The sequence below is a fragment of the Moorena sp. SIO3I8 genome (assembly GCF_010692325.1).
Lineage (GTDB): Bacteria > Cyanobacteriota > Cyanobacteriia > Cyanobacteriales > Coleofasciculaceae > Moorena.
Map to the genome: position 1 here is coordinate 3,375 of NZ_JAAHHW010000036.1, position 56,446 is coordinate 59,820.

General features: G+C 43.2%; 54 protein-coding genes and 2 pseudogenes. 28 read left to right on the top strand and 28 right to left on the bottom strand.

The features are described 5' to 3' along the window. Positions 1–300: 300 nt before the first annotated feature. Together F6K51_RS15835 and F6K51_RS15840 are read right to left on the bottom strand one after the other, a co-directional pair. Positions 301–1,104 (bottom strand): class I SAM-dependent methyltransferase, encoded by an 804-nt coding sequence (locus F6K51_RS15835; protein ID WP_293021679.1) that lies wholly within the window; start codon positions 1,102–1,104, stop codon positions 301–303. Between the two features lie 255 nt (positions 1,105–1,359). Continuing rightward, entirely contained in the window at positions 1,360–1,578 is a 219-nt protein-coding gene (locus F6K51_RS15840; protein ID WP_293021680.1) for a hypothetical protein, read from the bottom strand. A 282-nt stretch (positions 1,579–1,860) separates the two neighbouring features. Here F6K51_RS15840 and F6K51_RS15845 point away from each other — a divergent pair, with 282 nt between their 5' ends. Beyond that, positions 1,861–2,082 carry a helix-turn-helix transcriptional regulator gene (locus tag F6K51_RS15845; RefSeq protein WP_008188939.1) on the top strand — a complete coding sequence of 74 codons (222 nt, stop codon included), beginning with the start codon at positions 1,861–1,863 and terminating at the stop codon, positions 2,080–2,082. Positions 2,083–2,326: 244 nt separating this feature from the next. On the opposite strand, the gene F6K51_RS15850 is transcribed toward F6K51_RS15845, so the two are convergent. Beyond that, positions 2,327–2,644 carry a hypothetical protein gene (locus F6K51_RS15850; RefSeq protein WP_293021685.1) on the bottom strand — a complete coding sequence of 106 codons (318 nt, stop codon included), beginning with the start codon at positions 2,642–2,644 and terminating at the stop codon, positions 2,327–2,329. Between the two features lie 370 nt (positions 2,645–3,014). Here F6K51_RS15850 and F6K51_RS15855 point away from each other — a divergent pair, with 370 nt between their 5' ends. Further along, a complete protein-coding gene (locus tag F6K51_RS15855; RefSeq protein WP_293021687.1) occupies positions 3,015–4,424 on the top strand; it encodes a zinc ribbon domain-containing protein in 1,410 nt (469 codons plus the stop codon). Positions 4,425–4,511: 87 nt separating this feature from the next. On the opposite strand, the gene ltrA is transcribed toward F6K51_RS15855, so the two are convergent. From ltrA to F6K51_RS15870, 3 genes are all read right to left on the bottom strand, one after another. Then, positions 4,512–6,347, bottom strand: a complete 1,836-nt coding sequence (ltrA, locus tag F6K51_RS15860; RefSeq protein WP_293021688.1) for a group II intron reverse transcriptase/maturase — start codon at positions 6,345–6,347, stop codon at positions 4,512–4,514. A gap of 801 nt (positions 6,348–7,148) precedes the next feature. Next, positions 7,149–7,397 carry a hypothetical protein gene (locus F6K51_RS15865; RefSeq protein ID WP_293021689.1) on the bottom strand — a complete coding sequence of 83 codons (249 nt, stop codon included), beginning with the start codon at positions 7,395–7,397 and terminating at the stop codon, positions 7,149–7,151. A gap of 249 nt (positions 7,398–7,646) precedes the next feature. Continuing rightward, positions 7,647–8,732, bottom strand: coding sequence for a pentapeptide repeat-containing protein (locus F6K51_RS15870; RefSeq protein WP_293021690.1), 1,086 nt, complete (start codon positions 8,730–8,732; stop codon positions 7,647–7,649). Positions 8,733–9,541: 809 nt separating this feature from the next. Here F6K51_RS15870 and F6K51_RS15875 point away from each other — a divergent pair. The 4 genes from F6K51_RS15875 (at position 9,542) to F6K51_RS15890 (ending at position 11,361) form a co-directional block, all read left to right on the top strand. Continuing rightward, positions 9,542–10,153 carry a hypothetical protein gene (locus F6K51_RS15875; RefSeq protein ID WP_293021691.1) on the top strand — a complete coding sequence of 204 codons (612 nt, stop codon included), beginning with the start codon at positions 9,542–9,544 and terminating at the stop codon, positions 10,151–10,153. Positions 10,154–10,245: 92 nt separating this feature from the next. Then, complete coding sequence (locus F6K51_RS15880) at positions 10,246–10,500, top strand: BolA family transcriptional regulator (protein ID WP_293021693.1); 255 nt, start codon at positions 10,246–10,248, stop codon at positions 10,498–10,500. 108 nt (positions 10,501–10,608) lie between these two features. After that, a complete protein-coding gene (gene grxD / locus F6K51_RS15885; protein WP_293021694.1) occupies positions 10,609–10,932 on the top strand; it encodes a Grx4 family monothiol glutaredoxin in 324 nt (107 codons plus the stop codon). 219 nt (positions 10,933–11,151) lie between these two features. Beyond that, entirely contained in the window at positions 11,152–11,361 is a 210-nt protein-coding gene (locus F6K51_RS15890; protein WP_293021696.1) for a hypothetical protein, read from the top strand. Positions 11,362–11,397: 36 nt separating this feature from the next. Here the strand turns inward: F6K51_RS15890 and F6K51_RS15895 are convergent, their stop codons facing one another. Then, positions 11,398–11,640 carry a DUF4351 domain-containing protein gene (locus F6K51_RS15895; protein ID WP_293021698.1) on the bottom strand — a complete coding sequence of 81 codons (243 nt, stop codon included), beginning with the start codon at positions 11,638–11,640 and terminating at the stop codon, positions 11,398–11,400. Between the two features lie 37 nt (positions 11,641–11,677). Continuing rightward, complete coding sequence (locus tag F6K51_RS15900) at positions 11,678–12,529, bottom strand: Rpn family recombination-promoting nuclease/putative transposase (protein WP_293021700.1); 852 nt, start codon at positions 12,527–12,529, stop codon at positions 11,678–11,680. Positions 12,530–12,864: 335 nt separating this feature from the next. Here F6K51_RS15900 and F6K51_RS15905 point away from each other — a divergent pair, with 335 nt between their 5' ends. The 3 genes from F6K51_RS15905 to F6K51_RS15915 all read left to right on the top strand — a co-directional run bounded on the left by F6K51_RS15905 (position 12,865) and on the right by F6K51_RS15915 (position 18,611). Further along, positions 12,865–14,100, top strand: coding sequence for a tetratricopeptide repeat protein (locus F6K51_RS15905; RefSeq protein WP_293021701.1), 1,236 nt, complete (start codon positions 12,865–12,867; stop codon positions 14,098–14,100). A 34-nt stretch (positions 14,101–14,134) separates the two neighbouring features. Then, entirely contained in the window at positions 14,135–15,172 is a 1,038-nt protein-coding gene (locus tag F6K51_RS15910) for a tetratricopeptide repeat protein (RefSeq protein WP_293021703.1), read from the top strand. Positions 15,173–15,440: 268 nt separating this feature from the next. Further along, entirely contained in the window at positions 15,441–18,611 is a 3,171-nt protein-coding gene (locus tag F6K51_RS15915; protein ID WP_293021705.1) for a tetratricopeptide repeat protein, read from the top strand. 92 nt (positions 18,612–18,703) lie between these two features. Here F6K51_RS15915 and F6K51_RS15920 read toward each other — a convergent pair whose 3' ends face one another. The 3 genes from F6K51_RS15920 to F6K51_RS15930 all read right to left on the bottom strand — a co-directional run bounded on the left by F6K51_RS15920 (position 18,704) and on the right by F6K51_RS15930 (position 22,427). Continuing rightward, positions 18,704–19,576, bottom strand: a complete 873-nt coding sequence (locus F6K51_RS15920; protein WP_293021707.1) for an Rpn family recombination-promoting nuclease/putative transposase — start codon at positions 19,574–19,576, stop codon at positions 18,704–18,706. A 176-nt stretch (positions 19,577–19,752) separates the two neighbouring features. Then, on the bottom strand, positions 19,753–21,048 hold the full coding sequence (gene thiL, locus F6K51_RS15925) for a thiamine-phosphate kinase (RefSeq protein ID WP_293021709.1): 1,296 nt from the start codon (positions 21,046–21,048) through the stop codon (positions 19,753–19,755). Positions 21,049–21,275: 227 nt separating this feature from the next. Next, a complete protein-coding gene (locus F6K51_RS15930) occupies positions 21,276–22,427 on the bottom strand; it encodes a peptidylprolyl isomerase (RefSeq protein WP_293021711.1) in 1,152 nt (383 codons plus the stop codon). Between the two features lie 604 nt (positions 22,428–23,031). On the opposite strand from F6K51_RS15930, the gene efp reads away from it, so the two are divergent. Together efp and accB are read left to right on the top strand one after the other, a co-directional pair. Next, a complete protein-coding gene (efp, locus tag F6K51_RS15935) occupies positions 23,032–23,589 on the top strand; it encodes an elongation factor P (protein ID WP_293021713.1) in 558 nt (185 codons plus the stop codon). Between the two features lie 144 nt (positions 23,590–23,733). Next, the gene (gene accB / locus F6K51_RS15940) at positions 23,734–24,264 is read left to right on the top strand and encodes an acetyl-CoA carboxylase biotin carboxyl carrier protein (RefSeq protein WP_293021715.1); all 531 of its coding nucleotides are present in this window, start codon (positions 23,734–23,736) and stop codon (positions 24,262–24,264) included. A 185-nt stretch (positions 24,265–24,449) separates the two neighbouring features. Here the strand turns inward: accB and F6K51_RS15945 are convergent, their stop codons facing one another. From F6K51_RS15945 to raiA, 3 genes are all read right to left on the bottom strand, one after another. Continuing rightward, on the bottom strand, positions 24,450–25,088 hold the full coding sequence (locus tag F6K51_RS15945) for a GerMN domain-containing protein (RefSeq protein ID WP_293021717.1): 639 nt from the start codon (positions 25,086–25,088) through the stop codon (positions 24,450–24,452). 146 nt (positions 25,089–25,234) lie between these two features. Next, positions 25,235–26,011, bottom strand: coding sequence for a DUF2993 domain-containing protein (locus F6K51_RS15950; protein WP_293021719.1), 777 nt, complete (start codon positions 26,009–26,011; stop codon positions 25,235–25,237). A gap of 622 nt (positions 26,012–26,633) precedes the next feature. Continuing rightward, positions 26,634–27,275, bottom strand: a complete 642-nt coding sequence (gene raiA, locus F6K51_RS15955) for a ribosome-associated translation inhibitor RaiA (protein WP_293021720.1) — start codon at positions 27,273–27,275, stop codon at positions 26,634–26,636. 191 nt (positions 27,276–27,466) lie between these two features. Here raiA and lipB point away from each other — a divergent pair, with 191 nt between their 5' ends. Further along, positions 27,467–28,120, top strand: coding sequence for a lipoyl(octanoyl) transferase LipB (lipB, locus tag F6K51_RS15960; protein WP_293021721.1), 654 nt, complete (start codon positions 27,467–27,469; stop codon positions 28,118–28,120). Between the two features lie 201 nt (positions 28,121–28,321). Here the strand turns inward: lipB and F6K51_RS15965 are convergent, their stop codons facing one another. Further along, positions 28,322–30,235, bottom strand: coding sequence for an NFACT RNA binding domain-containing protein (locus F6K51_RS15965; RefSeq protein WP_293021723.1), 1,914 nt, complete (start codon positions 30,233–30,235; stop codon positions 28,322–28,324). A 572-nt stretch (positions 30,236–30,807) separates the two neighbouring features. Here F6K51_RS15965 and F6K51_RS15970 point away from each other — a divergent pair. Further along, positions 30,808–31,602, top strand: a complete 795-nt coding sequence (locus F6K51_RS15970) for a phycobilisome rod-core linker polypeptide (RefSeq protein ID WP_293021724.1) — start codon at positions 30,808–30,810, stop codon at positions 31,600–31,602. A 269-nt stretch (positions 31,603–31,871) separates the two neighbouring features. Further along, positions 31,872–32,204 carry a Nif11-like leader peptide family natural product precursor gene (locus tag F6K51_RS15975; protein ID WP_293021726.1) on the top strand — a complete coding sequence of 111 codons (333 nt, stop codon included), beginning with the start codon at positions 31,872–31,874 and terminating at the stop codon, positions 32,202–32,204. A gap of 52 nt (positions 32,205–32,256) precedes the next feature. On the opposite strand, the gene F6K51_RS15980 is transcribed toward F6K51_RS15975, so the two are convergent. The 5 genes from F6K51_RS15980 to F6K51_RS16000 form a co-directional block, all read right to left on the bottom strand. Beyond that, positions 32,257–33,564 (bottom strand): HEAT repeat domain-containing protein, encoded by a 1,308-nt coding sequence (locus tag F6K51_RS15980; RefSeq protein WP_293021728.1) that lies wholly within the window; start codon positions 33,562–33,564, stop codon positions 32,257–32,259. Between the two features lie 2 nt (positions 33,565–33,566). Next, positions 33,567–34,052, bottom strand: a complete 486-nt coding sequence (locus F6K51_RS15985; RefSeq protein WP_293021730.1) for an ankyrin repeat domain-containing protein — start codon at positions 34,050–34,052, stop codon at positions 33,567–33,569. A gap of 9 nt (positions 34,053–34,061) precedes the next feature. Then, on the bottom strand, positions 34,062–34,361 hold the full coding sequence (locus tag F6K51_RS15990) for an ankyrin repeat domain-containing protein (protein WP_293021732.1): 300 nt from the start codon (positions 34,359–34,361) through the stop codon (positions 34,062–34,064). Positions 34,362–34,503: 142 nt separating this feature from the next. Beyond that, a complete protein-coding gene (locus tag F6K51_RS15995) occupies positions 34,504–34,992 on the bottom strand; it encodes a bleomycin hydrolase (RefSeq protein ID WP_293021733.1) in 489 nt (162 codons plus the stop codon). Positions 34,993–35,095: 103 nt separating this feature from the next. Then, entirely contained in the window at positions 35,096–35,629 is a 534-nt protein-coding gene (locus tag F6K51_RS16000) for a phycocyanin subunit beta (RefSeq protein ID WP_293021735.1), read from the bottom strand. Between the two features lie 1,085 nt (positions 35,630–36,714). Between F6K51_RS16000 and F6K51_RS16005 the strand changes: the two genes are divergently transcribed. Together F6K51_RS16005 and F6K51_RS16010 are read left to right on the top strand one after the other, a co-directional pair. Then, on the top strand, positions 36,715–36,903 hold the full coding sequence (locus F6K51_RS16005) for a hypothetical protein (RefSeq protein WP_293021736.1): 189 nt from the start codon (positions 36,715–36,717) through the stop codon (positions 36,901–36,903). A gap of 195 nt (positions 36,904–37,098) precedes the next feature. Then, complete coding sequence (locus tag F6K51_RS16010; RefSeq protein WP_293021737.1) at positions 37,099–38,445, top strand: OB-fold nucleic acid binding domain-containing protein; 1,347 nt, start codon at positions 37,099–37,101, stop codon at positions 38,443–38,445. Positions 38,446–38,455: 10 nt separating this feature from the next. On the opposite strand, the gene F6K51_RS16015 is transcribed toward F6K51_RS16010, so the two are convergent. From F6K51_RS16015 to F6K51_RS16030, 4 genes and pseudogenes are all read right to left on the bottom strand, one after another. Further along, positions 38,456–38,728 (bottom strand): hypothetical protein, encoded by a 273-nt coding sequence (locus F6K51_RS16015; RefSeq protein WP_229415399.1) that lies wholly within the window; start codon positions 38,726–38,728, stop codon positions 38,456–38,458. A 408-nt stretch (positions 38,729–39,136) separates the two neighbouring features. Then, a pseudogene (locus F6K51_RS16020) lies at positions 39,137–40,042 on the bottom strand (serine/threonine-protein kinase); the annotation flags it as partial. 94 nt (positions 40,043–40,136) lie between these two features. Next, positions 40,137–40,445, bottom strand: a complete 309-nt coding sequence (locus F6K51_RS16025) for a DUF3593 domain-containing protein (RefSeq protein WP_293021741.1) — start codon at positions 40,443–40,445, stop codon at positions 40,137–40,139. A 172-nt stretch (positions 40,446–40,617) separates the two neighbouring features. After that, a complete protein-coding gene (locus F6K51_RS16030; protein WP_008184715.1) occupies positions 40,618–40,908 on the bottom strand; it encodes a DUF2499 domain-containing protein in 291 nt (96 codons plus the stop codon). Between the two features lie 325 nt (positions 40,909–41,233). Here F6K51_RS16030 and F6K51_RS16035 point away from each other — a divergent pair, with 325 nt between their 5' ends. Together F6K51_RS16035 and F6K51_RS38460 are read left to right on the top strand one after the other, a co-directional pair. Then, positions 41,234–41,545, top strand: a complete 312-nt coding sequence (locus F6K51_RS16035) for a hypothetical protein (protein ID WP_293021743.1) — start codon at positions 41,234–41,236, stop codon at positions 41,543–41,545. Then, the gene (locus F6K51_RS38460) at positions 41,437–41,856 is read left to right on the top strand and encodes a hypothetical protein (RefSeq protein WP_365939971.1); all 420 of its coding nucleotides are present in this window, start codon (positions 41,437–41,439) and stop codon (positions 41,854–41,856) included. Before F6K51_RS16035 ends, F6K51_RS38460 begins: the two co-directional genes overlap by 109 nt. A 182-nt stretch (positions 41,857–42,038) precedes the next feature. On the opposite strand, the gene F6K51_RS16045 is transcribed toward F6K51_RS38460, so the two are convergent. From F6K51_RS16045 to F6K51_RS16055, 3 genes are all read right to left on the bottom strand, one after another. After that, positions 42,039–42,578, bottom strand: coding sequence for a hypothetical protein (locus F6K51_RS16045; protein ID WP_293021745.1), 540 nt, complete (start codon positions 42,576–42,578; stop codon positions 42,039–42,041). A gap of 39 nt (positions 42,579–42,617) precedes the next feature. Beyond that, the gene (locus tag F6K51_RS16050) at positions 42,618–42,929 is read right to left on the bottom strand and encodes a hypothetical protein (protein ID WP_293021747.1); all 312 of its coding nucleotides are present in this window, start codon (positions 42,927–42,929) and stop codon (positions 42,618–42,620) included. 118 nt (positions 42,930–43,047) lie between these two features. Continuing rightward, the gene (locus F6K51_RS16055) at positions 43,048–43,407 is read right to left on the bottom strand and encodes a hypothetical protein (protein WP_293021749.1); all 360 of its coding nucleotides are present in this window, start codon (positions 43,405–43,407) and stop codon (positions 43,048–43,050) included. Positions 43,408–44,005: 598 nt separating this feature from the next. Between F6K51_RS16055 and F6K51_RS16060 the strand changes: the two genes are divergently transcribed. The 6 genes and pseudogenes from F6K51_RS16060 to F6K51_RS16085 form a co-directional block, all read left to right on the top strand. After that, complete coding sequence (locus F6K51_RS16060) at positions 44,006–45,787, top strand: ABC transporter substrate-binding protein (RefSeq protein WP_293021751.1); 1,782 nt, start codon at positions 44,006–44,008, stop codon at positions 45,785–45,787. Positions 45,788–46,172: 385 nt separating this feature from the next. Next, positions 46,173–47,609 carry a peroxidase family protein gene (locus F6K51_RS16065; RefSeq protein WP_293021753.1) on the top strand — a complete coding sequence of 479 codons (1,437 nt, stop codon included), beginning with the start codon at positions 46,173–46,175 and terminating at the stop codon, positions 47,607–47,609. Between the two features lie 206 nt (positions 47,610–47,815). After that, the gene (locus F6K51_RS16070) at positions 47,816–48,289 is read left to right on the top strand and encodes a hypothetical protein (protein WP_293021755.1); all 474 of its coding nucleotides are present in this window, start codon (positions 47,816–47,818) and stop codon (positions 48,287–48,289) included. Positions 48,290–48,358: 69 nt separating this feature from the next. Then, positions 48,359–48,979 carry a catalase gene (locus F6K51_RS16075; RefSeq protein WP_293021757.1) on the top strand — a complete coding sequence of 207 codons (621 nt, stop codon included), beginning with the start codon at positions 48,359–48,361 and terminating at the stop codon, positions 48,977–48,979. A gap of 42 nt (positions 48,980–49,021) precedes the next feature. Further along, entirely contained in the window at positions 49,022–49,198 is a 177-nt protein-coding gene (locus tag F6K51_RS16080) for a hypothetical protein (protein WP_293021759.1), read from the top strand. Between the two features lie 222 nt (positions 49,199–49,420). Beyond that, positions 49,421–49,549: pseudogene (locus tag F6K51_RS16085) on the top strand (transposase); the annotation flags it as partial. Between the two features lie 15 nt (positions 49,550–49,564). Here the strand turns inward: F6K51_RS16085 and F6K51_RS16090 are convergent. After that, positions 49,565–49,966, bottom strand: coding sequence for a hypothetical protein (locus tag F6K51_RS16090; protein ID WP_293021769.1), 402 nt, complete (start codon positions 49,964–49,966; stop codon positions 49,565–49,567). A gap of 653 nt (positions 49,967–50,619) precedes the next feature. Between F6K51_RS16090 and F6K51_RS16095 the strand changes: the two genes are divergently transcribed. The 4 genes from F6K51_RS16095 to F6K51_RS16110 all read left to right on the top strand — a co-directional run bounded on the left by F6K51_RS16095 (position 50,620) and on the right by F6K51_RS16110 (position 56,038). Then, entirely contained in the window at positions 50,620–52,245 is a 1,626-nt protein-coding gene (locus tag F6K51_RS16095; protein ID WP_293021761.1) for a hypothetical protein, read from the top strand. A 772-nt stretch (positions 52,246–53,017) separates the two neighbouring features. Further along, positions 53,018–54,190, top strand: a complete 1,173-nt coding sequence (locus F6K51_RS16100; protein WP_293021763.1) for an MFS transporter — start codon at positions 53,018–53,020, stop codon at positions 54,188–54,190. A 579-nt stretch (positions 54,191–54,769) separates the two neighbouring features. After that, positions 54,770–55,138, top strand: a complete 369-nt coding sequence (locus F6K51_RS16105; RefSeq protein WP_293021765.1) for a hypothetical protein — start codon at positions 54,770–54,772, stop codon at positions 55,136–55,138. Positions 55,139–55,834: 696 nt separating this feature from the next. Next, positions 55,835–56,038, top strand: coding sequence for a hypothetical protein (locus tag F6K51_RS16110; protein ID WP_293021767.1), 204 nt, complete (start codon positions 55,835–55,837; stop codon positions 56,036–56,038). The last annotated feature ends 408 nt before the right edge of the window (positions 56,039–56,446 follow it).

Here is a 56,446-nt window from a genome sequence, read left to right on the forward strand (position 1 = left end):
GTGGCACAGGCTTCCAGCCTGTGACCTAACCTCAGCTTATTTTATTCAAAAGCACCTCAAAGTGGCACAGGCTTCCAGCCTGTGACCTAACCTCAGCTTATTTTATTCAAAAGCACTGTGGCACAGGCTTCCAGCCTGTGACCTAACCTCAGCTTATTTTATTCAAAAGCACCTCAAAGTGGCACAGGCTTCCAGCCTGTGACCTAACCCATAAGCTAATAACTAATAGCTCATAACTAATAGCTGACCGCTGATAGCTAATAACTGATAACTGATAACTGACAGCTTATAACTGATAGCTTACCTCTCGATAGCATAAGCCTCAACCTCCAAGCGAAGCATTTTGACATGAGTCAAGCCTTGACTATCTATTGGATAACGCTGGATGTACCTATCCACAACAGTATTCAAAAATGTTTCTGTCAATTCCTGAGGAATTCTATTGGTATACGGAAACCAGGTTGTTCTTAACCACCCTTTCAATCCTTCTTTGCCTTGATGCTGCATATCTTTAGGAATTAACTGCACACGTTGAGCTTTAAACCCATTTTCTGGTAACCATCTTTGATACTCTTCAATGCCATAAAATGAATAGGGAAAGGTAAAGTATAGAAAATACTCTTTCCAGTCTGGAGCAGTGATAATTTCATCTATGATCAGTAGTAATTCCCTAGCATTACCTTTACCTCCCATCTGAAACAGTAATTTTCCGTGAGGTTTCAGGTGATTACGAACTCCTTTTAAAACTGACCCATGGTCAGTGATCCAATGTAAGACAGCATTAGAAAAGACAACATCGAAGCTATGGTTGAGGTTAATCGCTGTAGCATCCATAAGTTTAAAGTCTAAATTAGGATACTCTACTGGAGGAAATTTATTCTGAGCTAACTCAACCATAGTCTTGGATGAATCAATTCCTAAAACACTACCGTTGTTAATAATACTGGCAAATTCAGCAGTAATCTTTCCATCTCCACAACCAATATCCAGGAGTGTTTCGTTCCCGATTAGTGATAGCTTTTTAATTAGTTCTTTTGCCCAATTGAGCTGTGCTGAAGAATTCTTAGCATAATCATCAGCATTCCATTGATTGTGATTAGTCATATAGCGAAAGCATTCAGCGGTCAGCGGTCAGTGGTCAGTATTCAGCACTCAGCAGTCAGCAGTCAGTGCTCAGGGGTCAGCTTATTTTATTCAAAAGCACCTCAAGTATGGTGGCACAGGCTGGAAGCCTGTGACCTAACGACTGCATCAAGACAGGGTGGCACAGGCTTCCAACCTGTGACCTAACCCATAAGCTAATCGCTGATAGCTAATAACTGACAGCTGATAGCTGATAGCTGATAGCTTACCCTAAACCTATCGCCTCAAATTAACATGGCGAGTCAAAATCCGGATGATCTCACCCTCGACAGGAGAAGGAATCGGCGGGGTCCACGCTATGACTTCGGCAAAGCGAAGCACGTGCAATTGGTTAATCACACTCTCAACACCTTTGGGTACACCACAGGCGAGGAGGCGGACTGGGGTTTTGCCCTGAGGGACATCATAGATCGGAGCTTTGATGAGCTCTTGCATAGAACGTGGGTTTACCATTTATATATCACCTTGTTTCTTTGGTGGTGGAACAGCGATCGCACATCCCGGCCTGTAGAACCTATGTGCGATCGCTTTGTGCTGGCGAGGGAATTGCCAATCACTGTAACTGCGTACTTTTATAGTATATCCTATCTTGGCCAGTTTGTCAACACTTTGAGTTTAAAAAAAAATTATAGAAGTATTATTTTCAACAATTCATGCTGTGAGAGGTTACAATCAAACGTAACGAGCGTTTAGTATGGTAAGAGGTTAAACACTAAAGTGGTAATTCACTGGAAATTGGCAGTAGTAATGGCTGAGCGCAACATCAGCAACAAAGATCTAGCTGAGATAATTGGAAAGCATCCTAACTCCGTTTCCAGGCTAAAACGGCATCGCCGTCTACCTAGAATTGACGAAGACATACTCAACTCTCTGTGCAAAGCACTCAAGTGCCAACCAGGGGACTTGATAGTCTATCAAGAGGATGAACAAGATCCCTAAAACGGGAAATTTACCGGTAATCGGTAATCGGTAATCGATAATCGGTAACCGGTAATCCGTAATTTTCCTTGAGCCTTAGCCATCAGCGCGTTATGGATGGGCCCAAAAAATAGGAGCCTTTAGCTGTATTGTCAATGGTCTCTGCAATTTTTTTAGCCACCTTCTCACTAGTCCAGTAGCTGCTGTGAGCACTGCCACCATTGATTAATGCTAAAAATGTCGATTGTATCGGTTTAGCGACATTTTATAAGAATCCAGAACCGTAGGTAAGTACATCTTCAAGTTTGATGACTTTGTCATACTCATCTACTAATTTTGGCAACACTCCTTCTAGGGGCCAAGCAATGGGATCCCCCGGATGTAGAAAGTTTTGCCAGGGTAACGCCACTCCTTGTTGAGTCAGAATTGCCAGTAACTCCTTTAATTTGGAACTAATATCATGGGTACTGCCATCTCTGGTTTTGCCAACAATATGGAGCAGAGTAAATAGGGCAATCGGTGAACCCATGGTATGAACACTAGCCAGAGGAATGACACTGTCTTGCTCAGATTCGATTCCCAAAATGCTTTTGCGAATCTCCTGAAACTCTCATGACCAGGTATACTTGGGTCATCCCATCGACTAGCAAACAACACATCAAATAGGATAATCGTTCCCCAACTGTGAGTAACTAGGTGCAAACGGTCCTGATCTTGGTATCCCTCCAATCCCTGATCAGCTTGTCTACTCATCTGGTCAATAGCCAGAGAACCAACATGTCTGCTGAGGTAGAGAGCTCCGTCTCCAACGAATTGTAAGATTTGCTTTTCACGAAAGTCGCGCAATTAAATCCCAATAAATAGGTATAAAACGGTATCTAACGGTATAAAACCGACATTGACACTTTACTAGCGCCTTAGTATAATCAAGAAAGAAGACACAGCAGTTGACGATGTCATTGAAAGTAGGAGCAACTAAGAGACTATCGACTCAAATTGTCCCCGTGGTGGGGATGAGTAAGTCGGTAGAGTTTGAGTTGTTGCAGGTAATGAAAAAACTAGGCGTCGTCAGGGCTGAGTCTTACAACAAACTGGGAAGCATTAACCATTGGGGACTGGACTGGAAAAAGGCCATCCCGGAAGTAAAGAGCTTCAGGACTCCCAACACCCTGGGGCTGCCTGCTAAGCTAATGGATTGGACCATTAATGATGTAGCAAAAGCCATTACAGCGAGCCAAGCAGCCTGTACCGATGCCGTTGTCAAAAAAATCTATAAAAGGCTCCCCGGAAAAGAGAACCAAAAGGCTAGAAAAGAATATGCCACGCAACTACTGACCTTAGCTTTCCTGGATAATCCACTCCTTCACCGACTCATTAGAAAGGAGTTTCAGCGGGGGCATTCCTGGGTCAAGAACCAGATAGTTTATCAACAAGTAGGCTATAAGTGCAGAAGGCTCTCCCGCAACACTTATCAGTTAGAGCTAGCTGGATTAAGAAGAGGAAAAAGAAACAGAATAATCGTCAGATCTAATCGCAAAATAAGTGGGCAGATTAGATTAATCCACAATCAAACCCTACAAAGATTTGAGATTCACTTCTTAGTAGACTATGGAACCGTAGAAGTACCCGCCAACCGCCGTCCTGTTGGGATAGATAAAGGGTACACAGAGGCTTTCTATGACTCAGATGGCCAAGGGCATGGTTTGAACTTGGGCAAGGCGACTACTAAAAAGTCCGACCGTATTTGTGCCAAGAATCGTAATCGAGGGAAGCTTTGGGCAATACATAGAAAACTGGAAAAACTAGATCCAGTCAAATCGGCTCGAATACTAAAAAATAATTTAAACCGAAAGACAGAAAATAAGCGCTACAGACAGAATCAGTCAGAGCTGACAGCAATAATAGGAGCTGCTTCTAAGTCGCTGTTTAATGGCGAATCACTCTTAGTTTTTGCGGAAGATTTAACACAACCAATATTGAATAAACGCCAGTCCAAGGCTATGTCTCGCCAGCTCAATAGTTGGATGAAAGGAGTAATGCGGGATTCGTTACAGAAATGGGCTAATTGGACTGGGTCGGTTGTTACAGAAGTCCAGCCTAGTTACACGTCGCAAATTGACTCCGTGACCGGAACCCTTCTGGGGAAAAGAAGCGGGGACAGTTTTACCAGATTTAATGGGGTCGTGTTGCAGGCTGACCATAATGCTGCCAAAAATATCCTTGACAGAGGTACGGATCAGGAAATCACCCGGTACATGGCTAAAACCGAGGTACAGGCAGTATTGTTGCGTCGTACCGCGCGTTTCTTGGAAGGAATGGGACTTAGTTTACTTGATGCCATCGAGCTTGGATGGATTGGGTAGGTCGGCGGGGTTGCCCCCGCTTCGCCCCCTAAGCACCGTGCGAACAAGTCTCCAAGTACACGGCGCACCTAATTCCTTTTGAACACGTTATTTTTGCGACTTGCTTTTCTTCGATTTCCGGTTTTGTACCTTTTGGCTTTTGTTCCGGGTCTTAGAGGGTTTTTCCATCCCGCTTCTTAACATTTGTTGTATGTCGGGATTAGTCGCACCCAAGGCATGGATGGAGTGATGGCAATCGTTATGCAGGTAGATGAGGTTATCGTATTTGTCGAGACCCCCTAGGCTTTTTGGCATAATATGATGTAGATGCACTTTATCGTAATTACCTAGATTTTGCTGACAGAAGGGACATTTATATCCCTGTCTGTTGGCTATTTTGTCTCGTCCGCTAGAAAGTTTACTCCTCGCCGTTTTTTCTTTCTGCTTGACTTCCCTTTCCTTCCAGTATTCTATTAGTCCTGGGTCGTCTGGGGATTTATCGAAAGTCACTAAAGTGTGTCTTTCAATTCTTGTCCAAGCGAATTTGTTTATGTGATATCCTTCTTCTCCAAATACCCAATTGTCATCTCTGCCGGGACATAATTTACCGAAGTATTTTTTATTAACCCATTCATGAGATTTCTTTGAGTGCTTTCGTCTACCCCACCGTTGGAGTTTCCAGTATACGTAGTTATCAAGCTGTGAGAAGATTTCCTTGGAGACTGCTCCGCTGTGATAGTTGCTCCATCCTCTTATTATTGGATTGAGTTTATGTATCACTTCTCTCTGGGATACCCCTTTGAGTTTTTTGAATTCTTCTTTCAGTTTATTCTTGACTTTCTTTACGCTTTTCTGGGAGGGTTTGATGAGGGTTATTAATCCCGTTTTTCTACTGGTGGTCTTATACTTTCGGAAAGTCCATCCTAGGAAGTCGAATCCTGTGGATACATGGCTTATTTTGGTTTTTTCCTTGGATAGTTTTAGTCCTCTTTCAGATAACCACTTTTCGGTGATTTCCTTAGCGTTCGCCGCATCTTCCTCGCTTTCTGTTAGGATTACGAAGTCATCAGCAAAGCGGACGTAAGTCCTAGGTGTCACGTTGTACCATCCTCCACCATCTTTCTTCCTTTTGTCTCTACTCCATCTGTATTTGATTCCCAATTCTTTTTCTAATCCGTGGAGGGCTATATTGGCCAATAATGGGCTAATTATTCCACCTTGGGGGGTTCCTTCCTCTGTATTGTAGAATACGTCTTTGTAGACATATCCTGCTTTAAGCCACTCTTTAATAAGATGTGTTGCTGGGAAGCTTCCAATGGTTTCTAGGAGTGGTTCGTGGGCGATATTATCAAAACATCCTGAGATGTCTGCGTCTAAGACCCACCATTTCCTGTTCTTTTCACCACATATGTTTTGGAATATCCTTTGTCTAGCATCATGGGCACTTCTTCCTGGCCTGAAACCGTATGATACGGGTTCAAATCTGGCTTCCCATGTAGGCTCTAATGCATTCTTGACGATTGCCTGTAGGCATCTATCCGTCATGCTAGGGATTCCTAATGGCCTTTGTTTTCCGTTGGATTTGGGTATGTAGATGCGTTTTGTTGGGATTGGCTTCCATGCTTTGTAAGTGGTGAGGGCATCGACCATTTCGCCTCTTTCCTTGGGATTAAGTTTTGCCTGTCCATCTATCCCTGGGGTTTTTTTTCCACCATTTATCTGGGTAGCCTGTCTGACGGAAGTAAGGATATTGGAGTAGCTGCGGAGCATTAACCTCTGCAACTTGTTTACCTTTTTCCAGTTGCCTTCACGTGTCGCTTTGAAAATTCTACGTCTAAGTTTCCTAACCATCCGGTAGGCATTTTTCCAGTCTATGGAGTGCCAATTGGTGGTTTGCTCAGTTACGATACCGTCCCCCGAAGGTTTCGATTCTATCTTTTCCATATACAATTAGGGAATCAAAACGTATTTTTTCCTTGGCTCGGAATTAGTTCTGAAATTCAGCACTCTGCACGAGTTGAGGGATTTCCCTCTATCCAACCAGTTATGACCTTCCGGCTTTCCTGTTTCCTTTCGGTTGTTGGCTTTCGCTTGGTTCAGTCTTTTACCGGGCCCAGAGTTAGACCTCCTCTTACGATTTGGCTACCAATATCAATCGACCTAGATATTGGACTCAACCTCGGCTTACCCGGTTACACACATAGAAGATACGAATCTCAGGTTGCCGTCTCTACACCGAGTCCGTTTGTGATTCTGATTGCCCCATCAAGGCGAGGCTAATCCTGGAGCTATTACCTCCATTGTCGTTTTGGCAGAGGTATTGCTTATTACGGTGCCTTATATCAACGGTTCCTACTCGTCAACCTTTTGATTCTTTCCCTGCCTCTGTTCACCTTCTCGACATTCTGGTTTCCTTTGGCTTTACCCTCTAGCTGTGAAACCCATTGATTCGGGAGTAACCTAGTTTTCACCGAGTTATCCATCTCAATACGCTCCTTTGGGTGGGAACTTGGCCTGAATCCTGACCGTGGAAAGGCTCTTACCCCTTTCGCTTCTATGAGCGCCTTCATCGGTCGCCCCTTAATGGCAAGCATAGCAAAACTAAGGCTTTTAAGGAACTCCTGGCCGAGATGCCAGGAACGCCTAGACAGATTAGTGGGAGGCTTGACTCCAATTGCTGACTACCACTCCTCCCTCAGGCAACAATAAATTGCACCTTGACCGTTTTATACCGGATTATCCCGATTAATGACGGTTTAAGAGTATCTCTCTGAACCAGAACTCATTCCACACCTTCGATGCCTGTAATGCTGTTACCAGGTCCTTCTCCTGCTCAATTACCACATTACCCCAGTACAGAGGGATCTTTTTGAGTTGAACGGATGACTCAACATTATTTTGAATCAGATCGAAAAGCTTGTCAGCGTATTGGGGTGTTTCTCGATCTTGGCGAGTATTGACACCATGTATAAACAAAATGTAGTCCGTAGCCACGGATCACCCTCTCTTTTATGGAATTTTATAGATTCCATTAGTTTATGCGATCGCGTACCCTACCCGACCGCTATCATCGATTCTTGGTAGGGAGTAGGGAGTAGGGAGTAGGGAGTAGGGAATATGGCCTCAAAAATTATCTAAATGTAATTCTTGAGGGATGATCTTTTTACAAATAAATATAAGATGCACCCGATATAATTTCTGTCTTCTGTTTCCTAAAAATACAGCCAATTTATTATACTAATATTAATTCCTAATCAGGTAGTCTGGTAAAATAGTTTCGCTATCTATCTGTGCCAATTCAATCTGCTTTTGGGTCAGATTTTTAGCTCCTTGGAGGTTAGCCTCTCTTAAATCTGTACCCTGGAGATTAGCTCCCTCTAAATTTGCCTCTTGCAAGTTAGCTTGAATCAAAGATGCCCCCTGTAAATTAGCGTTCCAGAGGATTACCTTTTCTAGCTTAGCTCTCCTGAGAAATGCCCCTTCTAGGTTAGCATCAAATAAGCAAGCGTCTGTCAAGTTAGCTTTTATCAAGTATGCTCCTTGGAGGTTAGCTTGATTACAGTCTGCCCCTTCTAGATTGGCTCCGATCACATATGCTCCTTTTAGATTAGCCTGATTAAGACAAGCTCCTTGTAGTTTGGAGCCACTAAGGTATGCCTCTTGCAGGTTTGCTTCTGTTAAGTTTGCCCCAATCAGTGTGGCGTTACATAAATCAATTTTCTGATCTTCGAGTTCTTTTGAGCTGTCGCGCCTTGCAATAACCGTTAGGGCACCTTGAATATCAATAGGGAGTTTTTGGTCTTCTGTAATTGGAAGAGGACTGGATGAGTCATTTATTTGCTTTTGCTGCTCTACATGAATCTTCCCAGGGGACTGATATCGCACAAATGTCGATAAAATTTCCATAATTTTCCAGTGGTCTTGGGCAGAAACCTTAGCAATTCGTTCTAGGGCATAAATTCCACCTAGCCGTAGGGCAATCTGATCAGAACTCAGCCACTCCAGGGCATTATTCAAGCATTGAATTATTTGCTTGTCTTCTGTACCGATAGTAGTCTTGACAGTTATACCAGTTTTTGAGAGGTTATATAAACCTTTGTTTAAGTAGTAAAGTTTAATCAAAATTACTAGTCCAATAGCCATTATTACAACAGCTATAAAAAACAAAATTTTGTCTTTTTGCTCTACTTGATTTACCAAAAAAAATAGTTTATTGAGTTGGGATTTTTCAAGAAACCCCTCAATAAAATTTATGGGAAATACCACAAACCAATATAACGAAGCAATCCCTAAGTATACTAAGCCACTATAAATCAAAAAAACAACCATTTTCAACCGTAAAGGGTGATTGTTGGGCGGGTTTACCTTGAGCTTCATGTCTTGTATTATACTGACTCAACTGGTATAACTTATTAAATCACCATCTTGTGAATATAATGTGAAGAAATTAAAAAATCTAACTAACGAGCTATATCTATATACAGGGAACAGGGAACAGCGGATCTGGGAGTAGGGAATCGGGAATCGGGAATCGGGAGTCGGGAGTAGGGAGTCGGGAATCGGGAATCGGGAGTAGGGAGTCGGGAAAAGCGGGAAATGGGAAGAATTATCCCGGAAATTATAGTGTATTTTGATACATATTTTTATTAATTTATACGTAATAAAAGTACCTCCTTTTTAAAAAACCTACCCTTGTAAGCATCTCCCCATCTCCCCATCTCCCCATCTCCCCATCTCCCACACTTCCCTCTCTTTCCCAACTCCCAACTCCCGACTCCCTACTCCCTACTCCCTACTCCCTTGACTAATCAACGGAATAGAATAGGATAAATCTGACGCCAAGCTAGGATATAAAACACAACAGTCCATACCAACAACCAGATTAAAGGTAACTAGTTAACCTGTAAGTAGTCAGCCTATGCGCTACGCACACGCTGCGCGAACAGCTATCAGCTATCAGCACACTGACATACCCTACGGAACATTTTAGGACTAGTTTCAGTCTGAACCTTAAATCCAACAACTCTGGTACCTGCTTTACCTTTCCAAGAAGCCCTTGATCCAGTTTGGTAATGGTACTATACCAATAGTTTGGATTTACTCTATTATTTTAGGTAACCAATTCCCAAAGCTATAGTATGGTTTATTCTGGCACTCTTAATTCGGTCAGGCTCGCCTGTTTCGTTGCTCTTCCCGTCATGGCAGCTTTGGTAGTACTGCCACCAGCCCAGGCACAAGGTGCTGATATCCAAGTAGAATCAGACATCACTGACCCCAACAATACCGGACCGTTGACTCAAGAAGACAGCCTATTGAGTATGCCGGGGGGAGAGCGGATGATGCAAGAGGCGACTAACGCTATTGATTCAGGGAACTATAGCGTAGCTGCCAAAAAACTCCAAGAAGCACGTCAGATATTCAACCAGTTGTCTAACTTTTACCAACAGCTGGCTTCCAGTTTTTCTGGCATTGACAACCGAGTCTACGAGTCTCAACGGCAAAAAGCCCTGGAAACTGCTGAAAAGCGAGATGAAGCTACCTATCGGCTAGCCCTAGTCCATCGAGCCAATGACCAGCCAGAATTAGCTGTCCCCTTGTTAATTCAAATTATTCGGTCTCAAAATCCAACCAGGGAATTGGGAAAAAAATCCTACCAACAGCTGTTTGAGCTAGGATTCGTCGATTCTCCCTTTCCTAGAAATGGCAATAGCCAGCCCACCTCATCCGCTGGTTCTAATAAAGGGAGTTAAATTGTAAGCTATCAGCTTAAGCGCTACGCGCATATGCTTACGTTTAATTTTAGTATATTTTAGAAATTCGACTAGAAACTAGAACAAAAAAAATGGATCCGATTAGTACACAGCAAGTTGAAGAAAAGATTAAAGCATCGATACCGGATGCTCAGGTAAAGGTAGAAGATTTAGGGGGTGGTAACCATCTGCAAGCCATTGTTGTCTCCTCCGAGTTTGAAGGTAAATCCCTGGTGAAACAACATCAGTTGGTTTATGGTGCCCTAAGCCAAGAGTTGGCAACAGAGGCCATTCACGCCCTAGCCCTAAAAACCTATACCCCTGAAGCGTGGGCTGGCAAGCAGTAAACTGGCGTAAGTCATAATTAGAAGAGTCTAGGATTTCGCGATCGCTAGACTAATATAATATCGACTATCAAAATAACTATCTAGATATCCCAGGAGTTTAAGAAAACGATGACACCAGAACTGAAAGAGAGAATAGATAAATTAACACAAGAGCACAAAATTTTGGTATTCATGAAGGGCAGCAAACTAATGCCCCAGTGTGGCTTTTCCAATAATGTTGTCCAAATTCTGAATCACTTAGGAGTTCCCTACGAAACTGTAGACGTACTACAAGATTTCGACATCCGTCAGGGAATCAAAGAATATTCCAAGTGGCCAACGATTCCTCAAGTGTACATTAACGGAGAGTTTATCGGTGGGTCTGATGTGATGATTGAGATGTATCAAAATGGTGAATTGCAGCAGACCGTGGAAGTCGCCCTGGCATCCTAATCCTTGACTGCACCAAACTATTGACACAACTGAAGAACCGCAAAAAGCGATCGGATTAGGAAATGCGATCGCTTTCTTGATGCAATAGCGAGTGGGGTAAACCACGGCAGTCGCTCATGGGGGGAACCCCCTTTGGCGGCACTGGCTCCCCAAGACCGCGCTGCATCGCTTTTTTTAGGGCGTTGCTTAATAATGGAATGATTTTAAGAGTTTTCTGGAATGGACATGTTGGTGGAATGGGCATCTTGCGTGGAACTGGCATCTTGCCAGTTTCATGCTTATTGTGGAACTGGCATCTTGCCAGTTTCATGCTTATTGTGGAACTGGCATCTTGCCAGTTTCATGCTTATTGTGGAACTGGCATCTTGCCAGTTTCATACTTATTTTCGAGCGGGCAGGATGCCCACTCTACTCCTATTCATTGCTTGATTCAGCAACGCCGAATTTTTTCCTATTCCCTATTCCCTAGTGATCCAACCAAACCGCTAAATCCGTTGCTGTCTCAAAATCCAACAACGCTTCACTCAATTCCTCCAATCGAGTAATCGATAATCCCTCAATCCGCTGTTGGAGCACAGGGTCAAGTAAACCTAACCTCAGGGTTAGCTGACGGATCACAACTAATAGGGCTCCCTCCTGCTTACCGCGCTGGAGTCCCTTTTGGACTCCCTTTTGGATAATATCTTGATAGGTAACTGATTCTTCCATAACTTCCTCTGACAAGGTGAACACTGACAGTTAAATCTCAGCAGTGATCCAACCAAACCGCTAAATCCGTTGCTGTCTCAAAATCCAACAAGGCTTCACTCAATTGCTCCAATCGAGTAATCGATAATCCTTCAATCTTCTGTTGGAGCACAGGGTCAAGTAAACCTAACCTCAGGGTTAGCAAACGCATCACAACTAATAGGACTCCCTCCTGCTTGCCGCGCTGGAGTCCCTGCTGGAGTCCCTTCTGGACTCCCTTTTGGATAATATCTTGATAGGTAACTGATTCTTCCATAACTTCCTCCCTCAACAATCGACAGACTAAATTTTTGTCAAACCGCAAACCAGCCAGTACATCTACACAGGCCGCTAGGTTTCCCCGTAATGGTTTTTCTTCAATTCTATCTACTTCCGCAACCACTTGCTCTAACAATCGATTAGGGCTATTACTCCTAGCTAAAGTCGCCAAGGGTAACAAAGCCTGATTGGCTAACAACGGTAATGGGTCTTGTTCCCACAGACGAATTATTCGATAACGGTGCCAGGTATTAGTATCCCTAAACTCGTTATTGAATACCATCTGTGAGGTCGTAGACTTTAGGAAAATTACCACCTGCTCAATCGGACATCGATATTTCCGTTGTAGTCTGACCCAGTAGTCCAACATCCGAAATGGTAATGGTGGCTCGGATTGGGGCAGGGTTTGAAATTCTAGGTGCAGAATTTGGTTTGTGCTTTGGAGTAAACTCAGAGCATCTGCTTGAATGGGTTCAGCACTTAATTCGGTTTTAAGTACCTGAATATCCTGAGGTTCTTTACCCAATAGCCACTGAAAAAACTCCGATGGATATTCTTCTGCTAGGTATTTGCAGATATTGTCGTAAGCCAAGGCAAATTGTTCAAAATTAACACTATCTCAGACACTGTATTAAATCTGAACCAGAAAATTTATAGCACCTGGATCTTGTTTATTGATGCAAGTTATGATAGCGGAGTAGTTCTGATTTACAGAATACCTTTAGATAAGATTTAAATCAGAAGGATGCATCTCATTAAAGCTGTTTGAGCTGGTGGGTGGAATAGGCATCTTGGTAGAATAGGCATCTTGCCTGTTCCCTGATTCGAAGTTCCCTACTCCCTACTCCCTACTCCCTACTCCCTACTCCCTACTCCCTACTCCCTACTCCCTACTCCCTACTCCCTACTCCCTTTGCTATTAGCTGAATGAGCATCCTAGAGTTATATTCTACTCTCAAGCATTATGAAGCTGCCCTGACCGCTGTTGAAAAAACTGACAATAAACCATCTGCTGAAGCCATTCTTCGTGTCCTGATTGCTCGCAATATTGTTCACGAAAAATTTGCTGATATTGCCCACATTTCTAAAGATAAACTGATTAAACTGATTGAATTAGATAGCAGATTAAAAAAGCAGGCTGGTTTGATTACTCAGACTGTGCAATTAGCGGATTTGCGGATTAGTTTTCATCCCCCAAAAGACTACTGGTGGTGGTTTCTGGAAGCGCCTACTCATCCACGAGACCATTTGGACTGGTTTTGGAATGCAGGGACAGTTGCCTTGTTAACCGCATCGGTGAGTCTAGTGGTAGATATTTCCTCCCGTTTTTTGAGTACTAGTCCGGGTTTTCTAGGTTCTTTTGCGGTGATTTCCCAGAGTGCATTGACCTTGTTGACAGCTGGGGGAATTTTAACCAAAGCTGGTCGTACAGGAATTGAAGATATTCAATTACGATTAGGGATTAAAAAATATCTTTGGCAAGAAGTTAAATTGGGACTATCGGGAGTACTTTTAATTTCCTTAATTGGCTTTCGAGCATCGTTGCCCTTGATTTCGGGCTACGTTAATGAACGGGGTTTAGAAAATTATATTGAGGGGGACTGGTCAAGTGCTCAGTCTAATTATGAACGAGCATTGAGTCTTAATCCAGATAATGCCGAAGCTCACTATAATTTGGGTCGTCTTTATGAAGATTTACAGGATTTTAAGAAGGCGCTAACTCAGTATAGGTTAGCGGCACAGGGGGGCTTAGATGCTGCTTATAATGAATTGGGGCGGTTGTATATTCAAGACAAAAAATATTACCAAGCGGCATCTTTACTATTGCAGGGATTAGAAATAGTTCAAAAAGGAGATGCTGAAACTCAATATGCCTTATTGAAAAACTTGGGCTGGGCTAGGTTGGAGCAAGGACGCTATGCCGATGCCGAAACCTACCTCAGAGAGGCTATTGAAGTAGAAAAAACCTTTGAGCAAACTCCGGCGGCAGCTCACTGTTTATTAGCTCAAGTAATGGAAAAAAAAGCTCCGGACAATGCCTTGAAAGAATGGGAAATGTGTTTAGGTTATGCCGATGTTCGTAACCCTGATGAGGATACCTGGTTTGGCATGGCTCGTAAACGCATAGATGCTCAGGACAAGAGTAGTGAATCGACTAAGTAAGCTTATTTTCTCTGCGCCAATCTTGACCATAGTTATGATTATGTCTGGAAGCCTGCTCAGTAAGCAAGTACTTGCAGCTCATCGGATTGTTGAAGCGACAGGCAAAGTTGAGCTAAAACGGCAGAATTCCAGCTATCGCCCAGTTTCAGAAGGAACTGAACTTCTTCCTGGCGATCTCCTAAAACCAGCATCGGGGGTAAGGGTCAAGGTACTCTGTGAGGATGGTAACACTCGCTCTGTACCTGCCGGGATAACAACTGGCATTAATGCGCTTTGTCCACCACAGCGAACCCGAAATGGTAGCAGGCCAATTGTCAGACCACGTCCGGTAGACCGCTATATGCCCTACATTATCAGCCCACGGGCAACTAGTTTGCTTACGGACAAGCCCATTCTACGCTGGAATGATGCCACCGATGCTAGCCGTTTCATGGTTACGGTCAGAGGGCGAGGATTGGATTGGACTGAGAAATTTAGTCGAGAGCAGGTTTGTCAAGACGGTATTTGTAAGGTTGTTTATCCAGGGAGTCAGCCACTACAACCTGGAGTTAGTTATAAGTTGGAAGTCAAGGCTGATACGAATCGCGCCTCTACAGAAGATAGCACTGGAGGACTGGGATTTAAGCTGATTGATTCGGATAAAGCTAAAGAAATTCAGGTGATTGCTCGGCGGATTCAGGAACAGGATGTGCCTGATCAGTTCAAGGGATTGGCACTAGCTGAACTCTATGCTAAATCCGATTTAACGGCTGAGGCGATTGAAATCCTGGAAGGACTAGAAAACGATCAAAAAATAGCAGAGAGTTATCGTTTACTGGGTGATTTGTATCGACGGATAGGGCTAGTTTTGGAAGCAGAAGTACCTTATTTACAGGCAGTCGAACTGGCAAAAGCAACTGATAATTTGAAAGAAATGGCAGCAGCAAAAGCTGGATTAGGGGAGGTTCAGTATGCTCGTGGAAATCGGCAAGAAGGAGTGAGTTTGTTAGAAGAAGCAAAGGCAATCTATCAAAAGTTTGGCGATCGCAAACGGGTAGAGGAATTAGAAAAGCGACTGGCAGAGTTAAAGTAACATTTCATAAACCCTACATTAAACTTCCTATTTGATTCAGTTCTTCTCTATTGGAAATTACCAGTCAAAGCCAGTGCCACTTAAGTCTGTATTTTTTACCATAGCAACGTTGCTAGGAGTGGGGAATTGTCCAGGGTTGGGAGCCGAGACTAGGGCGTGTTTTCAAAGTTTTCCCCAAGATTATGATCCCCCCCAGCCCCCCTTAATAAGGGGGGAGCCATTCTCAAAGTCCCCCTTTTTTAAGGGGGATTTAGGGGGATCTCCGAGTTTGAAGACACGCCCTAACCCCAGGTTTTGGGAAATTCCAGCACAATCTCTAACTGCTCCAGAGACTATACCCTTAATGAAGTCTTCTGGTCAAAGGATTGCTTTAAAGAGTACCACAGTTCGCGATCGCGTTAATAGCAGCAGCGAGACTCTGAACAACAGGTACTACAATCGCCATACCTTTGAGGGGAAAGCAGGCGAACAGATTACCATAGAACTAACCAGCGATGAGTTTGACCCTTCCCTGATTCTAATTGACCCAGACGGTAACCGGATTGCTAAGGATAACAACAGTGGTGAGGGCAAAAATGCCCGGATTACGGTTACTCTACCGACCACGGGGACTTATGTCATTTTGGCTAACTCCTACAATCAGCAAGTAACTGGTAACTATACCCTGAGTTGGCGAGCAGCCACGCCCTCAGAGTTACTTAAGGCTAAAGCTGACCAACTGTTACAGCAGGGAATTGAACAAGATAAGACCAGTCAATTTCAAGCTGCGCTGAAGTCCTGGCAAGAAGCCCTAAGAATTTATCGACAACTGGAAGACCGTCAGGGGATAGCCAACTCCCTCAACAATCTCGGCCTTGCTTACTATCGCCTAGGGGAATACGGAAAAGCGATTGAGTTTCATCAGCAGTCTTTATCCCTATCTCGGGAACTGGAAGACCGTCAGGGGCAAGCTAACTCCTTGGGCAATCTCGGCCTTGCTTACTATAACCTAGGGCAATACCGCAAAGCGATTGAGTTTCATCAGCAGTCTTTATCCCTATCTCGGGAACTGAAATACCACCAAGGGGAAGCCGCCTCCCTGGGCAATCTCGGCCTTGCTTACGGTAAGCTAGGGCAATACCGCAAAGCCATTGAGTTTCATCAGCAGTCCTTAACCCTGGCGCGGGAACTCAAAAACCGTCAGGGGGAAGCCCACTCCCTCAACAATCTCGGCCTTGCTTACCGTAAGCTAGGGCAATACCCAAAAGCGATTGAGTTTCATCAGCAGTCTTTATCCCTATCTCGGGAACTGGAAGACCGTCAGGGGGAAGCCTACTCCCTCAACAATCTCGGCCTTGTTTACGATAGCCTAGGGCAATACCGAAAAGCGATTGAGTTTCATCAGCAGTCTTTATCCCTATTTCGGGAACTGGGAGACCGTCAGGGGATAGCCAACTCCCTCAACAATCTCGGGAATGCTTACCGTAGACTAGGGCAATATCGAAAAGCGATTGAGTTTCATCAACAGTCTTTATCCCTATCTCGGGAACTGGAAGACCGTCAGGGGGAAGCCTACTCCCTCAACAATCTCGGCCTTGTTTACGATATCCTAGGGCAATACCGAAAAGCGATTGAGTTTCTTCAGCAGTCTTTATCCCTGAAGCGGGAACTAGAAGACCGTCAGGGGGAAGCCTACTCCCTGAACAATCTCGGGCTTGTTTACCATAGCCTAGGGCAATACCGAAAAGCGATTGAGTTTCATCAGCAGTCCTTATCCCTGGCTCGGGAACTGGAACACCGTCAGGGGGAAGCCTACTCCCTGGGCAATCTCGGGAATGCTTACCGTAGACTAGGGCAATACCGAAAAGCGATTGAGTTTCTTCAGCAGTCTTTATCCCTGGCACAGGAACTGGAACACCGTCAGGGAGAAGCCTACTCCCTCAACAATCTCGGCCTTGCTTACGATAACCTAGAGCAATACCAAAAAGCGATTGAGTTTTACAAGCAAGCCATCAAGGTTAAAGAATCTATCCAAGGTGACATCAAAGTAGAAGAGTTTAAAACCTCTTATGCCAGTCAACAGGTCAATACCTACGAAAATCTCATCAACCTACTGTGGAACCAAAAAGACTTTGAAGCAGCCTTCAACTATGTCGAACGGGCAAGAGCCAAAGCCTTCCTCGACCAACTCGCTAATGGTAGAGTAGACTTTCGTGCTGGGGCTGACTCCAAACTCCTGGAACGGGAACAAGACCTCAAAGGTGAAATCAATGCCCTCAGCCAGCAATTAATTACCCTCCGCAACGGTCCCAAAAACCAGTGGGATAACGACAGGATTCCTGAAATCGAAAACAACCGAACTGCTCTGCGAAAAAAATACCAGGACTTGCTGGTTGAGTTAAAAGTCCAAAACCCTGAAATCGCTAGCTTAAAAACTGTAGAGGTTGCCTCCCTCCCTGAAATCCAAAGCTTGCTGGATGCGGATACCACCCTAGTCGAGTACTTTGTCACGGATGAACGCACCCTAGCCTTCATTATCACCCGCAACAGCTTCCACACTGTCCCCCTCAATGTCACTCGCCAACAACTGACCGAAGAACTGACACTCTTCCAAGACTTTGCTGACTTAGATGAACCCCATCCCCTAGAACTGAAAAACCTGCACGACTGGCTAATTGTACCCCTCCAGCCCCATCTCAACACCACCACCATCACCATTGTTCCCCACAGTATCCTGCACTATCTCCCCTTCGCTGCCCTCACTGACGGCAAGCAGTACCTCAGTGACAACTACGCCCTATTGTCCCTCCCCAGTGCTAGCATCCTGCGCTATTTACCCGACAAGGGCAAATCAACCACAGGCAGTCTTCTCGCCCTGGGAGATCCCACCATTCCCGGACTTTCCCCCTTAACTCATGCTCAAAAAGAAGTAGAGACCATTGCCCAGCTCTTCAAGACCAAAGCCCTGGTGGGGAAAGCGGCTACCGAAAGCGCTCTCCGGTCTAGGGCTACACAATCGGGAATTATACACCTAGCGGTTCATGGGGAGTACAACCTTCGTAACCCCCTATTCAGCGCCATCCGTCTACTAGAAGATACCCAGCACGACGGTTCCTTAGAAGTTCATGAAGTCTACGGGTTAGATTTAACCAGTACCACCAATTTAGTTGTGCTCAGCGCCTGCCAGACCAAAATCGGTGAATTGAGCCGGGGTGATGAAGTAGTAGGACTAACCCGTGCTTTCTTGTATGCCGGAACCCCCACCATCATCGCAAGTCTCTGGAATGTGGATGATGCTGCGACAGGACTGTTAATGAAGCAATTTTACAGCCATTGGCAAGGGGGAATGAACAAAGCCGAGGCATTACAGCAAGCCCAGAAAGATTTACGGGAAACATATCCCCATCCTTATTTTTGGGCAGCATTTTCGTTGACAGGGGATGCAGGGAATAGGGAGTAGGGAGTAGGGAGTAGGGAGTAGGGAGTCGGGAGTAGGGATAAACAGAATTTTTTCCTGTTCCCTATTCCCTATTTTTTCCTATTCCCTATTCCCTAGTTATCCAACCAAACCGCTAAATCCGTTACTGTTTCAAAATTCAACAACGCTTCACTCAATTCCTCCAATCGAGTAATCGATAATCCCTCAATCTGCTGTTGGAGCACAGGGTCAAGTAAACCTAACCTCAGGGTTAGCAAACGCATCACAACTAATAGGACTCCCTCCTGCTTGCCGCGCTGGAGTCCCTGCTGGAGTCCCTGCTGGAGTCCCTGCTGGAGTCCCTTTTGGACTCCCTTTTGGATAATATCTTGATAGGTGACTGATTCTTCCATAACTTCCTCCCTTAACAATCGACGCACTAAATCTTTGTCAAACCGCAAACCAGCCAGTACATCCACACAGGCCGCTAGATTTCCCCGTAATGGTTTTTCTTCAATTTTATCCATTTCAGCAACGACTTGCTCTAACAATCCTAGGGGCTGATTACTCCTGGCTAAAGTTGCCAAGGGTAACAAAGCCCGATTGGCCAATAGTGGTAATGGGTCTTGCTCCCACAGGCGAATTATTCTATAACGGTGCCAGGTATTAATATCTCTAAACTCGTTATTGAATACCATCTGTGAGGTCGTAGACTTAAGAAAAATTACCACCTGCTCAATCGGACATCGGTACTTGCGGTGTAGTCTGACCCAATAGTCCAACATCCGAAATGGTAATGGTGGCTCCGATTGGGGCAGGGTTTGAAATTCTAGGTGCAGAATTTGGTTTGTACTTTGCAGTAAACTCAGAGCATCAGCTTGAATTGGTTCAGCACTTAATTCAGTTTTAAGTACCTGAATATCCTGAGGTTCTTCACCCAATAGCCAGTGAAAAAACTCCGATGGATATTCTTCTGCTAAGTATTTACAGATGTTATCGTAGGCCAAGGCAAATTGTTCAAAATTAACACTATCTCAGATACTGTAGTGAATCTGAGCTAAAAAATTGATCGCACCTGGATCTTGCTTATTTATTCAAGTTATGATATCCGAGCACTAATGATTTGGATCAGATACAGAAGGAATAATATTAAATCTGATTAATAACTTTTAAGGGTAAAATTTCAAAAATGCTGAAATCCCTTATTTAAACTCAGCAATTGATCAGCATAAGTGCCAGTTTTATCTTTTAACCAAACCTGATTACCACTAGTAATCTTGCCAATTACTGCTGCTCCCTCCCCCAGTTGTGCCACTAATTCCTCAGCAGCTTCAGTAGGCAGACATAGCACTAATTCAAAATCTTCACCACCATACAACGCCCAATCCAAAGCTTGCTCTCGGGACACCAATTTACTCAAGCTTGGAGGTAAAGTAATTCGGTTGGGATCAATCTCAGCACCAACACCACTGGCACGACAAATTTGTACAATAGCATCTGCTAAACCATCGCTACTATCCATACCCGCAATGGATAGTTGAAGGGTTGAAGGTTGAAGGGTTGAAGGTTGAAGGGTTGAAGGTTGAAGGGTTGAAGGTTGAAGAGTTGAAGGTTTAAGGGTTGAAGGTTTAAGGGTTGAAGGTTGAAGGGTTGAAGGTTGAAGGGTTGAAGGTTGAAGGGTTGAAGGTTGAAAGTTATCTGGTTGAAGGTTATCAGGTTGAAAGTTATCAGGTTGTAAGTTATCAGGTTGAAAGTTATCAGGTTGTAAGTTACAACTTTCAACCTTCAACCTGTTAACCTGTAACTCTAGTAACCTGTTAACCTGTAACCTTAGTAAAGGTATCACATCAAGTCTGGGTTGGGGACGCTGGTGAGCTTTAATCAGAGATAGTCGTTCCTCTGGACTTAAGTGTTTGCCGAAATCTGGGTTGAGGAGTAATTCTAGTCCAGCCCGGGAAGCACCATGAACACCTGTCACAACAATGGCATGTCCCACCTTGGCCCCTGTACGCCGGATAGCTTGGTCGGGGTAGACTTGACCAAAGGCAGTGATAGCAATAGTAATAACCGGGGAGCGACAGATATCTCCTCCCACTATTGGTGTATTGTACTGGTTCAAACACTGAGTCATGCCTTGGTAAAGTCTCTCAACCCAGCTAACCGCTACATCCCCTGTCAGGCTTAAGCCTACCGTAATGCCTAGGGGAGATGCTCCCATAGCAGCTAAATCAGACAAATTAGCAGCAGCAGCACGCCAACCAGCATCTTCTGGACTAGTAGTGCATTGGCTTACCCCACCGTAGCGATCGCTAAAATGCACCCCATTCACCAAAACATCTGTAGTAATCACCAAGGATTGACCAGACTCTGGAGGGGGAATTACCGCTCCATCATCTCCTACAACCCCTGGTGGACAGAAAGGCTGTAACCGTTCTAGAAGACCTTGTTCTCCAATATCTTTTAGTAATTCAAGGGTCACGAGAAAACGAGCAATTATTGATACTTCCCACTGGAATCAACTTAGTTATCAGTAATTAGTCCAGCTCATCCCTGGCTTCGCCGCAGCCGCTTAGGAGCTGACCACTTATAGCACTAAGCATTAAGGTGTTTGACATTTATAAAAGCAGCAAAAGCTATTATAGTCAGCTATTGCTAGCATGCCTCTTGCCTCTTGCCTTGGGCGTAGCGCTATAACCTATAGGATAGCTATGCCTGGGGCTCAACCAAATTCTCAATCCCATCAATAACTCTCATCGACTCAATTACATCCCCTCGTTTGAGCTGTCTGAGTAACTCTTTGTTTTCTACCACATAGCCAAAGACAGAATAGCGCCCATCCATGAAGTTGATACCAGCTGGGGTAAGTTCTGGTTGAAACAAGAAGAAGAAAAACTGAGAAGAGCCACCATTGGGGTCTTCTGCAGGACGTGCCATAGCTAGGGTACCATAAGCAGAGAAGGGCAGCACAGGTTGCTCACGATAACGACCAATTTCTTCCAGGGTAAACTCATAAACCGGTTCCGAGTCTCCTTTCAGCATGATTTCGATCGGAATCCCTCGATATTCACCAGTTTCCGGGTCAATAAAGCCTGTCGCTTTTCCTGGAGGGTCCCCTGCTTGCAGGATATAGTTATCTTCAGCACGGTTGAAGGTTAGACCATCATAGAAACCCCGCTGTACCAAATCCACAAAGTTACCGGCTGTGACTGGAGCATTGTAACCATCTACCACCATTTTCAAGGAACCTTCCTTTGTGGTCATTTCCACGGTAGCGCGACCCTTAAGTTGAGGTAAGTTACTATACTCTGGGGGTACCTCAAAGGGAAACTCCTCTACCATCAATTGTTCCAGTTGCCCAACTTGATCCAAGAGTATCCCGCGCTCAATCAAGACGTTTTCCTTGTCTTTAGCCTCCACAGCTTCTCGAATCTTAGCAATTTCGGCTTGGATCTTGGCAATTAGGGCTTCGCCTTGGGGTTTTCTGGCATCTGGAATGTCCGCTAGTAATTTCTGATCACTACTAGTTAAAACCACAGCAGCTTTAGTAATATCGCTGGTGATGGGACTCCAGCGTTTGCCCCGCATTTGTTGAGAAATATCCTCCAAACTGGCTTGTATTTTCCGCACTGGCTGATTATCTATCGGTAAGCCGTAGCGCAACAGAGCTCTACCATCAGTAATGGCATTACCCCCTGGTAATCGACTTTCACGAGCAGGTTCTTGATTACCAAAGTTAAACTTAAAGTTCCACCAAGCTCCACTCAGACCTAAGGAAAGGGACATTAACAGCAGCCCCAAGAGGGTAGTCTTGGTCAAGGGTTTCCACCAATCTGGCAAAGAAATCTTTAAAAGTTTCATAAACAATAATTACCCCAAGCATTACACCAGTGGGGTCAAGGCTGATCCACAACGTATCAAAACTTCATCTCATATCTTCCCATGTCAAGGTAGTTTATGATACTGTTGAGCCATTAGCTTCGGTCTTTCAGCTGGGGTCCGTGCCCATCACACCAATAACCCACTGAGCTAGCCAAGTTATCGCCCTCTCCCCCTATGCCTATCCCCTCACAAGGGTAGGTTTTTAAACATTGGGGCGAGTACTTACTTTTAATGCCTAGAAACTCCGAAAAATCTGTATCCAAATATACAATAATTTTCGAAATAATTCTCCCCATTTCCCGCTCTTCCCCTCCTGGGAGGGGTTAGGGGTGGGTTCCGACTCCCGATTCCCGACTCCCGACCCTGATTAAAAAACCTACCCCTGTAAGCTTCCTATCCCCCCATCGATTTAACTAGCGTTGAGGTGATTAGCCAAAAGTATCGTTTAGTTTAGGATGGGCAAGTCACTTAGCGCAACACTTTGGCACAAATCTTTACCTTAACCTCCAAAGTGCAACTTTCAACCTTCAACCTCTCAAGGGTAAAATAAGATGCCGATTGTTCTGCCCGAGTTAGCAGGTTAATGATTTCTAGTAACGACTTTCGCACTGGTGTCTCTATTGAGTTAGATGGATCCGTATGGCGGGTAGTGGAATTTCTCCACGTCAAGCCTGGAAAAGGTTCCGCCTTTGTTCGTACCAAACTAAAAAATGTCCAGACAGGGAATGTTGTAGAGAAAACCTTCCGGGCTGGGGAAACAGTACCCCAGGCAAACCTGGAAAAACGTGCCATGCAGCATACCTACAAAGATGGCGATGAATATGTCTTCATGGATATGGAAAGCTTCGAGGAAACTAGTCTAAGTGAATCCCAGATTGGCGATCGCTCCAAGTATCTCAATGAAGAAATGGAAGTGAACATCCTCTTCTGGAACGACCAGATTCTAGAAGTAGAACTGCCCAATTCTGTAGTGTTGGAAGTAGTCGATACCGATCCTGGTGTTAAAGGTGATACCGCTACTGGCGGTACCAAACCAGCCAAGGTTTCAACAGGAGCTCAGGTGATGGTTCCTCTATTCATTTCCATAGGAGAGCGCATTAAAATCGATACCCGTAATGATTCTTATCTTGGTCGCGAGTAAATTGTTTTGATGCCCTGATTTGATGCCCTGAATAGATCATGGCAATCAAGATAATGGACTCACCTGACTACTAAGGCAAAATAATGCCAAAAAATCTTAACCCTTAGCCTTTAGCCCCAAGACCCTAACCTCTTTTTAAAAATTGTGGCATTAGACATCAATCAACTTCGTGATCTGTTAGCTGCTATTGCTCAAACCGATATTACAGAACTGACCCTCAAGAGTGATGATTTTGAACTCACAGTGCGTAAAGGGGTCAGTATCACCCCTACTAGTGATTCCGGTGAAGCTAGCACTCCTTATCAAGCTGCTGGCTCCGTAGGGGTTCCCATCTCTGGCTCCACTATACCCACTGCTCCCACACCAGTACTAGAGGTAGCCTCAACACCAGCAGCAACAGTCCCATCAGTACCTCCACCAGGGGTAGATCAAAAGTGGGAGGAAATTAACTCACCCATGGTTGGGACATTTTACCGCGCTCCTGCTCCTGATGAAGACCCCTTTGTGGAGGTAGGGGAACGCATTAGTGCTGGTCAAACTGTTTGTATTATTGAAGCTATGAAGCTGATGAACGAAATTGAAGCAGAAGTGAGTGGACAAGTAATGGAAATTTTGGTAAAAAATGGAGAACCAATAGAATATGGTCAAGCACTAATGCGGATTAAACCTGACTAAGGATTACTCCTTAGATAGGTTTGACAGATGTCAAGCTAATAATAGCTGCTAGAAGCGAAAATAGGTTTGCTGGGCATGGGAATTAGAGGTCTGCCAACGTATATTTATGTGCCGCAGCGTCGGTTGAAAAATTTTCATCCAACGCTAGTGAGCAACTGCTCAAAGCAGTCTAACCTGGGAAACCTCTAGAGTGGGAAGTTTTGATTGACATCTTGGCGAGTCAGTGGTTGATCAAGCATTAAGCCTTCTCCACCTAAAACCTCTAGTTGTTTCCCATCTACCTCAATCCATACCTGAGTATTGGGGTCTAAACTGCTGGCTGTATAAACAACTTGCGCCAGACGACCGCTCATGGAGCTACTGCCGCCACCAACGGTAAATTCCTGGGACAAATCTACATGAACACCATCACTTTTGAGAGAAACACCCCGTAGTTTTGTACCTTGGGGAATAGTGGTCGTAAATGTGCCATTGGTCGGTCCAGCCAATAAACCCTCGAATGCGCTCTCTAATATCTGACCTTTGTTAAGGGTCTTATTATTTAAGGGAATTGAACTAGGAATTAAAACAATTTGGTTATCAACATCATTGAGCCAATAGACCTGAATTTTTTCCTTAGTTGAGGGTTTTTCAGTTGTGGGTTGTATAGTCTGAGATGACTTAGGTGTAGATGATTGGGGTGTAGTTGTCACAGGCACTTCTGGGGAAGATTGCTGTGAACGCCATGCCCACCAGGTACCTCCACCTCCTGCTGTTAAGACTAGGATGGAAATACTGGCAATCACACCGAGAGGAATACCACGATCGTCTTGTTGGTCATGCATAATAACTGATTAATCAAAAGGTTGATTTACGGTAATTTGATTTACTATGATCAGATAGGACTAGTGGCACGAAACCAAATTCAATTTTTGAGACTTCATCCTTGATATTTCATCCTTCATCTTTGATATTTCATCCTTAACACGGTTTACTCCTTGATCCGGACAAATGCTGCTAATTCTAATTCACTAGGACTTAACTCAAATTGTAAGATTCGGGCTGTGATGCCTTCATCTTCAATATTACTGAGATTTAAGCGCTGGCTAAGACTACCAACAAATAACTTGATTAACTGAGGTGGGAGTGGGTTCCCATCAACCGACAACTTTGGTTCAATTAGCTGTATGCTTTTCCCGGTCAGGATGCCCACACCGGAGTTTAAGATAATCTCTAGGGGTTGATTATCTCCTTGCTGCAATGTCACTTGTAAATAAATACGGTTGTCATCTAGGAAGTCTACTTGTGAGTTCAGTAGTTTATAACGCCTACTGCCACGACTGATCACAGCATTGATCAAATCGTTTAATTGTTCTCTAACTTCCGGCGACTCTAGAGCTTGGTTAATATCTGACTCGGTTAAAACTAGACGCACTCCAGCTTGTAGCGGTTGCCTCAGAGAGTTCGCTAGTGAGTCTTTACCACCTTTACGGACGTTCTCTATATCAAGGTCAATCGGATCAGTTTCTAGTTCCAAGACACCAATCCGGATATCTGGCGTCAGCCATAAGCCCTTACCAGCAATTAAAACCTGGTCTACTTTGCCTGGCAAAATTTGGTAATTGGGAGTGTTGTTAACTCGGACTTGCAATTGCTCGACCTGGGAAAGCTGGGAGCGGATATTGCTTTCGATCACCTTGTCGAGGATGAAACCCACCCCAGAAACCACAGTGATTAAGCCTGATAGGAATATGGTCAAAAATTCCATGGAAAAAAAAAGGCACAACGTTAAGAGTGAGGTGAGGCAAGGAGGGCAGTTAAGGGAGATAGGGTAGGTGTAAGTAGTAGGACAAAATTAAAGTTAACTGTTAAGACTTGGGAACGATAAACTTGCCTATCAGGCAATAGAAGGGGATTCAATGCCTTCACAGGTCTTACACAATTCTTACACATGTCTTAACACAGTTAACTGAATCAGGACTTACGCACCAAGACCGTTAAAACCCGGTTTCTGGTTGTCTTGATGCAGTCGCTCATGGGGGGGACCCCCAAGACCGCGCTGCATCGCTATACATCAAACGCTGAAATCGGTGTAATTACCCTTAATAACCAGGTTGGTGGCGTAAGTCCTGTTTATTTATATCCAGGTACTTACCAGAAAATTCCCTCTTAATCTTATCCCAAAACCCAGTTGAACAACCCTGTGCTAAGAGCTCCACCACAATTCCAATTTCCATGGAAACACTATAAAGTCAGGCATAAATTGTGATAGCAAACAACCCCACACCAAGCTTTTAAGATGGTGTGGAGCTTTGAGAAGATTTTGTTAACTCTGGTCAACGGTCAACGGTCAACGGTCAACGGTCAACCTTTAACCTTCCACAGAGTTTTTATATGAATCCTGCGGCAGCACTAAGGCTTTGAGGCACCTTACCGTTAGTGTGGTGAGTTTTTCCATTGCCATTACGGGGCTGGATTACTCCATATCCCCCATGATTGCGTTCATAGATTACATTAATCTCCCCGCTTTTAATGTTCCGGAACATATAAAAATCGTGGTCTACTAGCTCTAGTTGTTCCAAAGCTTCCTCTACAGTCATTGGGGGCATGGCAAAATACTTCATACGCACCACTTCTTCGGGTAGCTCAGGAGTGCGATCGCTAATCAGATCAACTGGCACCGATTCTTCTTCTAGTATTACCTCTGTCTTGGCCTGATTACGGGTTTTCTGGGATTGCTGCTTCTCCTTATATTTGCGCAGTTGACGATGAATCTTATCAGCCACCAGATCAATGCTGGCATACAAGTTTTCAGTCCCCTCTTGGGCACGAATCACTGTCTTATTGGCATAAATGGTTACTTCAGCTGTCTGTTTCGGGTTTATCCGAGGATTACGAGCCACCGATAGATTTATATCCACCTGATTGGTAATGTTTTGAAAATGATTGACCGCCTTTTCTATTTTTTGATGTACATAGTCACGAATTGCATCGGTGATATCGATGTTTTTACCTTGGATAACAAGCTTCATACTGACTACTCCATCTCGTAACGTTTGCGCTTGACAATAGCAGTGGAGGTTGGGGAGATCTGCTATTGGTTCATACTCTTACCCTATCACTTTGTATTCTAGAGAACATCAACTCTTGATTTCTCTTTAAATTCCTTTGCATTCGTTGACATTGATAAAATAGGGCATAGAGTATGAGATAATTGAGGATTGTGCGTAAATGTTTAATTAGTCATCAAGGCTTAGTCCCTTACACAGTGGCTTGGGAGCAACAGCGATCGCTAGTTAGTCAACGGCTCCAAGATTCCAGTTTGGATGATATTCTCCTGTTGCTGGAGCATCCACCGGTTTACACCCTAGGAAAAGGGTCGAGTATTGACTTTCTCAAATTCGATCCCAATCAGGTTAACTCGGAGGTGCATCGGATAGAGCGTGGTGGTGAAGTGACCTACCACTGTCCTGGACAGCTGGTAGGCTACCCGATTCTCAATCTCCGGTATTATCGCCAAGATTTACACTGGTACCTCAGACAGCTGGAGGAAGTTTTGATTCAGGTATTGGCTGTCTATGGACTCAAGGGTGAGCGGGTGACTGGGATGACTGGTGTCTGGCTAGAAGGATGTAAAGTTGCTGCCATTGGCATTAAGGTGAAGCGCTGGATTACCATGCATGGCTTTGCTTTGAATGTCTGTCCTGACCTTGCAGGTTTTAATCATATCGTTCCCTGCGGCATTGCGGATAAACCCGTGGGTAGTCTAGCTCAGTTTATTCCGGATCTTAATGTGGAACAGGTACGCTTAGATCTGTGTGGTAAATTTGCTGAGGTTCTTGGCGTGCAACTGATTAACCAAGGGGAAAGGGGATGAACGCTGATACCAAATCAATAAAGTACTCCTAGATACGAAAAAAATCACCAGCTGTGGATACAGCTGGTATGGTCTAGACCATTAATTAGAGATACGTCGTCATTTTCCACGAGGAATATCCAGGCTGTGCGTTCCCAAACCGACAGCCTAAAAATTTCTTCTTTAAATTTATCGTAACAGAGAATACGTTCTTTTTTGTAATTAAAGTTTACATTTTTTGGTTGAGGCAGATTTCATCACGTAATCACGACCTTGATCAGGACGCCCCCAGAGGATTTGCTCGTGCTTATAAATCGCCATGCCTGGTTTAGCTCCTTTGGGCTTGTAGACATATTTGGGTTTCGTGTAAACAACTGGTACCTGTTCACTCTGACACCCCCGGCTGTTGTAAGCGGCTAGATCAGCAGCAAATTGCAAATCTGCTGGATCAGCTACTGTTCCTGGCTCTAATCTCAGTAGTACATGACTCCCAGCAATCTCTTGGGTATGAAACCAGAGGTCATAATCCCCAGCGGTACGAAATGTCAGCTGGTCATTTTGCCGATTGTTGCGACCAATCAATAATTCAAAGCCACTGGGAGTTTGATATCGATAGGGCTGTGAAACATCCGATAGATTACGACTCCTTTGAGCAGAAGCTTCTAAATATCCTTGCCCAATTAGCTCTTCGCGGATTTCCTGTAGGGTTTGTAAGTCGTCTAGAGTGTTATAGGTGTTTAGCTGAGTCAATGATGCCTCGACTTGCTCTAAATACTGTATTTCCTCTTGTACTTCTTTTAGTAATGGCTCAACCGCATCGCGAGTTCGTTTCAGTTTTTGGTGTCGCTTGTAGAAAGCTTGGGCATTTTGGACAGCATTTTTCTCAGGATTTAAGGGAATCTTGACTGGCTGGTTGGTTTCAAAGTCAGGTAGGGTGATCGATTTCATCCCTGGTTGCCAATCCTGGAGATATGCCATTAATAAGTCAGCTTTTTCTCGGGATTGATCAGCTTGGTCAGATTGCTGTAAACGTTCCTTAAAGCTAGAGGCTTTTTGCCGTAGTTTTCGTAGGTTATTATTTAGCTTCTGAGTCAGTTGGTTATGCAACCGGGCAAACTCGTGTTGATTGAGCTGGTTGGTGTAGTAGGAATTGAGTAAGGTTTGGATATTTTCAGCTGGTTTAACTATCCCCCAATCCATTACTGTATATCCTTGGTTTGTCCAGCCTGGCTGAAAAAGGTTAGCAGGTTTAAGGTTGGCAGGTTGAAGGTTAGCAGGTTGAAGGTTAGCAGGTTGAAGGTTAACAGGTTGAAGGTTAGATGGTTGAAGGTTAGATGGTTGAAGGTTAGATGGTTGAAGGTTAGATGGTTGTCGGTTGTCTGTAGAGAACTTGCTGGCGTTTAATAAAGTTTGTAACCATTGTTGCCAGCGTTGAAATAGGTTTTGCCAGTCGGATTCTTCTAGGGTTTCGGTGGATTGCTTTGGGTCTAAACCAGCTGCTTGTACCATTGAGCGAGCGAGGGTGGGACTCAATCCTCGATAACTTTTGAGTAACTGATGTGCTACTGCTCCTGGTATCAAACTGACTCGTTCTTGCCAGCTCTGGTAGGGTTCAGTCAAACTGGGGGTGGTGCCAGTGAGGGCTGGTGGGAGTTCGTAGGGTTGACCGGTTTGAATAGTACGGACGGTGGATTGCTGGTTACTGACTTGATGAGCAGTGGTGACAATTAGATTGTCAGCATCAGTGAGGATTAGGTTACTGTATTTGCCGATAATTTCTACATACAAATGCCAAGTCGGAGCTTCTCCAGGGCGTTTGGCAAATTGCAGGTCTAAGACTCTCTCCCAAGGGGCAATGGTTTCGATGGCAATTAGGGCGAAGCCACCTAACTGGTGCCTCAGTTGGTCACTAAAGGTGAAGGTGTCGGGAACCCTTGGTGGTGGATCTCCTATGCAAATTCGGGCGGCTTGGGGATGCCAACAAATGGTGAGCCAACCTCGACCATTTAGGGTGCGTAGGGCGATGGCAATGGTGTAGCGATCGCGTTGATAGACTTGTTCGGTACGTCCTGGTACCCAGGTAGCACGGAGCTCAGAACAAGCAGCGGTCAGGGTGGTATAGTCAACAGGTTGCATGGGCCAGGTGCCAGATCTGAGCTTGGTAGGATTCGGGTTTGAGAATGCGATTGACCTTTGGTCACGCTACGCGAACGCAGTCTAGCCCAGTTCCAATTTTCAGTATTTACAATACTATTGTATTAAGTCAGGCTTAGGGCTACGATGTTAGTCGAGAAACTACCTCTTCTCAAGTCAGAGCTCACCTAGCCAGTGTCCTAGATCAAGTACAGGATGACCAACCAATTATTTTATTGTCATCAAAAATTTGCTCAAGCCTGGGAGTAGACTGAGGCCACAGTCAGGTTGATGGTCAGCGATTTCAAGTCGATTTGGGTCCATAGTCGCAAGGGCAATACTGCAGCAGAAAGGGCCGGGTTAGCTGACGTAACCTGGAGTTGGCATGACTTGATCAGCTATCGCACACTGTGCTGATCGACCACCAAATTTTCCAAATAATAATTTTTGTAAATTTGTTTATCATAAATTAGGACAAGATCGCACCTATTGGTTATTTTTAGTATGGATTGCTTAATCAAGCAATTAAAGACGATTTTAAAAGTTAAGCTTTTTTAGTATTTAGGAGAAAGTGGATGGGAAATTTAGCTCGTTCGGCAACCCTCGGTTTGGATGCCTTTGAAGGAAACCCTTTAGAAATGCGTCCTAATCAGACTGAAGAGGATTTACAAATCATCATTAGGGCTGTTTACAAGCAAGTCTTGGGAAATGAGCATTTAATGGAAGAACAACGTCTGGAAAGTGCTGAAGCACTTCTCCGGGATGATGACATTACTGTTCGTCAGTTTGTGAGGATAATCGCTCAATCCAATTTATATAAGTCACTTTTCTTCCATTCCTCTTCTCCATACCGCTTTATTGAACTGAATTTCAAACATTTGTTAGGTCGTGCGCCTCAATCTCAACAAGAAATTCAAGACCACGTTCAAATCTATTACGAACAAGGATATGATGCTGAGATTGACTCCTACATCGATAGCGAAGAATATATTTTGAACTTTGGAGAATATATTGTTCCTTATCCTCGTAATATTCGTTCCCAAGTTGGTCTCAACAACGAAAGCTTCAATCGCATGTTTTCATTGTTAAGAGGTTCTCCTACTAGCGACAGAAATAACAGTGCTCAATTAATTACCTCTGTTGCCTCCAATATGGCTACTCCAATCGAGCCCCTTGCTATCGGCAATGGTGCGAACTATGACAATACTGGTAAACGTTTTAAGATTACCTATTCTAGTTCCAACGACTTCGCTCGTGCGCAAAAAGTCAGCAAACAACAGATAACAGTAAGCTTTGATTGTATGTCAAAAGCATTTCAGAATATTCATGAAGTAGGAGGTAAGATTCTTAGCATTACTGAGGCACTTTAAAAAGCTCCTCTGTGACCACCAGCAATTGTCCTAGGTAACCTTAAAACTAATGATTAAACCTAATCTATCTAATCTAGATAGATTAGATAGATTAGGTTTTTTTTAAATTTTTTTTAAGAGTGGGACAGGATTGCATAATTTAACACTGGCTGGTATTGAACACTGGTATTGAACACTGGTCGCTGACCTAACTCAGCATAAATGTTTCAGGATTAAAAAATTCGGGCTCAACACATAAACTTAACAACTTACAAAAGATCTTGTTTTTTATGTCGAAACAACAACTCATGGACTTTATTGTTGCTGTCAAAAAAGATGAATCATTGAAAGCACAATTAAAAGATGCCCAGCCCGAAGAAATTATCCGTATTGCCCAACAAGCAGGATTTAATTTCTCCGAAGAGATTAAGGGGAGATTTAGGAATCGCTGGGCAGGAGTCTACAGCTGTCCTCAAAGGGAGGATATTAACGAGATCTGTCCAGCACTTTGTCCGCCAGGTTTTAAGTCATTAGCTGAGTACTCTCAGTCAACCTGCACCCCTTACGACAAACAAGAAAAATATGATTTTCGTTCTGGCTTTAAATATACTAATGTAACATAGTTTACTAAATAACATAGTTTGGGGTTTGGGGATTTTCGGGACATCAAGTCCCTTAATCTCCCTGGTCTACCTCCCTACCCTGCTTACCCTGAGGGGGGTAACTTTTTCCCTTTAGTTGAATCAGCCAATCAGAGTCATTAGCACAAAGAGCGCGACCACTTGAATCACCCAAATAATCTAATGCTAATAAACAAGCATACTTTAATTTCCAAACTTTACTTTCAAGACCAGCTTTTAAATGGGGAATTGCTTGCTTGTTACCTAAGTTACCTAAAGAGATAGCAGCTGCAATTCTCGATTTGACAAATTTGTCTCCCAAATTAAGTAAGGTATCCACAAAGAGATCGTAAGCAGGTTCGTATTTCAACCAACCAAATAGTTTAATAATATGGTAGTGAGCTCCGTAATCTTCCTGAGCGTTTTCGTCAAAAGATTTTTTTAATATTTCTCCAGCATTAGGGTAAAAATCGAGCATCGCCTTACTTGCCAAATAACAATAGGCAAAATCTGTATTGTAGAGGTCTTGAATTACTCTTTCCAAACTCGGTTTTTGGGGATATTCATAAGCCATTTTAAGGTCTTGAGGATGATCCCAAATTGCTAAATCAAAACTCGATTCCATTACCGAATCATCAACGGTTCCTTTTTCTTGTGCCTGATCTGCTAAAAATCGCATTCCCCGAAGACGTAGAGATTGGGAAACAGGAGCAGCAGCTATATCAGGAATAGCCCCATCGTATTCTAAATCCATCAGGTCTTGAATCGCTCCTCGCCGGGCGTGAATGTTTTTATCATTCAAGAATTTGATAATTCGATGGACTTGATTGTCATCTCCTGATAACTTACAGGTAGCAGCTATGGCTGCACAAGCTATGGCAGAATCTTCTGATTCCGTAAATCGAGCAATTCTTGCCAATGCTGGTTTATAATTGAGTTTAGTTAGAGTTTGAATGATTACTCGATAAATTTGTCCTTCTTTCTCTAATAATTGAGCAATTTTTTCCAGAATGTCCTGATTAGATGTCCCAATCTCGCCGATTGCCCAAACAGTATTTTCTACCATATAGCGATCATTATCGGCCAAGAAAGGTTCCATGACTTCGATGGCATGATTAACCTTTAAGCGTCCTAATGATTCGATGGCTTTACGCTGTGCTTGACGATTTTCCCGTGCAGGATTAGGGTCTTGCAAAACTTTGATTAGTGCTTTGATTGAGCGTTCCGTAGGAAAGTTTACTAAATGAGCTGCTGCTAGATAACGGTGATATTTTTCTTTGAGTTTTTCTACTGGTGTTTCCAAAAGTTCAATCGCTTTTTCTTCTGATAAACCAGGAAATAAGTTTAGAAAAGGACTAGTCATCTTTAAATTGAGGATTTGAGCAGTTTGACAATATCGCTATAACCTTGCTTTTGAGCCATCATCAATGCTGTGTAACCATATTCGTCTTGGGAATTAATATCTGCCCCAACTTTAAGCAAGGTTTTTACCGCATCTATATGACCATGAGCTGCTGCCATCATCAGTGCAGTCCAACCATGTTGATCTTGAGGGTTAATATCTGCTCCATAGTTGAGCAAGATTTTTACGGTTTCTGTATGTCCCGATGATGCTGCTGCCTGTAATGCGGTTCCGCCATATTTATCTATCGCATTTACCTCCGCACCCTTTTCAAGTAAAACTTGTAAGGTCTTAGTTTGCCCTTCCCGCGCTGCCCACATCAATACCGTTCTACCAAAGAGATTATCTTTTCCATCGATATTAGTAACGTTTTCAAGTAATAAACTTAAAGTCTTAGTATCACCGCTCTTAGCTGCCTCTATTAATTGAGCGTTTATCTCAGCAATCATAATAGTAATTTATTCTTTTGCTCCGCTATCCCTGAGAATTTGCTGGATTTCTTTTAAGTTGAGTTTGATAGCATATTTTAATGGGGTATAATCCCAATCATTGATGGCATTAACATCAGCTCCTTTCTCGATCAAAAATTCCACAATCTCTCTATAGTTACGAGATACAGAACGCATTAGAGCAGTGGCATTTTCTTTATCCTTAACATTGACATCAGCCCCTTGGGCTACTAGGGATTTTACGACTTCTAGATCTCCATCTTTACTTGCCTGTAAAAGTCCTTCGTTAATATCATTTGTAGAATTCATAATTATCTGTCAAAAACCAATCAAAAACCAACTGATAAATTTAAATAACCCTGAGCAGTAAACTTAACCAATAAAGCTAAGCATCCTGCCCAGAGTTTTATAAAGAGAATTAACTCATCAAATTAAATTGATGGCAATGTCCCTAGGACATAGAGTTAATTAAATAGTCGATATAACCAGTCAATTCTGTGGCAGCTTGAGCAGACATATCGCGAGGAACGCAGATACGATCTCTTACTTTAGTGAAGGCAGCCACATAAGCAGCAGTATTGATTCCGAGGGAGCGGTAAACTTCACGGGCTCCCGCAATACCCCATTCGTCAAGAGGACCAGTACCACCAATAACTAAGCAATAATTAATTAAGCGTAGGTAGGTAGTTACATCGCGAAGACATTTGTCTTTGCGTACTTCAGGAGTGCAACCTTTGCTAACTCCGTCGGGAAATTCTGCATAAACTGCATCAACAGCTTCTTTAGCAACGGCTGCGTAGTTGGAAGCTAGCTTGTCTGCTGCTTCTAGACGCGCATCAGCCCGTTGAATATTACCAGCAATAGATTCTAAATCAGATCCACTGGGATACCGACCTGCGGTATCTGCTGAAGCAATCGTAGTGGTTAACACTGATTTCATGACTCAATTATCTCCTATTTTTCAATTAATGTAATTGCAGCTCAAACAACAGCTTGATTAAAACTCCTTTAATCAGCATTAAAACTTGTCTAACCAGCTAAGGTTAGCTAATCGCTGTCGTTACTGCATCGAAATAACCACCAATTTCTGAGGCTAATGAGGCGCAATCACCTTGAGTTACAGTCATTTTGCGCTGAGAAGCTGTGTTAGTTACAAAGGCAAGAGCAGCAGCTTTCATAATGTTGACAGCACGACTGACACTACCTGTAGGAACACCTAATGCGGAGTAAGTTTCTTTTAAGCCATTTAAGCAACGGTCATTGAGTACAGAAGCATCTCCTGCCAAAATAGCATAGGTGATATAACGTAGAACGATATCCCCATCCCGAAGGCAAGCAGCCATTTTACGATTGGTATAGATACTACCACCAGGTGCTGTCAGACCCTCGTTTTCGCACACAATACCAGATACAGCATCAGACACGATACAACTAGAGTTGCTAGTAATGAAGCTCGCAGCATCTAGACGGCGGTTTCCCAAAGAAACAAATTCTTTGAGAGCATTTAGGCCATCACCACCGAGAAATTCACCCTTTTGGTCTGATGCAACTACTGCTCTGGAAAAAGCATCGAACATTTGTTTGTCCTTGAATTTATACAAAAGGTTTATGGATATCTCTATGAAGATACAATAATGAAGGTTCTCTTAGTCCTGTTTCTGAGAAACAATGTAATAAAAGTTTATATTTTAGCCTAATCCGCAAGAAGACCCACGCCTAGTTGTCCTCAGAGCGCGGCAAGAAAAGTCCTAGGGGCGAAGCCTTTGGGGAATCATTGCAGGCTGAAACCCTAGTAAGTCCATTTATAGCAACCGGCACGACGGTTAGGACGCCAGTTGCCAGACAGGCTCGATGGGATCCCGTAGACAATCAAACTGGTTGAGTTGCTTGCCTTAGCAACTTTGGAGCCGAGACCAGCATCCCTCAATCTGGCTAAGGTCTGGTTAATCGGTAGGTAAGTATTATAGCGCTACGCGCAAGGGCTTTAGGCATGCATGCAAGAGGCAAGAGGCAAGAGGCAAGAGGCAAGGGTGCATCTCATATTTGAAAAGGTGCGCTTGACCCATTAAGAATTAAAGCGCGCCTATCGGCAAAGCCGACGCGGGGCGCGAACGGGCGCGCACCTAAATGTTCTGTAGGGTGCGTTAGGGGCGCTCGCCCTAATTTTCAGCCTCAATGCCCGGGTTAGGTTGCTGCCCGATTGTAACGGGCAAGATGCCCGTTCCACCCACCAGGTCAAACAACATGCATTGAGATGCACCCAGAGGCAAGAGGCAAGAGGGGAAAGACATCCTCAGTTTTTTTTTACAATAAAATAAAACATTTCCATTGTATATAGTCCAAGCATGACATTGACTACTCGACTTTTTTAATTCTGTTTCAGCAATTAAGCAATCGCTATTATATTGTTTATATTACTTATTAAGTATTAATGGCAAATACAATTTTATATTTACCTGTTAAATTCCTTAACAATGCACCATTATTATGTACTAATTAAGTGATATGTAAATTACAATTTGTTCCAAAAAAAATATCGAAAAAAATATTTTTGTGCTATAATAAAAGTGACCTTAATTAATAAGGTAAAAAACCAGCCCCCTCAGAGTGAACAACTACGGGGCTGGCTATTACCCCTAGTAACATAGGAGATAATTTTATTATGACCTATCGCGACCGTCTTAGTCCGTGGGTAATTGTGCGGTTATTACCCAAAATGCAACGAGTGGTTGTTGCTCGCTTTCGTAATCGTTCAGATGCAGAGGGTCACCTGCGCAGTCTCCGACAGCTGATGCCTGATGTCGAATTTGTGATTATTTTTGATACTGGGGAGGAATTAGATCAGAAGTAAATAAATAACTGCTTGTTTGTGGACGGTTGACAGTTATTTGTGGACAGCAAACACTTAACAGTCAACCGTCAATTCATAAATAAAAGTGTTATCAAAATTGACAGTAGACCCCTTGTTTATCTGAACAAAAAAAACTATAGTTTGTGTGGAGGTTAAATCTCCAATTGTCTACAGAGTAAAGGAGAAATTCATGGGATGGTTAAAATCATCAGCCGCAAATCCTTAGGCACTCAACCTGTCTATGATATTGGTGTCAAGAGCGACCATAACTTTATTTTGGCAAACGGTATTGTCGCTTCCAATTGCTTCAACAAATCCCACTCCACCGCCTATGGCTATGTAACCTATCAAACTGCCTATCTCAAGGCGAATTATCCAGTTGAATATATGGCAGCCTTGCTGACAGCGAGTAGTAACAGCACGGACAAGATACAGAAATATATTGCTACTTGCTCAACCATGGGGATTGAGATTTTGCCACCGGATATTAATCGTTCTGATTTTGATTTTACCCCAATGTCTAATAGTATATTGTTCGGGTTTTCAGCAATCCGGAATTTGGGACACGGAGCAATTAATTGTATTCTCAAGGCTCGGGAGACTGGTGGTGAGTTTAAGGCTTTGGCAGATTTATGCGATCGCGTCGATTTGCGCACCCTTAACCGCCGTGGTTTGGAAGCTTTGATTTACTGTGGTGCCTTTGATAGCATTCAGCCCAACCGCCAGCAACTTATCAAAGACCTCGACCCAGTGATTAGTTGGGGGCAAGACCGTGCCAAAGACCGAGAAAGTGGTCAGCTGAACATTTTTGATATGTTTGGCAACACTAATTCTGAGCAAGATCAGAACAATAATGCTTGGGAATCTGCTCCGACCGCTCCAGCAGTTTCTGATTTTTCACGCCAAGAAAAATTAAATTGGGAAAAAGAATTGCTTGGCTTTTATGTATCTGACCATCCTTTAAAATCAGCCCGTCCAGTAGCTCAAGTGCTTTCTCCTGTCAGTTTGGCCGAGTTAGGAGACCAAAAGAAGGGGACAACTTTGAGTGCTATTGTGATGCTCACTGAAGTTAAGCCTCACCTCACCAAAACAAATAATCAACGCATGGCCTTTGTGCAGATAGAAGATCTGACCGGTCAAGCTGAAGGAGTTGTATTCCCGAAAACTTACGAAAAAATTAGTTCATTACTGCAAGCCGATTCCCGTTTAATTATTTGGGCAAAGGTGGATGAGCGAGATGAAAAAATTCAGCTGATTATTGAGGATGCTGAGCTAATTGAAACTTTACGAACAGTAGTAGTAGAACTTACCCCTAAGCAAGTTACGACAAACAACCTTAACCAATTAAAATCGATTCTGCAAAAACATTCCGGTAAAAAACGTCAGGCAAAAGTACCCGTACTGGCAACTATTCCTACACCCCAGCAGTATCAATTTGTCCGTTTTGATTCTAAATACTGGGTGCAAGATGACCAAGTAACCGTTAATGCTCTTAAAGCTAGCGGATTTGATGCCCGTATTGCTCCAGTCATCAAGAGTTGAGTCTGATAGCTTACAAAAATCGAGCCAATAATTCTTGACGAGACAATTTTAGCAATAGGGGGGTAAATTCTTCTGGAGAGAGTGCAATCAATGGCTCAATGATGGCGAGGAGTTGCTGGTCTAGTTCACCAAAACGCGATCGCAATAAGTAAGTGACCATACTACGGCGTTCATTTTGCATACCTTGGACTAGTCCCTCTTGTTTCCCCTGCACTAGTCCCTCTTGTCTGCCAAGCTGAGTAGCCACTTCAAGTCGTTGTTGATAAATTCCAGATAATTGCATTACTAACTCCCGGTTATCTTCCTCTTCCGACTTCCCTCTTACCTACTCCCTACTCCCTACTCCCTACTCCCTTCTTTATCAACCTGAACCAGGATTTTGCTGAGGATTAGAAGAGCCAATAAACTCAGATTGAATCTCCTCCAATTCCCGATCAAGTTTAGTTTTAGTTTTCGGTAAACTGCTAGAACCAGCAACCTTAGAGCCAAGAGTTGGATGTTTTGAGTTAGGGGTCGGATTACCCATAATTTCAGACTTCAATTCTTCTAATTCTTGAGCAATCCTTTTATTCAATCCCCCAACTGCAGGCTTTGATGGTACAGTAGGTTTGATAGGTGTAACTGGTTTTCGTTGTCTTAGAGGTGTAACTGGTTTTTGTTGCCTTAGAGGTGTTGCGGGAGTTGTCTTAAGATGCAACTCTTTACTTACCTCAGCCGCTGATTGATAACGTCGGTTAATAGCCCCTGCTATCATCTTGTCTAAGATGCGACCAAGCTGATCACTAATAGGATGACTCAAAACGTTGCGCCAAATCCAGACACCCTCCCTGACATCAAATAAATCACAGGGGTGCCTATTGGTCAACAAATGAATACAAGTGATACCAAGACTATAGATATCACTGGCAAAAACTGCTCTACCAATACTTTGCTCTGGTGATACATAACCAAATGAGCCAATCGCTGTCCCAGTTTTGCCTAGACTAGTGCCAGTAGCAGCTTTCGATGCTCCAAAATCAACTAGAACCAGTTGACCTGGGACCTGGGTTGCTCCCCCGACAACCGAAGACCTTAAACTCCTGCGGCGAATAATGTTTTCTGGCTTGATGTCCCGGTGGATGACATGATGTTGATGAACAAATTGCAGCAATGGCAGCAAATCATCCAGTAGCGCCCGAATTTGTGCTTCATTAAATCCACCCCGACTGGCCAGTTCTTGGACTAAGTTTTGTCCATCGATAAACTCTTGCACCAAATACTGTTGGCTATCTTGACAAAAATACGCCAGCAGTTCCGGAATTTGAGGATGTTTGCCCAACTCATCCAGCCGTACCGCTTCCAGGGTGAATAACTCAGCTGCTTTTTGAACCGTGTTAGTTCCCTGGGCTTGGGGAAAAAACTGCTTGATGACGCAGGGAGGTTTGGAAGGTTTATCTTCGTCCACAGCCAAGAAGGTTTTACCGAATCCACCTTGACCTATAGGTTTAATCCCTCGGTATCGCTCTTTGAGCAGCAACTTCGAGCCACAGGCAATGCAAAATTTAGTTCCTTCTCGATTTTGGGGATTGGGGCAAGTGGGATTGAGACAGTAGCTCATTATCGTGGTCAGCAGTCGGTCTTTTATCTATAATAATATATTGCCCTATCTACGAACAGATATTTTTGAGGCCATCTTCCCTACTCCCTACTCCCTACTCCCTACTCCCTGTTCCCTTTGCTATATGTTCCATAATTGCTTGTCGGAAGCCCAGTACTACTAAAGTATTGGACAGGGTTAAAAAAAACTCAGCACTACCATGTAGCCAATCCACATCAGCTAATGCTTCCTGATAAGCTACCTTGGAATAAATCCCAGCTGGGATGGTAACAAAAACAAACACCAAGAGGACGTAAAATCCGATTAGCGCTAAACGGGGTGTTTGTCCAGAACGAGTGAGAAACCATAAGAATCCTAGGTAAGGAAATAGGGAAATAGCAAATAATGTGTCTTTAGAAATCATCTGAAGATAAGGAAAAATGCTTGTCAAAATGATTCGGAAAACGTCAGCCGTTAGCTGTCAGCCGTCAGCCGTCAGCTGATAGCTGATAGCTGATAGCACCTCAAGTAGCATCTCAAGTAGCGCTTAAGCTGAGTGATTACCGTAAAACTTATCCCTGGCATTGGTAGCAACCCTACGCTGAACGCCAAATCCACCAAGCTGCTCCACAAAGGGTACAGTTACCTACAACCGTCATCGCTGCTTGGAGTGTTACCATCCACTCCAGGGATTGTTGGTTGTCAAAAAAGTGCCAGGTGATAGCACACATAGCACTGACCAATGCTGGTAACATAGCAAAAGACAATGCCCACCATGCACGATTGCCAGTAATTTCACCATAGGTCCAGATTAACCAAATTGCAGCAATCCACTCGATAACACTGGAAATGTGAATAATCCAAGTTGGAATTGATAGAGCATGCATAAAAAAACTTATTACTACAGACTAATGGGTAATGGGTAATGGGTAATGGGTAATGGCTTAGGAGTAATCAAAATTACTAATTTTAAAGTTACCAAAACCCAAGCTTGATAATAGTGAGGCTTCTAGACATCCCATTATCGACCGTTGACTTGTTTGAGTATACCAAGATTATACCAGCTACTTTACCTAAACTTTAAACTATGATTAGTACTAATGCTAATAACCAATCCGAACATGCCTAATCCTATCCTGGCTAAATAAAATATAGCGTTTATTATAGCTATATAACGATTTTGCCTTTGTCTCTATATCCTCAGGGGACCTGTTGGAACTAGCAGATACAAATAGTGACTTTGTCGCCTCCACGACTTATTTTAATTCACAGACTGGCTACAAAACATTTACTTACGAGTTTACAACAGCTGGCACGTTTACCGTGAGTATAGGAGTGGTGGATATGGCCGATTCTACGGTTGACTGTTTGAACATGACTTTGACCCGGATAGCGATAATAGCCAATGGGCATAAATTAGCAATGGTCAAGTTAATACCAACTTTGGTGGCGATGGCAACTCCCTTTGGTTTGATGGCGGTTCTCCAGAAGATAACTCCCGTTATGCTATTACCCAAGCCCTAGATGTTTCTCATGGCGGTACTATTTCCTTTGACCTAATCATTGGTAATATCATTGGTAATAGTAATAATGGAGGGGAGAATGCAGATTCTGGGGAAGATCTCGCTCTTGAATATTCCATTGATAGCGGTATCTCTTGGATAAGACTGGGTTTGTATGACACAGAAGACTACATCAGTTGGAAAACTATTACTGAGACCATTGACACCGATGCTATAACTAGTGCTACTCAGTTCCGCTGGCTACAGCTTAACCATAGTGGTTCTGGATTCGATAACTGGGCTATTGATAATGTGCATATTGATTTGGTTTAGATTATGAATCACTATAATCATCTGTTTTATTTAATTAATGTAAAATCAAGAATAAAAAAGAAAAGGGAAAAAGCCTAGGTTAACTTTACATACCTAATTGATATGCCTAGGTTTACCATTTACCCTGTAAATGGATAAATTAATCTGATGATTGCCGTATCTGCTTTATATCAATCCTTAGTTCAATTAAGAGCTGCTATTTCTAGTTTAGATAATAGCTCTTTCTCAACGTATTCCAGGTGATGTAAATCCTCAGCTACAATTAATAGAGTGACATACCCTTGAGTTCGTAAGGTGTCAAATTCATAAGGAAAGACAAAATTTGGAGTACCATTACCCTGGTAGATTAAGGAACCAATCTTTTCCCGTAGGGTGCTAAAACTACAGGGTTCGATTTTAAGTCTCAACACCTTCCAGCATCCATCGTAGTCACTAGTACCAAACAAATTGTCAAGAATGAAAAATGCAAAGGACGATCCGTTCAGTCGGGCGTTGTTTTCGATGGGAAATATTCCTTGATCTGTGACAATATAATCGATGCCTAAGATGCCAAGATAGCCATCATCTCGCATGTGTTGGGCTATTTTGAAGGAGTAATCGCGAATTAACCCTTCTATCCGTCTTGAATAGGGTTTTCCTTTCACGTTACCGATATGTTGTAACCCATTAAACAGCTGGCATGTTATGCCCAGATGAGCAATTTCTCTATTGCTGCCAATCATCCACTGGTCATTGGGGGATGTAATGACTTTGAGGAATGGCTAAATTAAAAAACAACTCTCTCCCGATGCCAGCATTTTTGGCATCTCAGTGTCGAGGTTACTGCTGTTAACTTTATGAAGTGATGAGCCTACACACCCTTGTGCGCCCCGGATCATTAACGTCTCATAATCCCTAAGCCAACCTAAGATTTCCTGTCGCAGTTCTGTCTCAAAATCCTCAGAGTCTGATGATTTACTCAGGATAGTTCCTGGTATTGTGGGAATACCAAGAGACTGACACAGGTCCTTGAAGGTGGACTTGTCAAAATACTTTAACGTAATAGACTGATCACAGCCAAAAAAAAACGGCATCAATGGTTGACGCCGCCTGTTTATCTACATCTGCCGAATAATAAGGAACAAACACCAAGGGTTTTCCAATTGATGCAAGAAATGCTCTAACTTCATCCGCTTTTTGCATTATCAGCTCTCAGAGCAGTGCTGGTTCATTTTCACGGTTGAAGGCAAAGACTTTCTGGGGTCCTAAGCCAAGATTTTTCAGCCAGTCGTAGTACTCTGCATCCAGATTGCCAGGAATGATCACGACATCCTCTGAACCAGCTACAGCTAGGGCTCTTGACGCCCAAGGTTCAAGTGTATTCTTGCCCTGATAGTAGGGTTGGCTTCGGATATCGAAGGCAAATACCCTGACTTGATCGGAATTTGAGGAAATCAAGTCCAGAATAGAGCTTGATTTTGCGATCGCATTTGAGTTTACGCTTGAGTTCAATGCATCCTCTTGATTGGTGTGATTACCAATTAGCCTTTTGCTGCCAGAAGCACCATCCATATGCTTACTCCATACAGACCTAACATACGACTTATTACAAATTACAAGCGAAATTAGAAATGAACCTATCTCCGTCTAGGAGTAGGACAAACCGTGCCCGCTGCTACCCTCGTACTTAACTGTGAGCAGTTAACCATAATAACTGCTCCAGAGTCAAGACCTTGGATCAGTTAGCGCCCTGCCTTAGTTAGGGAGTGAGGGGACGCGGGGCAGGTATAGGTTTTACCATAGTTATGGTGTCTTTAGTGATAGGTAGCGGGAAGCCAGGGTCCCCCTGCTCAAAGTTCTGGCTTCCAACTTTTTGGTTAATTTGGGTTTGACCACTTTTTTGATAACGCAAAACACTTAAAAAACACAATTAACGCCTAAAAGTTCGGAAATTATTTTTATAATCGGAGATGTATTCAAATCAACATAAATCAATAAGGACTTAAGCAGTTGCGCTACATATAGTGATGACGTAACCATTGCTCCCCTACAATTATGGTTGAGGAACAGAAGCAAGGGTAAGTCCTGTCAATAAAAACTAATCACAAATGACTAATGACTAATAGTTACCAATTCCTGGCAAGAGCCGCAATATAAAGGAGTTTTATCAATGAGGCGATGGCGACCCATACTGTTGCTTGTGGCTTTTGTCCTAACTATAGTTCTCTCTAACTGCGTTAGCCCTTCTAATTGGATTGGGAAAAATACCCCTCCCAGTCCTACTCCTACTGTTTCTGAGAGTCCAACTCCCAGCCCTACTCCCAGCCCTAGTCCCAGCCCTACTCCTACTCCCAGCCCTACTCCAACTCCAACTCCTACTCCTACTCCTACTCCTACTCCTTCCCCAACTAAACCTTCTAAGGATTCCAAGGGAAGGACAATCGTTTACGGAGCAGTGGGACAACCAGAAAACCTAGAACCGGGTAATATCAGCGACCGGGAATCCCTAGTTGTCCAGAAACAAATTTACAATCGCCTGGTGGAATACAAGCTGGGAACGATAGAACTGGAACCGGGATTAGCTACTGATTGGGAAGCGTCTCGGAATAGCAGAGTTTGGACATTTAAACTGCGCCAAGGGGTCAAGTTTCATGACGGGACTGATTTCGATGCTGAAGCAGTTAAGTTCAATGTCGAGCGTTGGTGGGACCCGGAAAACAAATATGGCTATCGCGATAAAGACAGAAAGTATCAAATTTGGGCTGATTTATTTGGTGGCTTCAAGGGAAACTCGAAATCCCTATTACAACAGATAGTCATCAAAGATAAGTATACAATTCAATTTGTCCTGAAACAGCCCTTAAGCATTTTTCCAGCGATGATTGGGTCAGGCTACTTTGGTATCGCTAGCCCAACCGCCATCAAGAAAGCAGGTTCTAAGTATGGTCGTGAGTCATCTCTAGCGGTAGGGACAGGTCCCTTTAAATTCAAAGAGTGGCGTAATGGCAAGGAAATTATCCTAGAAAAGAGCCCAAACTACTGGAAACCAAACCTACCTAAAGCAGAAAAGGTAATCGTGCGGTTCATCCCGGATATTGCGAAGCGGCTGACCATGTTGAAATCTGGAGAGATTGACTTCACGTCAGACCTAGTTCCTAAGCAATTAGAAAATTTAGTTGGTGAGGCTAAGCTCAAATCTATTTTCCGTCCCTCCTTCAATGTCGGATATCTATCCCTCAATACCAACTACAAACCCCTTTCTAAACAAAAGGTACGGATTGCGATCGCATTAGGAATTAATCACCAAAAGATTGTCGAAAAAAATTGGCAGGGTTTAGGAGAGAGTGATGCTCACTTCACCCCACCCCTCCTCGATTGGTCTGAGTCACCCAATTTTGGTAGCTATAAATATGATCCACAGCTAGCCAAGCAACTGCTGAGGGAAGCTGGCTACCCCAAAGGCTTTGACCTGGAACTCTGGTATATGAAAATATCCCGCCCCTACTATCCTGATCCGAAAGCGATCGCCCAAGCCATAGCTGATGACTTGGGTAAGATTGGCATCAAGGTTACTTTAAAAACCAAACCCTGGAAAGATTATCTCAAAGACCGACAAAAGTCTCCTGGTTTCCAAGGGTTTATATTGGGTTGGACTGGGGAATATGGCGACCCAGATAACTTCTACTATTCCCACTTCGGACCTAATGCTACCGCTGACCTTGGACGTTGGAAAAATAACCAAATCCTACGGCTATTGGAAACCGGTCGTAAGACCCAAGACAAGGATGCTAGGGCAAGAATCTATCGCCAAGTGGATAAAATTTTATTTGAAGAAGCCGTGCGCATTCCCATTGTCCACTCCCAACCGCTTTTAGGTAAGCGAGCCAATATTCAAGGCTGGAAGCCCAGTCCACTCGGTTCAGAATCCTTTGAAACTGTGGATAAGAATTAGATAGAACACTATAATTACAAATGTGTAACTTCAAAGGTAACAACTCTTGGGACAAAAACTCTTGGGACAAGTAATACTGCTCTAGGCTTTTTATTTGAGATGTAAACAGAGGAGTGAGGTAAAAAGCGAACAGCGAACAGGGCAAATGTCAGAGTAGGAAAGAGTTACGAGTAGTTTTTGTCGTTATGAGAAATAGGCATAGTTTTTCATGACCTATTTCTCAAGGCTATATATCCAAAAGGGAACTAGTTCGATGACAAAAAAAAGGAATACATCTAGAGACGGATTTAGGAACCGGTTATAAAACTTTGCTTTAAACAAGTTCAAGGGGATTTGGGAGTTTATTCAAAGCAACGACTATCTAAGACGTCAAGCCAACAAAACAATGATTAACAATGTCGTCTACAAAATTCCCACTCGTCCCCATAAGTTAAGCGCGATCGCACCCTATACTTCTTGGGACTCATTAACAGACCGAACCTGGAGCGGACGACATTTACCCCCCGATCCAGAATTCAACAAAGCAGGTAACCTTCCTCCTCTCGAAGACCTTGCTGTTTTGTTTCGCAAAAAAGAGGGGAAAACCATCTATTCCGAGAAGTCTACCCTGCTGTTTCCCTATTGGGTGCAGTGGTTTACCGATGGCTTTTTGCGCACTGATCACTACAATAGATTAAAGAATACCTCAAACCACGGCATCGATTTATCTCCCGTCTATGGGTTGAACAGAAAATCTACAGACATGCTGAGATCCCATCAGGGCGGGAAACTGAAAAGCCAGATTATCAATGGTGAAGAATATCCCCTCTTCTATTACGACGATCCAGAAAACGGAGTGGTCAAACCAGAGTTTGACGGGTTGTATGAGCCGCTCAATGATGAGAAGCGACTCGACCCAGCCAAGAAAGCAAAACTATTTGCTATGGGTGTCGAACGAGCCAATGTCCAAATTGGCTATGTAATGCTTAATGTTCTGTGTCTGAGGGAACACAATCGCCTGTGTGATTTACTGGCTAAGCATTATCCCGATTGGGATGACGAGCGACTCTTCCAAACAGCCAGAAACATCGTGATGGTGGTAATCATGAAAATTGTGCTGGAAGAGTATGTTAATCATATTACCTCCTATTACTTCAATTTCATTGTCGATCCTCCAGCGTTTACCAATCAGAAGTGGTATCGCCAGAATTGGTTTACAGTGGAATTTAATTTGGTATATCGTTGGCACAGTGCCCTTCCGGAGACTCTGACCTATGACAGCAAGCAAATTCCGATGGTGGATAGCCTCTGGAATAATGAGATGCTGATCAATAAAGGCTTGGGACAATTGTTTGAGGAGACCTGTTCCCAACCAGGCACCAAAATTGGTTTGTTTAACACGCCAGAATTCCTAATACCTGTTGAATTGGCAAGTATCGACTTAGGTCGTCAAGCTCAATTGGCCAGCTATAATGATTACCGGGAAATGTCTAAGTTTCCCCGGGTGACGGATTTCGATCAGATCACGGCGGATGAAGATACTCAAAGGGAACTAAAACGGTTATACGGTGATGTCAACAATATTGAATTCTATGTGGGACTCTATGCCGAGGATGTGCCACCAAATGCAGCAGTAGCTCCCCTGGTTAACCGACTGATAGCAATTGATGCGTTTTCCCAAGCATTGACTAATCCCCTGTTGGCAGAAAATATCTTCAACGAAGAAACCTTTTCCCCGGTCGGTTGGGAAGTAATACAAAACACAAATACTCTCTCAGATGTGGTAAACCGCAATACTCAACAGCCGGATAAAAGCTATAAAGTAACATTTGACAATCCGTAAGCAAGGCATCGGGTATTGTCAAAGAAAAATTAAAGTAAAAATTCCAGCTCTCTGATTGAGAAATCACCATTTATTTAAGTAAAATTTCAGTCTCAATCGCCAGCTATATGCTCACTTAATTTGACAGTACCCGCTCAAACCCACTGGTATCCTCAAGGAGTGTTTATCAAAACCAATTCCTCAAAATTTTTATCTAAAAAATAACCATGAAGCTATTTACAGAATATCCCGAAAAGGACGAAATAAACTCTTACGACCTTGTAGCGGAGCAAGTCAGGATTCAGATGGATAAGCTTTACAAGGATCAGGAACGGGCTTTGCGAGACACCCATGCCAAAACCCACGCCTCGGTGGAGGGAAACCTAGAAATTTTTGATTTTGATGAACAGAGCATTAAGAGTGAACTGGCAAAACGAACTCGGCTTACTCAAGAGCAACTTAATGGGATTTCCCTCAAGCAAGGACTTTTTGCGACACCGAAACAATATCCTGTTCAGCTGCGATTTGCCAATGGGCGAACAAATGTTGAAAACGACTATGTCTCAGACACACGCTCAATGTCTGTGAAAGTGATTGGTGTGGAAGGAGAAAGCTTTGAACAAAGCTACGAGCCAAATACTCAAGATATTATTGTTCAAAATGCTAAGATCTTTTTTATCAAAACCATCAAATATTATTAGGAATTTTTTGGCTCCATAGTTGACTCAGAAAAAGCTGCCCAGAAGTGGCTCAGGAGTCATCCCAGGCAATTGCTAGCCCTAGCTAAAGTAACAGCTCGAACCCCAAAGAGTTTATTAACGGAACGGTATTGGAGTGGTTCTGCTTATGCCCTTGGACTCAAACCAGATTTTGATCAGTCTCAACCGGGCTTAGTTCCTGTTGACTATCCCGCTGTGATCAAATACGCCTTCACCCCTGTTTCATGCCAGCCTCCCCATCAAAGGATGGGATATCAGTCCCGACCAGGTATTCCCAAACTTCCCTTCATCAATCGCGCTAAGGCTCTGGGATTGGATGGAAGCAAACCGGACAATTACTATCGAGACGAGCTGATCGAACAACTATCAAAAACCGATGCTCTTTATTGCTGGGACTTTGGTATCCAATTCCAAACCAACCCGAAAATGTCCATCGATGATGTCACAATTCGTTGGAGTGAGAAGAAGTCACCATTTTTTACCGTTGGTCGCCTCACTGTCAAGCATCAGATCATCGATTTTGACCAACAATACGACTCTGCTGAAAACCTGCGATTTTCCCCGTGGAATGGCTTAGTGGTTCATCGTCCTGTGGGAGCTCTCAACCGGCTCCGTAATGTAGTTTATCCGATTGTCGCTAAGTATCGTTATCAAAAACGGGGACTTAACTAGTGCGGCTCGTTCTTACTAAGAGCCTCCTGAAACAGGAGGGGTATGAGTAAGGGGATTCGCGAGGAAAACCTCAAAAATCCTAACTATCCAGCGGATGGTGGTGAAAACCCACCCCTTGAAGAGACAAGTGACTCCCTATCTTGGCCACACCGAGCGGGCGGCATCTCCGCAGCAGTGTTGCTGGCACCAGGGCGCAATCAGTTGAAAAGAAGCAGGTAACAACACGCTTCGCTAACGGGGAGGTGACATGGGTAAACAGATTATAGAAAAGTGTCTCTCATACTTTTCAAACAGCCTCTCATATTTGGTGCTCAACTTAACTTGGGGTTTGATTAGCACATTTTTGCTTATTTGTCAATCTAATTTAGATGAGTTTGCCCTGGGCATTAAAGTCGCTAAATAGAAATATTTTCAGACACTCTTGCTAAATAGGAATCTGAATTGGTGGAGTGCAACGGGGAGAAGGATCATGTGCACTTATTGATATCGGTTAACCCCAAGGTTCAGCCGTCGAAGCTCGTCAACAATTTAAAGACTGTATCTTCCCGGTTGATCCGCAAAAAATTCTCCAATCTGAGAATTGTACTACTCGTCTTCATCAACTTGAGTAGCTTTATCATGCAGCGAAGGTTGTTCTGCATTTCGCTTGAGTACCCTGAAATTCTCTGAACTCATTGGGAATCCTAGGGGAATTTCTTGTACTACATCTTTAGAAGTAGCAGAGGCTTCAGGTAAAGAGTTAGCAGAGGCTTCAGGTAAAGAGTTAGCAGAGGCTTCAGGTAAAGAGTTAGCATCAATCGACCCTCCTGAAGTCATACCTCCACCAGAGCTAGTTCCACTCTCTTCAGTCATAGTTCTTATCTCCAACATATTGGCAATAATTAGAGTGACAAAAATAATAGACAAAAAAGCATATTGTCGCCCTTGGGAAATGTGCATATTTAGATTCAGGTTACATATCTGTCCATATTGTATCACCTTTTTCATAACAATTACCTCAGTACAGGACACTTGAGGGGGTGACATGAGCCCTGAAAAGCTTACTAGATAAGGCTTTGATGCCAATTATCTCAGGAAAGATAAACTCTTAAATTGACCCTACGAATGATTTTATGAAAGCTCAAACCCTTATAACTACGTCCAAGGTTAGCTCAAAATAGCATGTATCTTTTTGTAACAGATGGGCTGAACATATTACCCAGTAAGGATTATAGCTTGCATGTCACCCCCCCAGTAATTATTTACGAGGGATGAGAGCTATGAAGCTTATACAGTCTACTTTTTAGCTCTCATGTCGCCCCCCAGCCATTGGATCCCTTGATTGTGACATCAGTTCCCATAGCATATTATGAGTTCGTTTTTCTTGCGCTTACCCTGGTACAGGACAAAAGTAAACAGCACTGTGTTAACTTTTGTTGCAATAGTAAGCACCCACACAGAAATATTTACCTATTCGCTTTTGCTACAACCCTTGGTAAATCAGAGTTTCGGGATTTGGAAATGGCTAATTAATTAATTTATTAATTTTATTTAGGTGCTTATATACTAATTAATAATTAGTATAATTATTATATTAATTAAAGATATAATCAAAAAAAGATCTTCAAACAATCTTATTAATAAATCAGGGAAAAAAAACTATGCCTGACTATTACGAAGCTGGTGGAAGTGAAGTTGAAGTAACGGGTGCGGGTGCAAAACAGAGTGTTGAGGAATTGACAGGTCAGGAGCTGATGAGTCTAATGACAACAGTTCCAAGAGCAACAAGACCTCCGTGGATGGTAACGAGATTCCCAGTATCTATGGAGGAATTTCAGAGGCTCAAAGAAGCAGCGCAAGAAGCAGATCGAGAATCTCTGGCTGCATTTACAGATGAATCGAATGCTGATGCTGACGTAGAGGCGGAGTATGAAGAGGATACTCCGGAAGGGGAAGAATTTGCTGCTGAACCAGGAGCCTTTGCCCCTCCGATCAGTAGCTCTTTCGAGGGGATTCCGCAAACAGCTTTTCGACCACCAGACTGTACTTGTGCTGTCGGACCTAATGATGTGATGGTTGCAGTTAACACCGACTATGCTGTTTATACCAAAGGTGGTACGCTTCGGCGCCGACTGAATCTAAGCGTTCTTTTCTCCAATGTTCTTCCCTCTAATGCTGACTTATTCGATCCTGTCATTGCTTACGATCATTATGCAAAACGCTGGATCGTGGTCGTTGCTGCACGAAGAGGTACCCCTGTTGGTTCTTGGCTAATGGTCGGCGTATCGCAAGGAACAGACCCCCTTGGTCGCTATTGGATTTGGGCATTGGATGCAACTAGAGACGGTAATACACCGACAAACAATTGGGCAGACTTTCCAATGCTGGGCTTTGATACACAAGGAATTTACATTACTACAAATCAATTTCAGTTCAACGGAGGATTCCAATACACTAAGCTTCGCATTCTCAACAAAGCTGAACTCTATGCTGGGGGAACTGGATCAAATCACTCCATCAAATGGTACGACTTCTGGAATTTGAAGAATCCCGATAATTCCGAGGCATTCACTGTACAGCCAGCCAAACATTTTCGTGGTACGGGAAGCAACCCACCAGCATACCTAGTCAATGCGATCTGGCCCAAAGATAACTCGCTAACCCTTTGGACGCTGAAAAATCCGATCGGCTATTGGCGCGGGGGTAGTGCTTCGCTTTCCCAAGATAAAGTTCCTTGTCGGAGCTACGATCTGTCTCCTGACGCAGAGCAGAGAGGAACTAGCATTCGCATTGAAACCAATGATTCACGGTTATTGAGTGCGGTGTTTCAATATGTTGGAAACACCAAGCGAATTTGGACTTGTCACACATCTAAGATTACTTGGTCTGGCGAGTCAGTTGCTCGCTCTGCTGTTCAGTGGTACGAAATTGATGTTGATAGCAAACAAGTCATTCAACAGAATGGCTACGGTGCTTCGGGTAAGTATTATTATTTTCCTGCAATTCAGACTGATCTTCGGCGTAATGCGTACCTTGTCTTTGGTCGATCTGGCAGTACTGAGTATGCTTCTGTACGCCAAACAGGACGAAGGGTTACAGCACCGCTTAACAATCTCGAAAACAGTCGACTGATTAAAGCTGGCGAAGGCAGTTACACTGGTGGTCGCTGGGGAGACTATTTCTGCGCTTGTCGTGATGGTGGCAACGCCAACCAAGTATATCTATACGGCGAGTATGCGGAAACGGGTAATAATTGGGGCACTTGGATTGCATCAGCAAGGTTCTAAATTTGTATTTTTGGCAAGCGAGTAGCAATTGATACTGTTGATTAACTTAACATTGAAGCTTGGAATGCCATAGATATATTAGAGCACTAACGATTTTATTGGCTTTGACCTCTCTTTTGTAAAGTTCGTCAACAGGATCAGCAATTGTACAAGAACTTAGGGAACTCCAAGAAATAAAATATCCAATTGGCACGAGCAACAGAACAATCTGATCCCAAATCCTTTTGTCAAAACCCCTTTATAAAAATCGATCAAATCTTTTGATGCCAGGAATCTATGGCTATGCGGATAAGGGGGGTATGGTAACAGGATTTGGTATGATTCTTCTTCCCCTGGGAGGGGCGCAAGGCTTGCACCCCTACTATCCCTGTCATTGGATATTTTTTATTTGGAAGTCCCTTATGCTAAGGCTGAAACTTAGTTATAGCGCTTCTCGCTGGTATAGTTACACTCAAAAATTGGGAACACTGATTTTCGATAGATTTCAATTCAGGACTTGTAAATACGCCAGCACGACCTGCTATATCGCTCTTCAATCACTTTCACCAGAGAAAAAAGATAAACTCTTAATTGATAAGGCTTTGAGGTCAAAGTGATGATTTCAGCCATAATGTTAGAAAATTAGGCTGTCAACCCTGTCTCAGTTTGGGTTTCAAAAGTGATATTCTATTTTTATTTCTCCAGAGTGATTAAAGATCGATATTTCATACACTTCAAGCCTTAAGTTTTGTAACAATTCATTTGAACTTGAGATGATCCAGGAATATCTTACATGATTCGATCGCGTAATTTTATCTTCATCACACTTGCCGATTTCATTGTGCGCACTGCCTACCAGATAGGTAAAACTCCACTTTTACCTATCTTTGCTCTTTCACTGGGAGCTACCGATGCCTACCTGGGCTTAATTGTTTCCGTCTCGACATTTACAGGTATGTTGCTTAAGCCATTTGTGGGCATCTTTTCTGACCGATGGGGTCGTCGTAGTTGGCTGTTCTTGGGAACCAGCTTTTTTTCTTTCATCCCCTTTGTTTATCCGTTTATTCACACACCCAAACAACTGTTTGTTGTGCGTATTATTCATGGTTTAGCAACTGCTATCTATGGACCAGTGACTCTGGCTTTCGTCGCCGAACAATCTCAGAAACATCTTGCAGAGCGATTCGGCTGGTTCAGCATGGCACGCAGTGCCAGCTATGTCATCGGTCCGACAGTTGCTGGCTGGTTGCTACTCATTTTATCTCCTGCTTCGGTCTTTACCGTTATCGGCATCCTAAGTAGCGTAGCCTTTCTGCCAGTTTTTCTATTGTCGGAATCAAAAGCTTTCTTGAATGAATGTCATACTTCTTTAACAAAGCAGATTGTTCAAGCCTTAAAAACCAGTAGTTGTAAACCGTCTGTTTGGTTCACTGGGGTTGTCGATACAACAATGTATATTGCCTTGTATGCAGTTAAGGCATTCTTACCAATTTATGCACTATCCATCGGGACAAGTACAGCTTTGATCGGTGGATTTTTCGCTGTTCAAGAGGCTGTCCATATGCTTTTTAAACCGATGGGAGGTCGCTTAGGAGATCGACTGGGATATCTTCTGACGATCTCTTTGGGTATGGCAGTACTAGGCACAGCACTCTTACTATTTAATTATTCTCATAGCCACTTTGTCTTACTGGTTTCATTTGTACTGATGGGGGTGACCCAGGCATTAATTTCGCCATCAACTGTAGCATTAGTAACAAAAAAGGTAGATAAAGATAATTTAGGATCATCTCTGGGTTTAATCGGCCAATTTGCAAATGCTGGCAAGGTTGCTGGTCCTGTAATAGCTGGAACAATGATTAATTGGCTGGACTTTACTACCACCTTTTTCTCAATAGGCGGAGCGCTAATTTTCGTATCTGTAGTGTTGTTCCTTGGATCCTGGGGGGGCGACGATAGCGATTGAAACGATTGATACGTCAAGAGTGTAACGATCTGTGCTAGAAAAAGATAGGTCTTTCATTGTCAATAAGACCTATCTGTTGAAAATGTTACCCTTATTAGATCAAAAGCATCTAAATTTTAAACTAAAGGATCGTAATTTTATTTTAGTAAATATTGTAGTTATTCTCTGGAGTTTAGACTATGATAAAATAACCCAACCTTCTTTTTGGGCTGAGATCTTAGTAACCCACAATCCGCACTTCGTAATGTAGTACGTTATGATTACGTATTTGAGGTAGCTTGGCGAGGGCAAAAAATGAAAAAATTAAGTATTTATACTCAAGGCGATCCCTAAACCCAGAAGTGCGTTCGCGTAGCGTCGGCTTCGCCGAATAGCGCTTACCTAGAAGTGCGTTCGCCTACGGCACCAGCACCAGCTGAGCGCTAATCCGACAAGTGCATTCAATCGTGGGTCACCGAGTCGTTCAAGGCTGGAGTGAGTCACTCTCTAGAGTCTTATCCGTTACAAATATTCATAAAAACACAAGAGTAAAAAGGGAGAAAATTGAAAAGCTAAAAAATTAAAAATACTCCCTCACTGATGAATACTAGCATAAGTAGACTTCAAAAATTTAGAATTGATACTTATAATTTACTTGGTGGTGCCTGGGATGCTACTTTCAATTTGATTGATGCTTTTTTAACCACAAGAACTGCCAATTCTTTGGCTGACTTTTATCTGTCTCCTTTATTTAGAAGAGAATGGTCTTCTACCTATGAATCATTACAAGATTGTCGTCCTAATCGACAAAAGTTAATGAAGAGGTATATAGAAGAAGTAGCAACAGATAAAGATGAATCATCCTATGTGATGATAGGGATTGACCATACATCGAGTCCCAGAGGTGCGACCCGTGGCGAATTTAATTCGCCAACGGAAAGCGCACCTGAGAAGATTCTCCTACCTTGAAAGACCGAGGGTATCATCATTCCCCATCATCATTCAAAAAAGTAAGTAAAGGACACAGTTATAGTACCATAGCATGGATACCAGAAGAAAAAGGGAGTTGGGCACTGCCGTTAAGACATGGGATGAAACCTTGAATAGTGGAGCCTTATTACAAAAGACTTAAACCTTTTCTGCATAACCGAACACCCATAAAGGCTCCACTATTCTACGGTAACTTCTAAGAAAGAATCACAAGTTTTGAAACTCCAATTAGTAAGGCAGCGTGGCAACTCAAACAAGTAGCAACCAGTGTAAAGCGGCCAATCTTAGCCTTACAAGAAGCGTGAATATGGCAATGCTTCTTGGGTAAATAAAACAACAGATATTGAAGCTGATTGCTTGATAATAATTCGCTCCAACTGTTGTTTATAGGGGTCTCCAGGAAAGTAGAGTGGTCGAGGACGACCAAAAAAGCATGGTGATAAATTTAAGTTAAATGATGATTCAACTTGGTCAGAAGCAAAGGAAACTATCGAGGTAAACGACCCAAAATTGGGTCTCCTAAGAATCCGAAAATGGTCAATATTACACTTTCTTAACTCTTCATCTGTGTCGATGGAGTTGATTATAGTTGAGAGACTAAAACCCAATAAAAGAGGTGTTTTACAGAAACCTTTGTGGTTAGTCTTTATTGGGAAAAAAATGCCGACAATAGAAATGATATGGAGCCAATATTTAAGGCGCTTTGCTGTTGACCATTGGGATCGATTCATTAAACAAAGATTACCTTGGACATTCCCCTCCCTAAGTACACCGCAGCAATGTGAAAGATGGAGTGATTTGATGCCATTAATGACCTGGCAACTATGGCTAGCTAAAGATATAGTTAAAGAATACCATCTTCCTTTGAAGTTACCGTAAGAATAGTGGAGCCTTTATAGTTGATCGGCTATGGGTATCAGGGTTAAATCTCTTGCAGTAAGGCTCCACTATTCTAAGGTTTCGTCTCCGGCAAAAACCACAGTCGAATCTAACGCCTGGAAGAGTTGCACAGTCGATGTTAGGACTTTTAGGGCGTGTCTGCAAAGTTAAAAGATCACCATGGAACTGTGATCGATATCACCAGCAACAGGAGAAAGAAGATTTCAACTAAAGCCAGAGTAATATAGAGGCAATAGTCAACATCGCTTGATAATTGATGGCATATTTCTCATAACGAGTTGCAATTCGTCGATTAAGCTATAGGCGATTAATAAGTCGTTCGACTCGATTTCGTTCTCTATACAGACCACGATTGAAGCGTTCTCGTTTTCTCTCATTGCTTTTCGG

Coding starts and splice junctions, on each gene's coding strand:
- F6K51_RS15835 (WP_293021679.1), bottom strand. CDS start 1,104: ATGACTAATCACAATCAATGGAATGCTGATGATTATGCTAAGAATTCT.
- F6K51_RS15840 (WP_293021680.1), bottom strand. CDS start 1,578: ATGCAAGAGCTCATCAAAGCTCCGATCTATGATGTCCCTCAGGGCAAA.
- F6K51_RS15855 (WP_293021687.1), top strand. CDS start 3,015: ATGTCATTGAAAGTAGGAGCAACTAAGAGACTATCGACTCAAATTGTC.
- ltrA (WP_293021688.1), bottom strand. CDS start 6,347: ATGGAAAAGATAGAATCGAAACCTTCGGGGGACGGTATCGTAACTGAG.
- F6K51_RS15870 (WP_293021690.1), bottom strand. CDS start 8,732: ATGGTTGTTTTTTTGATTTATAGTGGCTTAGTATACTTAGGGATTGCT.
- F6K51_RS15875 (WP_293021691.1), top strand. CDS start 9,542: ATGGTTTATTCTGGCACTCTTAATTCGGTCAGGCTCGCCTGTTTCGTT.
- F6K51_RS15880 (WP_293021693.1), top strand. CDS start 10,246: ATGGATCCGATTAGTACACAGCAAGTTGAAGAAAAGATTAAAGCATCG.
- grxD (WP_293021694.1), top strand. CDS start 10,609: ATGACACCAGAACTGAAAGAGAGAATAGATAAATTAACACAAGAGCAC.
- F6K51_RS15890 (WP_293021696.1), top strand. CDS start 11,152: ATGGACATGTTGGTGGAATGGGCATCTTGCGTGGAACTGGCATCTTGC.
- F6K51_RS15895 (WP_293021698.1), bottom strand. CDS start 11,640: ATGGAAGAATCAGTTACCTATCAAGATATTATCCAAAAGGGAGTCCAA.
- F6K51_RS15905 (WP_293021701.1), top strand. CDS start 12,865: ATGAGCATCCTAGAGTTATATTCTACTCTCAAGCATTATGAAGCTGCC.
- F6K51_RS15910 (WP_293021703.1), top strand. CDS start 14,135: ATGATTATGTCTGGAAGCCTGCTCAGTAAGCAAGTACTTGCAGCTCAT.
- F6K51_RS15930 (WP_293021711.1), bottom strand. CDS start 22,427: ATGAAACTTTTAAAGATTTCTTTGCCAGATTGGTGGAAACCCTTGACC.
- efp (WP_293021713.1), top strand. CDS start 23,032: ATGATTTCTAGTAACGACTTTCGCACTGGTGTCTCTATTGAGTTAGAT.
- F6K51_RS15945 (WP_293021717.1), bottom strand. CDS start 25,088: ATGCATGACCAACAAGACGATCGTGGTATTCCTCTCGGTGTGATTGCC.
- F6K51_RS15950 (WP_293021719.1), bottom strand. CDS start 26,011: ATGGAATTTTTGACCATATTCCTATCAGGCTTAATCACTGTGGTTTCT.
- raiA (WP_293021720.1), bottom strand. CDS start 27,275: ATGAAGCTTGTTATCCAAGGTAAAAACATCGATATCACCGATGCAATT.
- F6K51_RS15965 (WP_293021723.1), bottom strand. CDS start 30,235: ATGCAACCTGTTGACTATACCACCCTGACCGCTGCTTGTTCTGAGCTC.
- F6K51_RS15970 (WP_293021724.1), top strand. CDS start 30,808: ATGGGAAATTTAGCTCGTTCGGCAACCCTCGGTTTGGATGCCTTTGAA.
- F6K51_RS15975 (WP_293021726.1), top strand. CDS start 31,872: ATGTCGAAACAACAACTCATGGACTTTATTGTTGCTGTCAAAAAAGAT.
- F6K51_RS15980 (WP_293021728.1), bottom strand. CDS start 33,564: ATGACTAGTCCTTTTCTAAACTTATTTCCTGGTTTATCAGAAGAAAAA.
- F6K51_RS15985 (WP_293021730.1), bottom strand. CDS start 34,052: ATGATTGCTGAGATAAACGCTCAATTAATAGAGGCAGCTAAGAGCGGT.
- F6K51_RS15990 (WP_293021732.1), bottom strand. CDS start 34,361: ATGAATTCTACAAATGATATTAACGAAGGACTTTTACAGGCAAGTAAA.
- F6K51_RS15995 (WP_293021733.1), bottom strand. CDS start 34,992: ATGAAATCAGTGTTAACCACTACGATTGCTTCAGCAGATACCGCAGGT.
- F6K51_RS16000 (WP_293021735.1), bottom strand. CDS start 35,629: ATGTTCGATGCTTTTTCCAGAGCAGTAGTTGCATCAGACCAAAAGGGT.
- F6K51_RS16005 (WP_293021736.1), top strand. CDS start 36,715: ATGACCTATCGCGACCGTCTTAGTCCGTGGGTAATTGTGCGGTTATTA.
- F6K51_RS16010 (WP_293021737.1), top strand. CDS start 37,099: ATGGTTAAAATCATCAGCCGCAAATCCTTAGGCACTCAACCTGTCTAT.
- F6K51_RS16015 (WP_229415399.1), bottom strand. CDS start 38,728: ATGCAATTATCTGGAATTTATCAACAACGACTTGAAGTGGCTACTCAG.
- F6K51_RS16025 (WP_293021741.1), bottom strand. CDS start 40,445: ATGATTTCTAAAGACACATTATTTGCTATTTCCCTATTTCCTTACCTA.
- F6K51_RS16030 (WP_008184715.1), bottom strand. CDS start 40,908: ATGCATGCTCTATCAATTCCAACTTGGATTATTCACATTTCCAGTGTT.
- F6K51_RS16045 (WP_293021745.1), bottom strand. CDS start 42,578: ATGATTGGCAGCAATAGAGAAATTGCTCATCTGGGCATAACATGCCAG.
- F6K51_RS16050 (WP_293021747.1), bottom strand. CDS start 42,929: ATGCCGTTTTTTTTTGGCTGTGATCAGTCTATTACGTTAAAGTATTTT.
- F6K51_RS16055 (WP_293021749.1), bottom strand. CDS start 43,407: ATGGATGGTGCTTCTGGCAGCAAAAGGCTAATTGGTAATCACACCAAT.
- F6K51_RS16060 (WP_293021751.1), top strand. CDS start 44,006: ATGAGGCGATGGCGACCCATACTGTTGCTTGTGGCTTTTGTCCTAACT.
- F6K51_RS16065 (WP_293021753.1), top strand. CDS start 46,173: ATGATTAACAATGTCGTCTACAAAATTCCCACTCGTCCCCATAAGTTA.
- F6K51_RS16070 (WP_293021755.1), top strand. CDS start 47,816: ATGAAGCTATTTACAGAATATCCCGAAAAGGACGAAATAAACTCTTAC.
- F6K51_RS16080 (WP_293021759.1), top strand. CDS start 49,022: ATGAGTAAGGGGATTCGCGAGGAAAACCTCAAAAATCCTAACTATCCA.
- F6K51_RS16090 (WP_293021769.1), bottom strand. CDS start 49,966: ATGAAAAAGGTGATACAATATGGACAGATATGTAACCTGAATCTAAAT.
- F6K51_RS16095 (WP_293021761.1), top strand. CDS start 50,620: ATGCCTGACTATTACGAAGCTGGTGGAAGTGAAGTTGAAGTAACGGGT.
- F6K51_RS16100 (WP_293021763.1), top strand. CDS start 53,018: ATGATTCGATCGCGTAATTTTATCTTCATCACACTTGCCGATTTCATT.
- F6K51_RS16105 (WP_293021765.1), top strand. CDS start 54,770: ATGAATACTAGCATAAGTAGACTTCAAAAATTTAGAATTGATACTTAT.
- F6K51_RS16110 (WP_293021767.1), top strand. CDS start 55,835: ATGATATGGAGCCAATATTTAAGGCGCTTTGCTGTTGACCATTGGGAT.